This window comes from Hyphomicrobiales bacterium, assembly GCA_030688605.1.
Taxonomy (GTDB): Bacteria; Pseudomonadota; Alphaproteobacteria; order Rhizobiales; family NORP267; genus JAUYJB01.
Window position 1 is genome coordinate 1 of sequence record JAUYJB010000104.1, and the last position, 56,308, is coordinate 56,308.

Genomic DNA, 56,308 nt, shown 5'->3' on the forward strand with positions numbered 1-56,308 from the left:
TGCTCGCGTTCCTCCGCGCTCAGCCGCACCACATATTTCTTTACCGCAATGTCCTTTCCAGCCATGTTCGCCTCCGTCGCTCGAACCGCGACCAAAGCGAATCATCAAATCCTTTCAAATTGGTTGAAGCGGGCGACTAGACCGAAATCCACCGCATCTGAACCGGATTTCGGTCCCATCTGTCTGGTTGAGCATGTTCTACTCGCATAACCGGCGCCCGCTATTGCGGAACACGCTCTATGCCGCAGCGGCCAAGACCGGCGTGTGGGGAAAGCACAACTGCTCGCGCGCGCGCCACTCGTTGGTCACGTAATTAACGATGATCGACTTGCGGACGCCCCCGATCGGTCGCTTCCTGAAACCGTGCCAGGTGCGATCCGACGGCACGAAGCCCAGCGCCGTATTGGGCACGAAAGGCACCGTCACCGCCCACGAGCCGGGGTCGGCATAGAGATCCGTTCCAAGCTCGGTGTGGTTCGGCTCGTCCGACAGATAGGCGAGCAGGGTGTAGCGCTTGACACCGATGTCGGTATGCGGCTCAAGCCAGAAGCCGTCGACGTCCTGGACATATTCGACGCGCAGGAACGTTCCCCTCAAGTCGGTGCCGAAGACCGCCTCCACCGCCGCGACCACCGCGCAGTCCTGCAACGCCGCGGCGACATCGCGGCATACGGCGTAACGCTCCTGGTTCTCCGGGTCGAAATAGACGCGGGTGGCATTGTGGGCTTCCCTGGTGCCCGACACGCCGTCAAGGTCCGGGGCGGCAAACGGCAGCGCCCGCAGCGCCGCGGCCGTGTCGGCGGGAAACAGATGCTTCAGAATCCAATGCCGAAACGGCCTTTCGTGCCGCTCGGCCGCGTCGAGGGCCTTGACGAATTCGCGGCCGATATCGGCTTGCGTTGCCATCCGTGCTCCACACCCCAGCGCCCGGCCTTGGCGGAAAACCGCTCGGTTCATCGTCACGCTTGCAGGGATGATGGAGCGCCGCCACCCGATCGGCCGAGTATTGCATCGAACGGCCGGCGAAAGCCACCCCCCGGAAATCCGCGCGGCGGCGCGCCGGGGCACTTTTCGAAAAGTCATTGTCCGTACGTCCCGCTGCGCTACATAACAGTCCGGAATTTGCAACCGGAGCATGATTCTCGAAGACCGCCATGAGCAGCACGCAGACCATTCACGAGAAACTCATCATCCTCGGGTCGGGGCCGGCCGGCTACACCGCCGCCATCTATGCGGCGCGCGCAATGCTCGAGCCGCTGCTGATCGCCGGCATCCAGCCCGGCGGCCAGATGACCATCACCACCGACGTCGAGAACTATCCGGGCTTTGCCGAGGTGGTCCAGGGGCCGTGGCTGATGGAGCAGATGCGCGCCCAGGCCGAGCATGTGGGCACCCGCATCGTCTCCGACCACGTCGCCGCCGTCGACCTCAAGCGCCGCCCGTTCCGGCTCACCGGCGATTCGGGACAGGAGTTTAGCTGCGATGCGCTGATCATCTGCACCGGCGCCCAGGCGCGCTGGCTCGGCCTAGATTCCGAGGAACGCTACAAGGGCCACGGCGTGTCCGCCTGCGCCACCTGCGACGGCTTCTTTTACCGCGGCAAGGAGGTGCTCGTCGTCGGCGGCGGCAACACCGCGGTCGAGGAGGCGCTGTTCCTGACAAATTTCGCCGAGAAGGTGACGCTGGCGCACCGGCGCGACGGCCTGCGGGCGGAGAAGATCATGCAGGAGCGGCTGTTCAAAAACCCCAAGATCACGGTGAAGTGGGACGCGGTGCTCGAGGAGGTGATCGGCGGCGGGGAGACCGCCGGCGTCACCGGGGCGCGGCTGAGGAACGTCAAGACCGGCGCCACCGAGGAGGTCGCCGTCGACGGCGTCTTCATCGCCATCGGCCATGCGCCGGCGACCGAGCTCTTCAAGGGGCAGCTCGAAATGAAGCCGAGCGGCTATCTGATCACCGCGCCCGACTCGACGGCCACCAGCGTGCCCGGCGTGTTCGCCGCCGGCGACGTCACCGACGACATCTTTCGCCAGGCCGTCACCGCCGCCGGAATGGGCTGCATGGCAGCGCTCGAGGCGGAGAAATATCTGGCCGCGCTCGAAGCCGAAAGCGAGGCCGCCGAATAGCGGCGGCGCCGACGGCGAACACAGGGAGCCAAGCCGCTCATGGACTGGGACCGGGTGCGAATCTTCCACGCCGCCGCGGACGCCGGCAGCTTCACCAAAGCCGGCGAGGAACTCAATCTCAGCCAGTCGGCCGTCAGCCGCCAAGTCGGCGCGCTCGAGCAAGAGCTGAAGGTGCCGCTGTTCCACCGCCACGCCCGCGGTCTGATCCTCACCGAACAGGGCGAGCTTCTCTACCGCGCCGCCCACGATGTCGTCTCCAAGCTCGAATCGGCCCAGACCATGCTGCTCGATTCGCGCGAGAAACCCTCCGGCGAGCTGCGGATAACGACCACGGTCGGCCTCGGCTCGAACTGGCTGACGCCGCGCGTCAAGGAGTTCGTCGATCTCTATCCGGACATCCATCTGCGGCTGATGCTGCACGACGAGCAGCTCGACCTGTCGATGCGCCAGGCCGACGCGGCGGTCTGGTTGCGCAAGCCGACCCAGCCCGACCTCATCCAGCGCAAGCTGTTCACCGTGCATTTCCACATCTACGCCTCGCCGGATTATCTGAAGCGTTTCGGCACGCCGACCACCATCGCCGATCTCGACAAGCATCGCATCATGGCCTTCGGCATGCCGGTGCCCAACTATCTGGAGGAGCTCAACTGGCTTGAAAAGCTCGGCCGGCCGGAGGGCAGCCCGCGCACGCCGACCCTGTGGGTCAACAATACCCACGCGCTGCGCCGGGCCGTCGAGCGGGGAATCGGGCTCGCCATCCTGCCCGACTATCTGATCCGCGAAGACTCTCCCCTCGTGCAGGTGCTGCCCGACGCCGCCATGCCGGAGTTCGACTCTTATTTTGTCTATCCGGAGGAAATGCGTGAGTCCAAGCGGCTGATGGTGTTTCGGGATTTCTTGATATCCAAGGCGAGAACCTGGTCGTTCTAGGCTGAAATCAAGGAAATATTCAGCGTTGCTGGAGGGCCGCTGCGGCGCACTGCCATGCGTTTTATGCATAACTGATATGCGCCCTGCTCGGTTGTTCGCCCCATTGCCCGAATGCATATAAATAAATGCTGGAAACAGCCAATGAAGGCTAAAATTCCTCCCTCCCTGAATTGAAGCCTTCGGAGTTCAGCCGTTTGCCTTCCCTCTGGCAAACGGAGCGTTTGTGCTTTCCCCCAAAAGCGCAACGGAAAGACCTCGGCCGGGCTCTTCGGAGCCCGGCCTTTTGTTGGCCTCCACCCGGCCGCCGCTTTGCCGCCACGTCCCCATTTCGTCATTACCGCGCTTGAGCATGCAATCCATCGGGCGGTGCCACACCCCCATCCAGCTTCGGCTAAGCTTGTGCTTCGCACTCGCCGACCCTGCATCCCTCCCCCGTCAAGGGGGGAAGCTTGGCTTGGGGCTTCTTTTGCCTGTCCTCGGGATCACCGAAGGCGACACCCGGGGAGGCAAGACCCCGGGAACCACTCATCGCCTCTTGCGCGCCGCTCCTCGGTATGAGGGAAAGGTTTTGTCTTTGGAAACGTTGATCCTCGTGGTGGTGAGGAGGACCCGCAGGGTTCGTCTCGAACCATGAGCCCCGCAAAAAACGGCCGCGCGGAGGGGGCCGCGCGACCGGCAGTCTTAAGCGAGGGCTTCGAGCCTTATTCGGCGGCCTCCAGGACCTTAAGCCCGAGCGCCCCGGCGACGCCCTCGCCATAGGCCGGGTCGGCCTTGGCGCAATGGGCGATCTGGCGGCGGACGATCTCCTCCGGCACGCCGGCCATCGCTGCCGCCGTGTTCCGGAACAACCGCTCCTGCTGCTCCGGTGTCATCAGCCGGAACAGGTCGCCGGGCTGCTTGTAGTCGTCATTGCCCTGGCGATGGTTATAACGGTCGGCGAAATCGGCCGGCAGCTTCAGCGGCGGCTCCCTGTAGGCGGGATCCTCGGCCGCGCCGTTGAAGGAATTGGGCTCGTAAAAGGCGTCGACATTGCCGGTCAGTCCCTCGAAGAACCGCATCGGCCCGTCCTTGTGATAGTGGTGCACCGGGCAGCGGGGACGGTTCACCGGAAGCTGCTCATAGTGGGTGCCGAGCCGGTAGCGGTGGGCATCGGCATAGGAGAAGATGCGCGCCTGCAGCATCTTGTCCGGTGACCAGGAGATGCCGGGGACCACGTTCGACGGCGAGAACGCCAGAAGCTCGATCTCCTGGAAATAGTTCTCCGGATTGCGGTTGAGCTCCAACACGCCGACGTCGATCGGCGGATAGTCCGCATGCGGCCAGACCTTGGTCAGGTCGAACGGGTTGTACCAGTGCTTGTCGACGTCCTCCTCGGGCATGATCTGGACCTGCAATTTCCATTTCGGAAAATCGCCCTTCTCGATCGCCCCGAACAGCGCCTCCTGGAAGGATTCGCGGCTCTTGCCGACGATCTCGGCGGCTTCCGCGTTGGTGTAGTGCTTATGGCCCTGCCGGGTCTTGAAGTGGAACTTGACCCACACCCGCTCATTCTTGTCATTGATCAGCGCATAGGTGTGGCTGCCATAGCCGTTCATGTGCATCGGCGAGACCGGCAGGCCGCGGTCCGACATCAGGATGGTCACCTGATGCAGGCTTTCCGGCGACAGCGACCAGAAGTCCCACATCGCCGTGTTGGAGCGCAGATTGGTCTGGGGATGGCGCTTCTGGGTGTGGATGAAATCCGGGAACTTGTAGGGGTCGCGCACGAAGAAGACCGGCGTGTTGTTGCCGGCGAGATCCCAATTGCCCTCCTCGGTGTAGAACTTCAGCGCAAAGCCGCGCACGTCGCGTTCGGCGTCGGCCGCGCCAGCCTCGCCGGCGACGGTCGAGAAGCGGGCGATCATGTCGGTCTTGGCGCCCGGCTGCAGGCACTTGGCCTTGGTGTATTTCGAGATGTCGCCGGTGATGGTCAGCGTGCCATGGGCGCCCCAGCCCTTGGCGTGGACGGTGCGCTCCGGGATGCGCTCGCGGTTCTGGTGCGCGAGCTTCTCGATGAGCTGGTAGTCCTGAATGAGGACCGGACCGCGCGCACCCGCGGTAAGCGAATTCTGATTGTCGCCGACCGGCGCGCCGGCGGTGGTGGTCAATTGCGGTCGTTTGGCCATCTCTGTCTCCTCTTTTCTCTTGGCGATGGGCACAACATGCCGGGGCTGCGGAATAAGTTCAAATAGAAGTTTTTGTTGATTGTGATAAGATAATCTTATGACGCAATTCTCCCTACGGCAGCTCCGCTACCTTCAAGCGCTCGCGCATGCAGGTCATTTCGGTCGTGCCGCGCAGGCCTGCCACGTGACCCAGCCGGCGCTGAGCATGCAGGTGCGTCAATTGGAAGATATGCTCGGGGTCGAGCTATTCGAACGGGCGCCTGTCCGCGTCACGTTGACACACGCGGGCAAGGAGGTGCTGCGCCGGGCAGACGAAATCCTGACCAAGAGCCAGGACCTGATGGATTTCGCCCGCCACGCCCAGGGGGTGCTGGTCGGCGAGCTCAAGCTCGGCATCATCCCGACCATCGGCCCTTATCTTTTGCCCGATGCGCTCGAGAAGATTGGGCAGCTCTATCCCGAGCTTTCCTTAAGGCTGCGCGAGACCCAGACGTCGGTGCTGATCGAGGAGCTTGTCCAGGGGCAGCTCGATGTCGTGCTCGCCGCCCTGCCGGTCACTGGCGGAGAGCTCGCGGAGGCGGCGCTGTTTGAGGACCGCTTTCTGCTGGCGGTGCCGGCCGGCCACCCGCTCGCGGGAAGGGCGGCGACGGATCTTAAATGCGTCGAAGGCGAGCGTCTGCTTCTGCTCGAGGAGGGGCACTGCTTCCGCGACCAGGCGCTCAGCTATTGCGCCCAGGCCGACCCGGCCACGACCGCCGGCTTCGGCGCCGCCAGCTTCGCCACCATCCTGCAAATGGTCGCCAGCGGCTATGGCGTGACGCTGCTGCCGGAAATGGCGGCGGCAAGCGAGGTGGGCGGGCGGCAGGGCATCTCAGTGTTGCGCTTTGCCGCGCCACAGCCGCGCCGCGTCATCGGCCTTGTCTGGCGCAAGAGCTCGCCGCGCCGCGCCGACTTTTCAGCGCTTGGCGCGCTCGTCGTCGATATCGCCCGCGAGCATGGGTGGGAACCGTCGGTCGTTTCACCCCGCGGCGGTGGCGCGTAGGGACGAGGCAGCCGATGGCTCATCGGCCGCGCCGGCTCCCCTGAAGGCCGCAAGAAGCCTTGCCCGCTCGGCCTCATAACCGGCGGCGGCCGCCTGCTTGACCGGGCCGAAGCCGCTGATCTTTTCCGGCAAGGCGGCCAGAGCGATGGCGCCGGCATGGGTTTCAGACGAAAGGCTTGCGATGATTTCGTCAAGCATCGCTTCATAGTCGCCGAGAAGCCGCCGCTCCAGGCGCCGCTCCGCCGACCAGGCGAACATGTCGAACGGTGTGCCGCGCAGAGCCTTGCCTTTCGCGAGCAGCCTGAAGAGGGCGAACATCCACGGGCCGAAGGCGCGCTTGCGCGGCCGTCCGGTCGCAGGGTCTGGCCGCGCGAAGAGCGGCGGCGCCAGATGGAACTTGAGCCTGTAGCCGCCGGTGAAGGTCGCAGCCAGGGAACGCGCGAAGGCGCCGTCGGTATAAAGCCGCGCCACCTCATACTCGTCCTTGTAGGCCATCAGCTTGAACAGCGACCGGGCGACCGCCTCGGCGAAGCGGTCCGATCCGGGCATGACCTTGGCTTCCGCCGCCCGCGCGGCCTCGACCCGGCGGCAATATTTGTCGGCATAGGCGGCATCCTGATAGGCGGTCAGGAACTCGACGCGCCGGGCGATGAGCGCATCGAGACTTTCGGGCTCTGCCCGTTGCGGCGGCCCGACGCGCCGTTTGACCCTGGCCAAGTCATGCGCCGCCCGCCGCCCCCACGAGAAAGCCGAGCGGTTCATCTCGACGGCAACACCGTTGAGCGCGATCGCCTCGTCGATTGCCGTCGGCGCGACCGGGAGCAGGCCCTTCTGCACCGCGTAGCCGAGCATGAACAGATTGGTGGTGATGGAATCGCCGGTCAGGGCGGCTGACATATGGGTCGCATCGATGAAATCGGCCCTGCCCTTGCCGACGCGGCCCGCGATCGCCGCCTTCAATTCGGCCGTGGGCAGCTCGTAGTCGGCCTGCTGGGTGAAAACCGCCGGCATCAGCTCGTGGGTGTTGACGATGGCGCGGGTGCGCGGGCCCGCCGCCATCAGGATCTTGGCCGAGGCCGAGGTGACGAGGTCGCAGCCGATGACGAGGTCGGCGGCGCCGTCGGGGACGCGGATCGCGTTGATGTCCGGCGGCCGGGCGGCGATCTTCAGATGGGTGGCGACGCCGCCATTCTTCTGCGAGATCCCGGTCATGTCGATGAGGCCCGCGCCCTTGCCCTCAAGATGCGCGGCCATGGCGAGTATCGCTCCGACGGTGACGACGCCGGTGCCGCCGACGCCGGTGATGAGAATCGCGTAAGGCGCATCGAGCGCGGCCGGCTTCGGCTCCGGCAGCGCCGCGAACGCCTCGTCTTCCCTGACCGGCGCGGGTGCTGCCAGCGCGCCGCCCTCGACCGTGACGAAGCTCGGGCAGAAGCCGTCTAGGCAGGAGAAATCCTTGTTGCAGATCGACTGCTCGATGCGCCGCTTGCGGCCGAACGGCGTCTCGAGCGGCTGGATGGCAACGCAGTTCGACTGGAGGCCGCAATCGCCGCAGCCCTCGCACACCTCCGCATTGATGAACACGCGCCGGGCGGGATCCGGATAGGCGCCGCGCTTGCGCCGGCGGCGCTTTTCCGCCGCACAGGTCTGGTCGTAGATGAGGACGCTGACGCCGTCCTCGTCCATCAGCGCCTTCTGCACCGCGTCGAGATCGCGGCGGTGATGCACCATGGCCGATTTCGGCAAGCCCGCGCGGCTACGGTATTTCTCCGGCTCGTCCGAGACCACCGCGATGCGCCTCACCCCTTCGGCCTCGACCTGGTGGGCGATCGCCGGCACCGTCAGGCCGCCGTCGAGGCCCTGGCCGCCGGTCATCGCCACCGCGTCGTTGAACAGGATTTTGAAGGTCATGGTGACGCCGCTCGCCACCGCGGCGCGGATGGCGAGCGAGCCCGAATGACCGTAGGTGCCGTCGCCGACCTGCTGGAAGATGTGCCGGCGGCTGGAAAACGGCGCCTCGCCGATCCAGTTCGCCCCCTCCCCGCCCATCTGCGTCGCCCCCTCGACGCGGCGCCCGGGGATCGCCTGCACCATCCAGTGGCAACCGATGCCGGCATAGCCGCGCGCGCCCTCGGGGATGATCGTGGCGACATTGTACGGGCAGCCGGCGCAGAAATAGGCGATGCGCGTGGCGATGTCGGGCAGACCGTCGAGACCGGCGGCGGCGCGCCTGACGGCGGCAAGGCCGGCCATGACCGCGTCATCGCCGCCGCGGGCAAGCAGCCGCTCGCCGAGGGCAACGGCGATCTGGTGCGGCTCGAGCGTGCCGTAGGAGGGAAACAGGGGCCGGCCGTTCTCGTCGGACTTGCCGATGATCGCCGGCGCGTTCGGCTTGCCGTAGAGCTCGTCGCGCATCTGCGTCTCGATCAGCGCGCGCTTCTCCTCGACGACGATGACGAGATCGAGCCCGCGGGCGAAGTCGGCGACGATCCCGCCATCCAGCGGCCACACCATGCCGACCTTGAGAAGGCGCAGGCCGAGCCGGGCGGCGGCGGCCTCGTCGATGCCGAGGCAATCGAGGGCGGCGCACGTGTCGAGATAGCTCTTGCCGGTGGCGATGACGCCGATCTTGGGCGCGGCGCCGCCATCCATCACGATCCGGTTGAGGGCGTTTTCGCGGGCAAAGGCGATCGCGGCCTCGCGCTTATGGGTGTGCAGCCGGCGCTCCTGCTCCACCCGGTCGTCGCCGGGGCGGATGTTGAGCCCGCCCGGCGGCATCCTGTAACCGTCGGGACGCTTGATCGCGATGCGGTCGAGGGAGCCGTCGACGACCGCGGTCGATTCGACATTGTCGTGGACGCACTTGACCCCGACCCAGAGGCCGGAAAAGCGCGACAGGGCAAGCCCGAGGATGCCGAAATCGAGAATCTCCTGGACGCCGGCCGGGTGCAGCACCGGGATCATCGCGTCGATCAGCGCGAACTCGCTGTGGTGGGCGACGGTGGAGGATTCCGCACCGTGGTCGTCGCCGGCAAGCACCAGCACGCCGCCATGCCTGGAGGTGCCGGCCATGTTGGCGTGGCGGAAGGCATCGCCGGAACGGTCGACGCCCGGCCCCTTGCCGTACCACATGCCGAACACCCCGTCATAGCGGCCCTCGCCGCGCATCTCCGCCTGCTGGGCGCCGAACAGGGCGGTTGCCGCCAGCTCCTCGTTGAGGCCGGGCTGGAAGACGATGTTGCCGGCCTTGACAACCGGCCCGGCGCGCTCGAACTGCTGGTCGACGCCGCCGAGGGGCGAGCCGCGATAGCCGGTGACATAGCCCGCCGTGTCGAGCCCCGCGCGCTTGTCGCGCGCCTGCTGCATCAGCATCAGCCGCACCAGCGCCTGGGCGCCTGAAAGCAGCACCTGCCGCTTGGACAGATCGTATTTGTCGTCGAGCGACACGGCATTGAGCGTCATGGAGGCAAGCTTACAGCAATTCCGCCGACAAAGGGCTCTAACGCCCGTAGAGCGTCAGCGGCAGCCAGGTGGCCACACCCGGCAGGTACCAGATGACGATGAGGCCGAGAAGCTGAATGAAGACGAAGGGAACGATGCCGCGATAGATGTCCATGGTCTTGACGCTGTCCGGCGCCACGCCGCGCAGATAGAACAGGGCAAAGCCGAAAGGCGGCGTCAGGAACGAGGTCTGCAGGTTGATCGCCATCATGACGCCGAGCCAGACCGGACTCATCAGCTCTCCGTTCGGCATCTCCATCTGCAGGAGAATCGGCGAGACGATGGGCACGACGATGAAAATGATCTCCAGAAAATCGAGAAAGAAGCCCATGATGAACATCACGGCCATGACCAGCAGCATGGCCGTGATGACGCCGCCGGGCAGGCTGGTCAGGAACGCCTCGATCCACAGGTCGCCGCCGAAGCCGCGAAACACCAGGCTGAACATCTGCGCGCCGATCAGGATCACGAACACCATCGACGAGATCATGGTCGTCGATTCCATGACCGACACCAGCACCCGATCGTTCTTGCCGGTGCGGACCGCATAGACGCGCAGCACCGAAACGATCAGCCCGACAAGCAGTCCGACCGCAAGCACGACCGCCGCCGCGAAGGCGATCATCTCGTCCGTGGCGATGACGGTGCGTTGCATCCTGAGATCGTAGGCAATGGTCAGCGCCAGCAGCCCGGCCAGGCACACCCCGCCGAGCGCGATCAGCCGGCCGCGGCGCGGATCGAGCCTGTAGCCGGCGAGCATCGTGGCACCGATGGCCCCGACACCGGCGGCTTCCGTCGGCGAGGCCAGTCCGCCGAGGATCGAGCCGAGGACGGCGACGATCAGAATGATCGGTGCAAACAGTGCGCCGATGAGATGCCGGGCAAATCCCCAGCCGGAAACGTGGATCAGCTCGCCGCGCGGGATGGCTGGCGCCTCATTGGGCATTAGCGCCGCAAAAACCAACTGATAGACGATGTACATGCCAACGAGAATCAAGCCGGGAAACAGGGCGCCGGCGAACAGATCGTTCACCGACACCGTGTCGGGAGCGAAGATTCCCAATCCGAACTGCGCGTTCTGGAAGGCGACGGACAGCTGGTCGCCGAGCAGCACCAGCACGATCGACGGCGGGATGATCTGCCCCAGCGTGCCGGAGGCGGCGATCGAGCCGCAGGCAAAGCTCACATTATAGCCGCGGCGGATCATGGTCGGCAGCGACAACAGGCCCATGGTGACGACGGTGGCGCCGACGATGCCGGTCGAGGCGGCGAGCAGCGCACCGACGACGCACACCGAATAGGCGAGCCCGCCGGGAAGCGGACCGAACGCCCGGCCCATATTGTCGAGCAGCTCCTCGGCGATCTTGGAGCGTTCGAGCATCACCCCCATGAACACGAACAGCGGCACCGCGACCAGCACCTCGTTGGTCATGGTCGAGAAGATGCGCTGCGGGAAGGCGGTCAGGAAGGAGAGGTCGAAAATGCCGAGGAAATAACCGAGAAAGGCGAACGCCGCGGCCGATCCGGCGAGCGTGAACGCGACCGGAAAGCCAAGCAGCAACAGGCCGCAGGCGACGATGAACATGACCACGCAGAGCAGTTCGGGCGCAATCATGCCTCGATCCCCGGCCCGTCGGCGCTGGCCTTGTAGTCGCCGGTCTCGCCGCGCAGATAGCGCAGCGCCCGCGCGACGAGGGCGATGCCCTGCAGCCCGACGAGAAACGCGAAGACCCAGAGCATCGTCTTCAGGAGATAGATGAACGGCAGGCCGCTGATCTCGGTTGAGCCTTCAAAGATGCGCCAGGAGTTGGTGACATAGCCCCAGGACAGCACGACGGTCAGGATGCAGATGGGAATGAGGAAGAAGAGGCTGCCCCACAGATCGACCAGTGCCCTGGCCCTGGGCGTGGTGGAATTGTAGAAGATGTCGATGCGCACATGGCCGTCATGCATGAGCGTGAAGCCGGCGCCGGCCATGAACAGAATGCCGTGCAGATACCAGATCGATTCCTGCATCGGGATGAAGCCGACGGCGAAGACATAGCGCAGGATCACGACGACGAACTGGATCAACGCCATCAGCAATGCGAGCCAGGCGATCGTCCGCCCAACCGCGCGATTGACGCGGTCGATGGCCTCGATGATCGCTGCGAGCGTCAACACCGCATCCTCCGAGCCGGCCGGCGCGACAAGGCCCGCGGCCGGCCGTCGTCACGACCGGCCGCGTGAAAACTGCCCGATCAGAACGTGGTGAGGGCGCGCTTGTTCATGTAGCTCTGGTCGGACAGCTCCGACCAGGCCACTACCTTCTTGCGGAAGTCGAGGAAGCTCTCATAGACCTTTTTGGTCATCGGATCGGTGGCGCCGGCCGCCGCCAGGACGTCCTTGGCCGCCGCGCCCATGCCGCGATAGATGTCGTCGGAGAACTCGACCAGCTCGACGCCGTGTTTGGTTATCAGTGTTTCCAGCGCCTGGGTGTTGTTGGCGTTGAACTCGGCGAGATTGTAGTTGTTCTCGGCCAGCGCGGCGTGCTCGAAGATCGCCTTGTCGGTTTCCGACAGGCCGTCCCAAACCTTGCGCGAGACGCCGAGGCTGAGCAACGAGCCCGGCTCGTGGAAGCCCGGATAGTGGTAGAACTTGACGACCTTGTACAAGCCGAAGGCGAGATCGTTCCACGGCCCAACCCATTCGGCGGCGTCGACCGTGCCGGCCTGCAGGGCAGGCAGGATCTCCGCGCCGGCCAGCGTCACCGAGGTGCCGCCGAGCGCCTTGATGACGTCGCCCGCGAGGCCGGGGATGCGCATCTTCAGGCCTTTGAAGTCCTCGAGGCTGCGCATCGGCTTGTTGAACCAGCCGCCCATCTGCGAACCGGTATTGCCGCACGGCAGATGCTTGATGCCGAACGCGCCGCCGATCTCGTCCCACAGCGCCTGGCCACCGCCATGGTGAACCCAGGCGTCGATTTCGTCGGGTCGGAAGCCGAACGGCACCGCGGTGAAGAAGGAATAGCCCGTCACCTTGCCCTGATAGTAATAGTCGGCCGAATGATAAAGATCGGCGGTGCCCTCCTGGACCGCGTCGTGGCATTTGAGCGGATGCACCAGCTCGCCGCCGGCGAAAACCCGGATCCTGTAGCGGCCCTCGGTCGCCTTTTCGATCCGCTGGCCGAACCGCTCCGCCGCGGTGCCCAGGCCGGGAAAGTTTTTCGGCCACGATGTGACCATTTTCAGCTCTGTGCCGCCTTGCGCGATGGCCGGCGCGGTCAGAGCGGACGCCGCCACGGCGCCGGTCGCAAGGCCGGCCTTCTTGAGAAAACTGCGACGGTCCATGAAACTTCCTCCCACGTTGAATAAGCCCACACGACTGAGCCGTTATCCCCCTGACACCCTTTGGCGTCGCTGCGCCCCTTTTTCGACGACGGCTTGAAGGCTTTGGCGCGTCGCCATTAAAGGCCCATGAGGGGCCGAGCACAAGCCCAGTCGAGGAACGCCTTCGGCCTGTCCTGTTAAGGGGTTATGCGGCGAGCAGCGGCGGCAGGGCGTCAAGCCCTTTGATCACCGCGCCGGGTTTGCCCGGAAGCCTCTCGGGCTTCTGGCCGAAGCGGTTCAGCCAGGCGACCCGCAAACCGAAATGCGCCGCGCCGGCGGCGTCCCAGCCATTGGCGGAGACGAAGCAGAGCTGATGCGGTTCGACCGCGAATCTGTCGGCGGCCATGCGGTAGACCCGCGGGTCGGGCTTGTAGACGCCGACATCCTCCACCGACAGGACCGCGTCGAGGGCATCGCCGATGCCGGCCGATGCAACGGCGGAGCTAAGCATGTGCGGGCTGCCGTTCGACAGGATCGCGGTTTTGAACCCGCGACGCTTCAGCTCATCAAGCGCCGGCGCCACGTCCGCGTAGGCGTCAAGCGTCAGATAGGCCTGCATCAATTCATGGTGAATGGCGGCATCGTCGATGCCGTTGAGACCGAGCGCATAGTCGAGCGCCTCGCCGGTCACCTGCCAGAAATCGGCATGGGCGCGCATCAGGCTGCGCAGCCAGGTATATTGCAGCTGCTTGTCGCGCCAGGCGCTGGAGACGGTTTGAGCCTTGTCGCCGAGCGATTCGGCCACCCGGCCGACCAGCGAATGGACGTCGAACAAGGTGCCGTAGGCGTCGAACAGGCAGGCTTTGACGTTGGCAAACCCGGTCATGGCAGGCACGCCTCCCGTCTTCGGACCCGGATGGCTTTTCGCTTCATGAGCGGCCCCCTTCCCCTTTTCCGCCACGGCGCGCCGACCCGGCCCCAATGCCGCATACGGACGCGCAACGGCATCGCCGCCATTCGCAGGGCAGTGGAAAAACATATTTTCCTTTTGCGAGAAATGTTGCATGAAAATACCCATAGTGCGCTCCGAATGGGTTTTTTTAGCGCAAGAAGCAGTCCGTCCACTGCATTGGGCTTGCGCCGACAGCAGAGTTTGGCCACAGTCCAAGAAAGGGAGGGTAGCCTTGGCATCGACATTCCGCGACTTGCTTGCGACAATGTCACCGGTTGAAAATCTCGTTCAAACCAGATGTCTAGTGCCCTCTAGCTTGGGTTCCGGTAGCATCGGAAGAATCTGACCGCAGTGGATTGGAAAGCCGATAAGGGAGGATTTAGAGATATGGTTACAGCCAAGAAATCCAAAGTATCACGCCGCAAGTTTCTGAAGGGCGGCGCGATTGCCGCCGGCGCCGCCGCCGGCACGCTCGCCATGCCGGCAGTCGTTACCGCGCAGGCACCCGTCGTTTGCAAAATGCAGACGTCCTGGCCTGCTTCGGACATCTGGATGGACTTCGCCCGGGAGTATGTCGAGCGCGTCGAGAAGATGTCCGGCGGCCGGCTCAAGGTCGATCTACTGAGCGCCGGTGCCGTGGTCGGCGCCTTTCAGGTGCTCGACGGCGTCAATGACGGCGTACTCGACGCGGCGCACACGGTGCCGGTCTACGGGTACGGCAAGCACAAGGCGGCTTCGCTGTTCGGTACCGGCCCGGTTTGGGGCGGCACTGCCCTGAACATGCTGGCCTGGTTCTACCAGGGCGGCGGCAAGGAGCTCTACAAGGAGCTGACCCAGGACATCATGGGGCTGAACGTTTACGGCTTCTACGGCTTCCCGATGCCGGCCCAGCCGTTCGGGTGGTTCAAGAACCCGGTGACGACGGTGGCGGAAATTCAAGGCTTCAAGTACCGCACGGTCGGCCTCGCCGCCGACCTGATGCAGAAGATGGGCATGAGCGTCGCGCAGCTTCCCGGCGGCGAAATCGTGCCGGCCATGGAGCGGGGCGTGATCGACGCCTTCGAGTTCAACAACCCGTCGTCCGACATGCGCTTCGGCTCCCAGGACGTGGCCAAGCACTATCTTCTCTCCTCTTATCACCAGGCGAGCGAGTCGTTCGAGTTCCTGTTCAACAAGGACTTCTTCGACGGCTTGCCGGAAGACCTGCAGGCGATCCTGCAATACGGCGTCGAGGCGATTACCATGTCGAACACGGCGCTGGGGCTCGACAACTACTCGAAGGACCTCGAGACGCTGCAGAAGGACAACGGCGTCACCGTGCATCGCACGTCGAAGGAAATCCTCGACGCCGAGCTCAAGGCCTGGGACGAGCTTATCGCGGAGCTGGAGAAGGACGACTTCATGAAGCGCTGCATGGACAGCCAGCGCGCGTGGGTGGAACGGACCGTGTTCTACGAACTCATGAACTCGCCCGACTATGCGCTCGCCTACGAGCACTACTTCCCGGGCAAGCTGAAGCTCTGACCCGCGGCAAGCTTCCACATCGCGATCCGGCGGCCTTAATGCGGGCCGCCGGGTCGTTGCTTGAATATGCGGAACCCCCCCCATGATGCGCTATATCATGATCGCTGATCGCGTCTCGGCGTGGTTTGGCAAGGCCTTCGCCTGGACGATCATCGTCATGACGTTCGGGACCGCCTACGAGGTCTTCGTCAGATACATCCTCAACGACCCGACGGCCTGGGCGTTCGACGTTTCGTATGTCATGTACGGCACGCTGTTCATGATGGGGGGTGCCTATACGCTTTCGCGCGACGGTCACGTGCGGGGAGATTTCGTCTACCGGCTGTGGAAGCCCCGCACGCAGGCCAAGGTCGAGCTGGTTCTCTACATGATCTTCTTTTTCCCCGGCGTCACCGCCCTGGTGCTCGCGGGCTGGAAATACGCGGCGCGCTCGTGGCGTTTTCTCGAAGTCAGCGTCAGCAGCCCCGCCGACGTCCCGGTGTTTCAGTTCAAGACGATCATGGTCGCCGCCGCCATTCTCCTCTTCTTCCAGGGCATCGCCCAGGTCATGCGCTGCATCGTCTGTCTGCGCACCGGCAAGTGGATGCGCCCCGCCGAGGATGTCGAGGAGATCGAAGCCAGACTGCTCAAGGAGCATGAACTCGAGATGCTGCGTCATGGGACGGAAGCGGTCGATGTGCTGACCGACCGTCGGGCAGAGCCTGAGGAGAGGCGCGAGCGATGACCGATCCGCAGGTCGCCTTGACAATGCTCGGGGTCTTCATCTTCATCATCCTGCTGGGCTTCCCTATTGCCTTCACCCTGGTCGCGATGGGCGTCGGCTTCGGCTACTACGCCTATTTCGACGCCGGCCGCATGTGGCGCGCTTTCAACCGGGCCGTCGAGGCCGGCGCGGATCCCTCGACACTGACGGAGACCTGGATCGGCGGGTTTTTCAATAACCGGATATTCGACCTTCTGGTCAACCAGACCTACTCGGTCATGTCGAATGACGTGCTCACCGCGGTGCCGCTGTTTCTGTTCATGGGCTACATCGTCGAGCGCGCCAACATTATCGATCGTCTGTTCTACACCCTGAACATCGCCTCCCGCCGCATGCCCGCCTCCATGGCGATCGCGGCGCTGACGACCTGCGCATTGTTCGCCACCGCGACGGGCATCGTCGGCGCCGTGGTGACGCTGATGGGCCTGCTCGCCTTTCCGGCCATGCTCAAGGTGCGCTACAATACGAGCTTCGCGGCGGGCGTCATCTGCGCCGGCGGCTGCCTCGGCATCCTGATCCCTCCGTCGATCATGCTGATCGTCTACGCGGCAACGTCCAGCGTCTCGATCGTCCAACTCTATGCCGGCGCGATGATCCCGGGCTTCCTACTCGCCGGCATGTACATCATCTATGTTATCGCGCGGGCATGGTTCGACCCGACGCTCGCCCCCAAGCCCAGGGCGGAGGAGACCGCGCACCTGACGGGCGAGCAGATCTTCACCATGCTGCTGGCCTCCTTCTTCCCGCTCGCCTTCCTGATTCTGTCGGTTCTCGGCGCCATATTGTTTGGACTTGCCACGCCCTCCGAGGCGGCGTCCATTGGCGCCCTTGGCGGCCTCGTGCTCGCCTCGCTCTATCAGCTCAACTTCTATTTTTCCGGCACCGCAGCGCCACCGCCTTGGAGCCGGATGCGGCTCGATGGCAAGGCTTGGAATTGGGTCGCCCTCGTCGGCACCGGCGCTTATGGCGCTGTTGCGACGCTGGCCGTTGTCACATTCTTCGGCGTCTTTTTCGGCTTCTCCGGACAAATCACTGGCTGGCCGCCAGGCGTGTGGATCGTGGTCGCCATCGTGCTGATGGCTTTGTTCCGCATTGCCTTTGACCCCATCGTTGCGGTCTTCGCCGCCCTCTCCCGGCCCAGCCCGGCGCATCACATGTTGTGGCTCACCCTAAAGACTTCGGCGTATGTTCTGATCGCCACGCCGCTGGTCAAATTGGCCCTGTGGAGCCTTGGTCTTTCCGTGCCCGTATTATCGGCGTTGCTGGACTTCGCCATAACCTGGTCGGGGTTCGCTGTCGGCCTGTCGGTGCTCACCCTGGTTGTCTCGACGGCCATGCTGTGGGTCATCGAGGCCGGTCTTGGCGGCGGCATCGAGAACAAGTTCATCAAGCTGTCCGGCGCCGGCGCGTTTGCCGGGCTGGCTCTCGCCGCCCTCTACTATTTCGCGATCCAGCCCTATCTGCCCAACAATGACACGACCTTGCGCGTTCTCGACCTTGGCATGCTGTTCGGCGCTCCTTTCGCCGGCGCCGTGCTCGGCGTGCGCTGGCAGGGTCTGAGCGAATCCGTCTATCTGACGGTGCGCACCACGGCCATGGTGTGCTGGCTGTTCGTCGGCTCGTGGACCTTTTCCTCGGTGTTTTCCTATCTTGGCGGCGAGCAGCTCATCAGCGACTTCGTGCTCGGCCTCGATCTTTCACCGATCATGTTCCTGATCATCGCCCAGATCATCATCTTCCTGCTCGGCTGGCCGCTGGAATGGTCGGAGATCATCATCATCTTCGTGCCGATCTTCCTGCCGCTGCTGCCGCATTTCAACATCGATCCCCTGTTCTTCGGCATCCTCATCGCGCTCAACCTGCAGACCTCGTTCCTGACACCGCCGATGGCCATGGCGGCCTATTACCTGAAGGGCGTCTCGCCGCCCGGGGTGGAGCTGGTGCAGATCTTCAAGGGAGTGATGCCTTACCTCGCCATCATCGTCCTGGCCATGGCGATCCTTTATATCTTCCCGGGCATCGCGATGTGGCTGCCTGAGCAGTTCTACGGCCGTTAGGCCTTTGTCATGAAGGTCGATCTCGCGGACCTCAGCGCGGCGCAGCTTGCGCCCAAGCTCGCTTCCGGCGAGGTGCGAGCGGTCGAGCTCGTCGAAGCCTGCCTCAAGCGCATCGCCGAGCGCGACGGCGATGTCGAGGCCTGGGCCTATCTCGACCCGGACCACGCCCGCGCTCAGGCAAACAGCCGCGACGAACAGCGTCAGGCCGGCCGGCCGATCGGGCCGCTGCACGGCCTTCCGGTCGGCGTCAAGGACATCTTCGATACCGCCGACATGCCGACGGAGAACGGCACCGTGCTGCACCGCGGCCGCCAGCCGAGCGAGGATTCAACCGCCGTGGCGCTGCTCCGCCAGGCCGGCGCCATCATTCTCGGCAAGACGGTGACCACGGAATGCGCCCTCATGCATCCCGGCAAGACCAGGAACCCGCATGACGCCGCGCATACGCCGGGCGGCTCCTCGTCGGGCTCCGCGGCCGCCGTCGCCTCGGGCATGGCGCCGCTGGCGGTCGCCAGCCAAACCAACGGATCGGTGATCCGGCCGGCATCCTATTGCGGCATCTTCGGCCTCAAGCCGACCCACGGCCTGATCCCGCGCACCGGCGTCTTCGCCCAGTCCCGTTTTCTCGACACGATCGGCGTTTACGGCCGCTCGGTGGCCGATCTGGCGCTGCTCGGCGAAACACTGATGCGCTACGACGCGCGCGACCCGGATTCTAAGCCGCGCCCGGCCCCGCCCTTGCGCACGATCGCCGCCGAGGCGCCGCCCGTGAAGCCGGCCTTCGCCTTCGTCAAGACTCCGGTCTGGGACAAGGCCGACGGCGACACCCAGGAGGGCTTTGCGGAACTCGCCGCCACGCTCGGCGAGCAATGCGACGAGGTGGCGCTGCCGGACATCTTCGCCGACGCCTGGGACTGGCACCGCAGGATCATGTTCGCCGACATCGCCAAGAGCTTGGCGGGGCTCTACGAGCGCGGCCGCGACCAGCTTTCCGAAAGCCTGCGTGGCATCATCGAGGAGGGCCGCGAGGTCAGGGCGGTCGCCTATGCGGCAGCCATGGACTGGCGCGCGGTGCTGAATGCGGGGCTCGACGAGATCTTCTCCCGTTACGACGCCGTCATCACGCCGGCTGCGACCGGCGAGGCACCCGATAGCCTCGACACGACCGGCGATCCGACCTTCTGCACCTTGTGGACCTTTTGCGGAACGCCGGCCGTCTCGCTGCCGCTGCTCGTCGGTGGCCACGGACTGCCGATCGGCGTGCAATTGGTCGGGCAGCGCGCCAACGACGCCCGGCTGCTGCGCGCCGCCGCCTGGCTGGTCGATCGTCTCAACGAACAGGAAGTGACATGACGGACTTGCGAGAACGCGATAGACTTGCCCTCGCCGAACCTTCAAGGACGCCATCATGACGACCGACAGACTGCTTGCCTTTCTCAGCCTTGCCGGCTTCTTCGCCTTCCTGGCCGTTACCGTGGCGTTTGTTAAGGAGTTCGACCTGTTCGTTGTTCTCACCCTCGCATTCGCCATGGCGGCTTTCGATTTCTGGAGGACCATGGCTCGCACGAACGCCAAGAACAACGGTGGCTCCTCGTAACGACGCACGCTTCCCGAGATCCGTCGTCGGGATCGCAAGGGCAACTCGGACATTCTTGATCGCAGCAGGGCTGGCCTATGCCCTTGGCGGCCCGATGCCGGTCGCCGCGCAGACCTACCGCGCCGCGCTGGAGCCTCAAGGCGCGGCAGGCCCGGCGGCCTCAGCCGAGCGATTCATGGTCGCCGCCGCCCATCCGCTGGCCGCACGCGCCGGCCGCGCCGTCCTGCGCCGCGGCGGCAATGCACTCGACGCGGCGGTCACCGTGCAGATGATCCTTAACGTCGTCGAGCCGCAATCCTCCGGCATCGGCGGCGGCGGTTTCCTGCTCTACTGGGACGCTGAGGAGCGCAAGCTCTACACCTATGACGGCCGCGAGACGGCGCCGGAAGCAGCCCGAGAGAACCGCTTCCTTAAGCCCGACGGAAGCCCGATGCGCTGGCCCGACGCGGTCGGCAAGGGCCTTTCGGTCGGCGTGCCGGGGGTGGTCGCCTTGCTGGCGGCAGCGCACGAGCGGCATGGGCGGCTTGCCTGGGCGGCGCTGTTCGACGACGCGATCGTGCTTGCCCGCGACGGCTTCGGCGTCTCGCCGCGTCTCAATGCGTTGCTGGCGGAGACAGGCGCAGAGGCATTTTCGCTGCCGGCGCGGGAACTGTTTTTCGACGCCGACGGCGAGCCCTGGCCGCTCGGTCATGTGCTGAAGAACCCGGCGCTCGCCGCGACCTTTGAGCTCATCGCCCGCGACGGCGCGCAGACCTTCTATGCCGGGCCGATCGCCGGCGACATCCTCGCCGCGTTGGCCGCCGGCGATGAACCGAAAAGCGAAATGAGCGCCGCCGATCTTGCCGGCTATGCCGCTAAGCCGCGCAAGGCCGTCTGCGTGCCCTACCGGGCAATGCGCGTTTGCGGCATGGGCCCGCCCTCCTCGGGCGGGCTTACGGTGGCGCAGACGCTGACGATGCTCGACGGCTTCGATCTCGGGCCGCAGCCGAGCGCGCGCGCCGTCCACCTGATCGCCGAAGCCGAAAAACTTGGCTTCGCCGACCGCAACCGCTACATGGCCGACGATGACTTCGTGCCGGTGCCGGACGGGCTCATCGATCCCAGCTATCTCGCCGAGCGGGCAGCGCTGATCGATCCGGAAAGGGCTTCCGGCCCCGCCGAGCCGGGCAGGCCGCCGAGCCGCCGGTCTGCGCCTTCCGGCCGCGACGCCACCGTCGAACAGCCCGGCACCAGCCACATTTCCATCGTCGACAACGACGGCAATGCGGTCTCCTATACGACCTCGATCGAGACCGCCTTCGGCTCACGCCTGATGGTCGGCGGCTTCCTGCTCAACAATCAGCTCACCGATTTCTCCTTTTCGCCCCAGGACGCCGCCGGCGACCCGATCGCCAATCGGCCGCAGGGCGGAAAAAGGCCGCGCAGCTCGATGGCCCCGACCATGGTCTTCGGCCCCGACGGCGCGCTCGACGCCGTGCTCGGCTCGCCGGGAGGCAGCCGCATCATCCTTTTCGCGGTCAAGGCGCTCGTCGCCTTGATCGACTGGGGCATGGACCCGCAGGCCGCCGCCGCGCTCGCCGCCTTCGGCAGCCGCAACGGGCCACTGGAGATCGAGGAAGGCACGGCCCAGGACTGGCTCGCAGCGGATCTCTCCGCCCGCGGCCATGACATCGCCCGTCCGGTCATGAGCAGCGGGCTCAACATCATCCGCGTTGCGCCGGAAGGGCTTCTCGGCGGCTCCGACCCGCGCCGCGAAGGCGTCGCGAGCGGCGACTGAGAACGCGCGGTCCGCGCGGCGGGCGCCCAGACAAAAATATTTCGCGACCGGCCTCGGCGCCTACTTGAACAGGCCCGCGGCGCATCCGACCTTATGACGCGGCGCGCCGATGCGCGCGATTTCGTGCCTTGCGAGGTGCATCATGGCCTTCCCCAAATCCGATCCCGCGGCGGCCTTGCCGAGGCCGCTCGTCGTCATCGCCTGGCTCAATGCGCTGGGCGTAACGGTCCTGGTCGCGACCGAACTCGTCATGCTTTCCATATCGCTCGACTGGGCGATCGCGGGACTTTTCCATTTCCAAATCGGCCTTACCTACGGCCTGATCGCTACCTCGTTTGCGGCAAGCGCGGCCGCGTCGTGGTACCTGTTCCGCCGCGCGTTGCAGACCGAGCGGCAGGCCATCGCGGCGTCCCAATCGGCACTTGATGCGGCCGACGCGTGATCAGGCCGGCTCGCCCTTCCCAAGCAGGTGAACGCTGAAGCGGCGCTCGCCGTCGGTCCAGGTGTGCAGCGGCGCGAAGCCGGCGGCGCGGGCAAGAAGGTGGAACTCGGGAATCGTGAATTTGTGCGAATTCTCGGTGTGGATGGTCTCGCCGGCGGCAAAGTCGAAGGTCCGGCCCGAGATGCGGACCCGTTGCGTCTTGAGGCTCTTGATGTGCATCTCGATGCGGCCGCGCCCCTCGTCGTAGCGGACATGATGGGCGAAGCCGGCCAAGTCGAAGTTGCCGCCGAGCCCGGCGTTGATTCGGTGCAAAAGATTGAGGTTGAATGCGGCGGTGACACCCGCGGCATCGTCATAGGCGCGGACGAGCGTGTTCGTGTCCTTTTTCAGATCGACGCCGATCAGCAGCATCCCCTCCTCGCCGACGACGCCAAGGACGCGCTCGAGGAACTGCAGCGCCTCGCGCGGCCGGAAATTGCCGATGGTCGAGCCGGGGAAGAAAGCCATCCGCTGGTGCCGCGCGACGGCCGCGGGCAGCACCACCTCGCCCATGAAGTCGGCGTGGACGGAGACGATTTCGAGGTCCGGGAAGTCGGCGGCCAGGGCCTGCGCCTCGGCGGTCAGCATCTCCTCGGAAATATCGATCGGGGCATAGAGTTTCAGCCCCTGCATCGCCTTGAGCAGGGTGCGGATCTTGCGGCTGGAGCCGGAGCCGAACTCGACCAGCGTGCCGATCTGCGGCGCCAGCGATGCAATCTCCGAGCCGTAGGTTTCGTAGATCTCGAGTTCCGCGCGGGTCGGATAATATTCCTCAAGCCGGGTGATCTCTTCGAACAGCTCCGAGCCGCGCTTGTCGTAAAAGAAGCGGCTCGGGATCGACTTTCGAGGCTGCGCGAGACCGGCGAGCACGGCGGCCCTGAAGCCTGAGCGCTCGGTGCCGTCGATCGCTTCCGCACCGCAGCGCGGTTTCAGCATCAACACGGTCATCAGCCGTCCTCGGCGAGCCGCAGACCCATGAACTGCCAGCGGTGATGGGGATAGAAGAAGTTGCGGTAGGTGCGCCGCACATGGCCGTCCGGCGTCGCGCAGGAGCCGCCGCGCAGCACCATCTGGTTGCACATGAACTTGCCGTTATATTCGCCGATCGCGCCGGCGGCCGGCTTGAAGCCGGGATAAGGCGTGTAGGGCGAGGACGTCCACTCCCAGAGATCGCCGAACATCTGCCGCGCGCCGCCGTCGGGATGACCGGCGGGCAGCGGGCGCAGATGGCCGGTTCCCACCGTGTTGCCGCTCTCCGGCAGGCCGGCGGCGGCCAACTCCCATTCGAACTCGGTGGCAAGCCTTTTCCCCGCCCAATGGGCGAAAGCGTCCGCTTCGTAATAGCTCACATGGCAGACCGGCGCCGCGTCCTCGATCGGTTGCAGGCCCCACAGGCCCATCTGTCGCCATTCGCCGTCGCGCTCCCGCCAGTAGAGCGGCGCCTTCCAACCCTCGGCCTTGACGGTGGCCCAGCCGTCCGACAGCCACAGCGTCGCCGTCTCGTAGCCGCCGTCCTGCATGAACTGAAGCCATTCCGCGTTGGTGATGAGCCGGTTGGACAGCCGGAACGGGCGCACCAGCGCCTCATGCGCCGGAACTTCATTGTCATAGGCAAAGCCCGAGCCTGCATGTCCGACGGTGACGACGCCACCGTCAAAGCTGCGCCAGCCGGCCTCGGCCGCCGTCCGGGGCAGGCTTTTCGGCGCCCCTTGCGCATAGGCGGGCTCGAGCGGGTTCTGGGCGAACAGGTGCAGAATGTCGGTCAGCAGCAGCTCCTGATGCTGCTGTTCGTGATTGATGCCAAGCTCGATCCGCTCGGCCACAAGGGCCGCCTCATTGCCGGAAACGCTCGAGGCGAGCTGCTCCAGCCTCTCATCCACATGCGCCCGATAGGCGCGGACCTCGTCGGCGCCGGGGCGCGTGATCATGCCGCGTTGCGGCCGGGGGTGGCGCGCGCCTTCGTGCTCGTAATAGGAGTTGAAGAGATAGAAATAGCGCTCGTCGAACGGCGCGTAGCCCGGCAGATGATCACGCAGCAGGAACGCCTCGAAGAACCAGGTGGTGTGCGCCAAGTGCCACTTTGCGGGGCTTGCATCGGGCATCGACTGGACGGTCTGGTCGCCGTCGGACAGGTGCTCGGCGAGAGAAAGGCTTTGCGCGCGCGTCGCAAACAGCCGTTCCAAGAGGTGCGTGTCGATCCCGCCGCGCGCCGGCGCGCTGACAGCGGTGCCCGTCGATGCCATTTCTCCGTCCTTTCTCAGCCCGCTACGCAATGGGGCATGGCCACGTCCTTTGCCCACATGCGGGCCGGCGCGGCAATCGCGCCAAGTATAGACGGCTCGCGTGACGAGACCACCGTCAGGGCAGGACGATCACGAAAAATTTCCCGCTCGATTCGCGGCCCGGAAACCCATACGCCTTGGCCGACAACGCTCAGCGCACCAGAACGTTCCGGAACTGCCAGGGATCGCTTTCGTCGAGGTCTTCGGGAAACAGCCCCGGACGGTCGGTGAGCGGCGTCCAGTCGGTGTAATAGCCTTTGACCGGGCCGAGATAGGGAAGCTGTATTTCGAGGCAGCGGCGATAGTCCATTTCGTCGGTCTCGACGATGCCGGCTTCCCGGTTCTCCAGCGCCCAGACCATGCCGGCGAGCACCGCCGACGTCACCTGCAGGCCGGTCGCGTTCTGATAGGGCGCAAGCTTGCGCGTCTCCTCGATGGAAAGCTGCGAGCCGAACCAATAGGCGTTCTTCTTGTGGCCGTAGAGCAGCACGCCAAGCTCGTCGATGCCGTCGACGATCTCGTTCTCATCGAGGATGTGGTGCTGGTCCTGCGCCTTGGCGGCGCGGCCGAACAGCTCGTGCAGCGACAGCACCGCGTCGTTGCAGGGGTGATAGGCGTAGTGGCAGGTCGGCCGAAAGACCGTCTTGCCCTTCTCCCGCAGGGTGAAATAGTCAGCGATCGAGATCGACTCATTGTGGGTGACGAGGAAGCCATATTGCGGCCCCGGCGTCGGGCACCAGGAGCGCACCCTCGTATTGGCGCCCGGCTGGTCGAGAAAGATCGCCGCCTTGTTGCCTTTCTTTTGGCCATGGGCGTTGCACGGGCGCCATTTTTCATGGGTGCCCCAGCCGATCTCGGCCGGCTGCATCCCCTCCGACAGAAAGCCTTCCACCGACCACGTGTTCCAAAACACCTCCATGGGCTTGGGATGGTTGGCGCGCTGGGTGTCGCGCTCGGCGATATGCACGCCCTTGACGCCGGCCCGGCGCATCAGCCGCGCCCAGTCCTGTTGGCTCTTGGGCTCGGCGAATTTGAGCTTCAGGTCCCCGGCGATGTCGATGAGCGCCCGCTTGACGAACCAGGAGACCATGCCCGGATTGGCGCCGCAGCAGGAGACCGCCGTGGTGCCCCCCGGATTGTTCCGCTTTTCCTCCCGCACCGTCTCGCGCAGCGCATAGTTGGTGCGCGCCGCAGCGCCGAGATGGGTGTCGAAATAGAAGCCGAGCCACGGCTCGACCACCGTGTCGATATAGAGAACCTTGAGCTCGCGGCACAGCTTCATGATGTCGAGCGATGAGGTGTCGACCGACAGGTTGACGCAGAAACCCTGGCCCTCGCCCTCGGTCAGCAGCGGGGTGAGGAACTTGCGGTGGTTGGCGCGCGTGACCGCCTCGTGGATGAAGCGGATGCCGCGCTTGTCCAGGAGCTTGCGGTCCTGGTCCTCGGGATCGATGACCACGAAGCGCGACTTGTCGAAATTGAAATGGCGCTCGATCAGCGGCAGCGTCCCGCAACCGATCGAGCCGAAGCCGATCATCACGATGGGACCGGAGATTGTGCCGTATTTGGTCCGGTTCGCCATGTTGCCCCCTTCCGTGTTTCGCTTTGGTTCTCAAAACTATCCGCCCCGGGCGGCAGCGGCCACCCGGCGAGGCGATTTTTTGCCAGATTCGGAGGATCAGCGCAGCAGGAACGCTACGCGCTGCGGCGGCGCGGCCAGCGCCGGGATCGGCGGAACCGCCATGCGGCCGCTGGCCGTGACCAGCCCTTCGGCATCCGAAAGCGCGCCCGGCTGAAGCTCCAGGCCGAGAAAGCGGTCGCTTTCAACCGGCCCCGGCAGGACGAGGCCGCGGGTCAGCGACCGGGTGAAGCCGAAGCCGCCATAATAGGGCGCATCGCCGACAAGGATCACCGCCCCGCGGCCGCGCGCGGCCGCCTGGTTGAGGCCGTGGCGCACCAGCTTGCGGCCGATCCCCTGCCCGCGCAGATGGCCGGCGACGGCGACCGGGCCGAGCAGCAGGGCCGGCCGGCCCGGCCCCGCCGTCACGTCCCACAGGCTGACCGTGCCGACGAGCTCGCCCGCCGAAGAGGCGACGAAGGCGAGCCCGTCCGCCGGCAGCCTGCCGTCGCGCAGGCGCTGCGCCGTTTTCTCGTGCCGGTCGATGCCGAACGCCCGATCGAGCAGGCGCTCGATCGCCGCCCGATCGGCGGGGCGTTGGGCTCTGATCGTGACCATTTCCGCTGCCTCAGATGACGAAGGACTTGAGCGGCGGGAAGCCGTTGAAGCCGACCGTGGAATAGGTCTGCGTATAGGCGCCCGTCGCCTCGATCAGCACCTCGTCGCCGATCTCCAGCGACACCGGCATCATGTAGGGCTCCCGCTCGTAAAGCACGTCGGCGGAATCGCAGGTCGGCCCGGCGAGCACGACAGGCGCCAGCGTATCGCCGTCGCGCGGCGTGCGGATCGGATAGCGGATCGCTTCGTCCATGGTCTCGGCGAGGCCGCCGAACTTGCCGATGTCGAGATAGACCCAGCGCATCGGGTCCTTGGCGCTCTTGCGCGAGATCAGCACCACCTCGGCCTTGATGACGCCGGCGTCGGCCACCATGCCGCGTCCCGGCTCGATGATGGTCTCGGGGATGCGGTTGCCGAAATGGCGGCGCAGCGCGCGGAAGATGGCGACGCCATAGGCGCGCACCTCCGGCACGTTGCGCATGGCGTGGGCCGGAAAGCCGCCGCCGAGATTGACCATCTTGAGCTGGATGCCGCGCTCGGCAAGGGCGCGGAAGATGCGGGCCGCCGCCGAAAGCGCCCGGTTCCAGGCCTGCGGGTTGCGCTGCTGCGAGCCGACATGGAACGACACGCCATGGGCGACGAGCCCCAGCCTGTGGGCGTGTTCCAGGATGTTCGGCGCCATCTCCGGCTCGCAGCCGAACTTGCGCGACAAGGGCCAGTCGGAGCCGGTGCCGTCGCACAGGAAGCGGCAGAACACCTTGGCGCCGGGGGCAGAACGGGCGATCTTCTCCACCTCCGCCTCGCAGTCGACGGCGAATAGGCGCACGCCGAGCGCATACGCGCGGGCGACGTCGATCTCCCGCTTGATGGTGTTTCCGTAGGAAATCCGCTCCGGCGTCGCGCCGGCGGCGAGAACCATCTCGACCTCCGAAACCGAGGCGCAATCGAAGCAGGAGCCGAGCTCGGCGAGCAGTTTGAGAATTTCCGGCGCCGGGTTCGCCTTCACCGCATAGAAGATGCGGGTGTCCGGCAGGGTGCGGGCAAAGCCCTCATAATTCTCGCGCACGACGTCGAGGTCGAGCACGAGGCACGGCCCCTCGGGCCGTCGCTGGGCAAGAAAATCACGGATTCGGTCTGTCATCGCGGCATCTCCCGTCGCGCAAATGTCCCAATCCGGATAGGGCCCCAGATGTTAAGCCGCGATGGAAACGGCCCGAACGCCTGATCCCTACCCCCGCCAGCAGACTGGCGGCCTGTCTGTGCGCCGTTTGGCATCAGCCGATCCGGACGCCACGCGGGACCGGACTTGATCGATGCCAACGATTGGAACGGGAGAACCCTGTTCCGCACGTCCCGGCAATGAAGGTGTGCCTCTTCAGTAACCCCGGCCGATGGAGAGCCGGCAGAGACCAAAAAAGCCCTGACCGTCGTTGCTTTAAGCCGCGCGATGAACCCAATTCGTCTTTGTTTGGCGCGACCACAGGCACGTGCGAATTTGGGCAATCAGCAACTTATGATTTTTGCCTGCAAAATCAAGAGGAAAAATTATCCCCGCGGACGCGCCGAATGAGCCCGCTGGAACGTACTCCATGGGCGTATGGCACGGCACATTTGGCGAAATCGAGCCAAATTTCGGTCGTGGCGCGCGGCGTCGGGGCCGCATTTGTTCGATATAAAGAACGCTGCTGCCGCCTTTTCCAGGAAAGTTTCCAAGCCAGCCTTAACCAACCGTTAAATCTGCACTAGGCAGGATGCGCTTGAGATGCTATGGCGTTTGTTATATCGAACGATCTGTGGCCTGGTCGATCCACCGCAAGACCGTTTGAATATCAGTGACGAACGTGCATTCGTTGCCGCGTTGGGCTAGGAAAAATAGGTCCGTCAGCCGGGGCTGAGGTCGAAAAGGAATCCCCAGGAACAATACGATGGAAGCGTTGGTCAGGCGCCGGTCCCGACGTGGGGGGCCGGACCGCGAGATGATCGAGTCCGCGGTGGTGCGATTCGCGGGGGATTCTGGCGACGGCATGCAGCTTGCCGGCGGCCGGTTCACGCTCGCCACGGCGCTCGCCGGTAACGACCTTGCCACCTTCCCGGATTTCCCCGCCGAGATCCGCGCGCCCATCGGCACCACATTCGGCGTCTCCACGTTCCAAATCAATTTCGGCGCCCGGCTCGTGCGCACCTCCGGCGATGTGCTCGACGTGCTGGTGGCGATGAACCCGGCGGCGCTGAAGACCAATCTCGGCGATCTGCGCCAGGGTGGCCTGCTGATCGTCGACGAGAATGCGTTCACCGCCCGCGACCTCGCCAAGGCGGGCTATCAGGCCAACCCCCTCGACGATGGCAGCCTCGGCGCTTACCGGGTGCTGCGGCTGCCGATCTCCAACTACACCTTGAAGGCGGTCAAGTCGGTCAAGGGCGTGGAGGTCTCCAACAAGGAAAGCCTGCGCGCCAAGAATATGTGGACGCTGGGCCTGGTGTTGTGGCTGTTCGACCGCGAAAGGCAGGCGACGGCGGACTGGGTCACGCAAAAGTTCGCCAATCTGCCGGACATCGCCAAGATCAACCGCGCCGCGCTCGACGCCGGCTTCGCCTATGGCGACGCCACCGAGCTCAGCGCCGAGATCCATCCCTACCGCGTGCCGCCGGCCGACATCGCCACCGGCGAGTACCGCAACATCTCCGGCACCGAGGCGATCGCCTGGGGTCTGGTCGCCGGTGCGCATCTGGCCGGCCTCAAGCTGACCTATTGCTCCTATCCGATCACGCCGGCCTCCAACATGCTGCATCTGTTGACCCGGCTCGGCGCCGACTTCAATGTCCAGACGTTTCAGGCCGAGGACGAGATCGCCGCCGTCTGCGCCGCGCTCGGCGCATCCTATGCCGGCGATATCGGCGCCACCGGCTCGTCCGGACCCGGCCTGGCGCTGAAGACCGAGGCGATCGGCCTTGCGGCGGCAGCCGAGCTGCCGCTTGTCGTCGTCAACGCCCAGCGCGGCGGCCCCTCCACCGGCCTGCCCACGAAAACCGAGCAATCCGACCTCTATCAGGCGGTGTGGGGCCGCAACGCCGACACGCCGGTGGTGGCGCTGGCCGCGCGCTCGCCCGGCGACGGGTTCGAAACCGCCATCGAGGCGGTGCGCCTGGCGACCAAATATATGACCCCGGTGATTCTGCTGACCGACGGCTATCTGGCGAACGCGTCGGAGCCGTGGGCGATCCCCGATTTTTCGAGCTTCGCGCCGTTTCCGGTCGACCGCGCCGTGCCGGCGGACTTCAAGCCTTACCGCCGCGACCCGCGGACGTTGGCCCGGCCCTGGGTGGTGCCGGGGACGCCCGGCGGCATCCACCGCATCGGCGGGCTGGAGCGCGAGGACATCACCGGCAACATCTCCTACGACCCCGAAAACCACCAGCGCATGACCGAGCTCCGGGCGCAGAAAATCCACGGCATCGCCAAGGACATCCCAGCCCAGGAGGTTGCCCTCGGCAAGGGCTCGGGCAAGCTTGCGGCGATCGGCTGGGGCTCGACCTATGGACCCATCAACCGCGCCGTCGACGCGCTGATCGCGGACGGCCTCGATGCAAGCCACATCCATATCCGCCATCTGTGGCCCTTGCCCGAGAATCTCGGCGACCTCATCGCCGGCTTCGACAAGGTTCTGGTACCGGAAATGAATATGGGCCAACTTTCCCGGCTGCTGCGCTCCGAATATCCGGTCGAGCCGAAATCGCTGTGCAAGGTCTCTGGACGCCCCTTCAAGGTGTCGGAAATCGTCGCCGCTGCGCGCGAGCTTCTCAAGGTTTGAACCCCGACAGGTCGTGACATGAACGTCATCAGCAAGCTTTCACCCAAGGACTACGCCTCCGATCAGGACCTACGCTGGTGCCCGGGCTGCGGCGACTACGCGATTTTGAAGGCGGTACAGAAGACTTTCGCCGACCTTGCCGTCGATCCGGCCAACGCGGTCTTCATATCGGGCATCGGCTGTGCGGCGCGGTTTCCCTATTACATGGCGACCTACGGCTTCCACACCATCCATGGCCGCGCGGCGGCGATCGCCACCGGGGCCAAGATGGCCAATCCCGATCTCGATATCTGGGTCGTCGCCGGCGACGGCGATTCGCTGTCGATCGGCGGCAACCATCTCCTGCACCTGCTGCGCCGCAATGTCGACCTCGTCTATCTCATGTTCAACAACGAGATCTACGGATTGACCAAGGGCCAGGCTTCGCCGACCTCGCGGCGCGGCACGCGCTCGCCGACGACGCCGTCGGGCTCGCGCGACGAGCCGGTGCACGCGGCCCGGTTCGCGCTTGGCGCCAGCGCATCGTTCGTCGCCCGCGCCGTCGACGTCAATCAGAAGCACCTGGTCGAAACGCTGAAGCGGGCGCATGCACACGAGGGCGTGGCCTTCGTCGAGATCCTGCAGAACTGCATCGTCTTCAACGATGGCGTCTACGCTTCGGTCAGCGACAAGAAACAGGGGCCCGAGCACGCGCTGGAGCTGGTCCACGGCCAGCCGATGATCTGGGGCGCCAACCGCGACAAGGGGCTCATCTTCGATCTTGAGACCATGAGCCTCAAGGCGGTCCCGGTCGGCAATGGCGGCGTCGCCGAGGCCGACATCCTCATCCATGACGAGACCAACCGGACGCTTGCCGGCATGCTGTCCGTCATCGACGGCGAGCCCGGCATGCCGACGCCCATCGGCGTCCTCTATGCGCGCCCGGCCGCCACTTTCGACACCGGCAAGCCGGCGGACACGGCCGCGCCCGATGAGGTCAGAAAACGGATCGGCAGTCTCCTGCATTCCGGCCATACCTGGAACGTGATCTAAAACCAATCGCACACACCGCGTAACGCCGTTTGAGCGGGTTTTTCTTTTCGCACGCGCACAAAAGGGTGCTAAAGACACCCCGGCAGCGGGAAAACACACGGTTTCGGGGCGGTTTTGCCCCGTTCCCCCGACTTTCGATCGACGACATGGGAGAAGTTTCGATGACGACGACACGGCCTTCTTTCGTCCGCTTCCTGACGTTTGCAGCCGTGATGGGTCTTGCCGCGCTGGCCGCCGCGCCGACCGCGGGCCTGGCGCAGACGATCAAGATCGGCGAGCTCACCTCCTACAATAATTTCGCCGCCTTCAACGTGCCCTACCGCAATGGCTGGCAGATGGCGCTCGACGAGATCAACGAGGCCGGCGGGGTGATGGGCGAAACGCTCGAGATCGTCTCGCGCGACGACGGGGCGACGACCGGCGATGCGGTGCGGGTCGCCGAGGAGCTCGTGACCCGCGACAAGGTGGCCTTCATCTTCGGCACCTTTCTGTCCAATGTCGGCCTAGCCGTCGGGGATTTCGCCAATCAGAACAAGGTCCTGTTCATGGCCACCGAGCCCTTGACCGACGCGCTGACGCTGGATCAGGGCAACCGCTACACCTTTCGCATTCGCCCCAACACCTACATGCAGACCTCGATGCTGGTCGATGCGGTCAGGGAAAGTGGCGCCAAGCGCTGGGCGATCGTCGCGCCGAACTATGAATACGGCCAGTCGTCGGCCGAGAATTTCAAGCGCTTCGCCGCCGAGGTGATCCCGGGCGCCGAGATCGTCGCCGAGCAATATCCAGCGCTCGGCAAGATCGACGCCGGCGCCACCGTCGCCGCCCTGCAGCAGGCCAATCCCGATGGCATTTTCTGCGTCCTGTTCGGCGGCGACCTCGCCAAGTTCGTGCGCGAGGGCAATGTCCGCGGCCTGTTCGAGGGCAAGACGGTGGCCAGCCTTCTGACCGGCGAGCCGGAATGGATGCTCAGCCTCGGCGACGAGGTGCCGGAAGGTTGGATCGTCACCGGCTATCCCTGGGACCAGATCGATTTCCCGGAGCACAAGGCCTTCGTCGACAAATACCAGGCCCGCTACAACGAAACCCCGCGCCTGGGCTCGCTGCTCGGTTACATCGTCGTCCATGTCCTCAAGCAGGCAATCGAACAGGCCGGCACGACGGAGACCGAAAAGCTCATCGACACGCTGGAAGGGATGACAGCTCAAACCGTCATCGGCCCGATCACCATCCGCGCCAGCGACCATCAGTCGACCATGGGCGCCTGGGTCGGCAAGCTCACCGTGCGCGAGGGCAAGGGCACGATGACCGATTGGAAGTTCCTCGACGGCGCCGACTATATGACGCCCGAGGAAGAGGTCGAAGCGCGCCGGCCGCAATAAGGGCCGCTTTCGAAAAGGCAAACCCCAACCGATTGCGAAAGGGGCGCGGCTGTGAAAGGCTCGCGCCTCTTTCCGTTTCCGGCGTTTGAACACCGATGGACCCGGTCTTCCTTCTCATCCAGTTCCTGAATGGGCTTGCCAGCGCCTCTTCGCTGTTCATCACCGCCTGCGGGCTGAGCATCATTTTCGGCGTCACCCGCATCGTCAATTTCGCCCACGGCTCGCTCTATATGCTCGGCGCCTATGTCGCCGTGACGCTGGTGCCGCGCTTTCTCGAGGTCGCTTATGGGCCGGTCTCTTTCTGGCTTGCCATCCTCGTCTCGGCGCTCGCGGTGGGCGTCATCGGCATCGTCATGGAGTTTCTGCTGCTGCGCCGCATCTACAAGGCACCGGAGCTGTTCCAACTGCTGGCGACCTTCGGCGTCGTGCTGGTGGTCCAGGACCTCGTCGTCGCCTTGTGGGGGCCCGAGGACATTCTCGGGCCGCGCGCGCCGGGGCTTTCCGGCGCGGTGACGGTCTTCGGCCAGCGCTTTCCGCAATATGAGATCGCGCTGATCTGCGCCGGGCCCCTGGTGCTGGCCCTTTTGTGGCTCCTGTTCCGGCGCACCCGCTTCGGGGCGCTGGTGCGGGCCGCGACCCAGGACCGCGAGATGGTGGCGGCGCTCGGCGTCAACCAGGCGCTCTTGTTCACCGCCGTCGTCTTTCTCGGCGCCTTCCTGGCCGGATTTGCCGGCGCCTTGCAGGTGCCGAAGGAGCCGGCCAACCCATTCATGGATGTCCGCGTCATCGTCGAGGCCTTCGTCGTCACCGTCATCGGCGGCATGGGCAGCGTACCCGGCGCCTTCATCGCCGCGCTTCTGATCGGCGAATTGCAGGCCTTCGGCATCCTCGTCTTTCCCAAGATCACACTGGTCATCGTGTTCCTGGTCATGGCCGCGGTACTCATCGCCCGCCCGCACGGCCTGCTCGGCCGGGCAGAAGCGGCGGACAGCCGCGCCTTCGGCGGCGAGCGGCCCATCCGCCCCTATGGCGCGGGACAGGCCGCGGCCGCGCTTGCGGCCATCGCGGCGCTCGCCCTCCTCCCCCTTATCGCCGACGCCTTCACGCTCAAGCTGATGATCGAGGTGATGATCTTCGCGCTGTTCGCCATGAGCCTGAACCTGTTGATGGGCACGGGCGGGATCATCAGCTTCGGCCATGCCGCCTATTTCGGCCTCGGCGCCTATGGGGCAGCGCTCGCGGTCAGCCATCTTGCCGCGCCCATGGAGCTGGCGCTCCCGTTCGCGCCCATCGGGGCCGCGATCGGTGCTGCGCTGTTCGGCTATTTCGTGGTGCGGCTTTCCGGCATCTATCTCGCCATGCTGACGCTTGCCTTCGCGCAGATCGTCTATGCCATCGCCTTCCAATGGGTGGCACTGACCGGCGGCGACAACGGGTTGCTCGGCATCTGGCCCTCGCCCTGGGCCTCGGAAAGGCTTGCCTATTACTATCTGACGCTTGCCGTGTGCCTGGCCGGCGTCTTCGCCCTGCGGCGAGCGATCTACGCCCCCTTCGGCTATGCGCTGAGGGCGGGCCGCGATTCGGAGCGCCGGGCAGACGCCATCGGCATCGACTCGCGCCATATGCGCTGGCTCGCCTTCACGCTCGCGGGCGCCGCGGCCGGCCTTGCCGGCGGGCTCTATGTCTTCTCCAAGGGCAATATCGACCCCAGCGCGCTCGGCATCCCGACCTCGGTCGACGCGCTCACCATGGTGCTCGTCGGCGGCATCCAGACGGTGATCGGCCCCGTCATCGGCGCCGGCCTCATGCATCTCCTCAAGGATTTCGTCATGCCGCTCACCGACTTTTACCGGATGCTCCTGGGTGGCGTCATCATCGCCCTGGTGCTCGCCTTCCCGCAAGGCATCGTCGGCACCTGGAACCGGCTGTTCGACAAGGAGGAGGCGGGACCGTGAGCCTTCTTGCCGTCAGCGGTCTTTGCAAGCGTTTCGGCGGCGTCGTCGCGGCGGAGGATGTCTCTTTTCGGCTCGATCCCGGCGAGGTCGTCGCCATGATCGGCCCGAACGGCGCCGGCAAGACGACGATCTTCAATATGATCGGCGGCCAGCTTCGGCCCGATGCCGGCGATATAGTCCTGCAGGAGCGCTCCATCGCCGGGCTGCCGCCGCGCGCCATCTGGCGGCGCGGCGTCGGGCGCACCTTCCAGATCGCCGCCACCTTCGCCTCGATGACCCTGGCGGAGAACGTGCAGATGGCGCTCATCAGCCGCCATCGCCGGCTTTATGGCCTGTGGCCGCCGGCGGGCCGGCTCTATCGCGACGCGGCTCTTAGCCTGCTCGAACGCGTCGGCATGCACGACCAGGCCGAGCGGCCGTGCGGACTTCTCGCCTATGGTGACGTCAAGCGGGTGGAACTCGCCATCGCGCTCGCCAACGCGCCTAAGCTCCTGCTCATGGACGAGCCGACCTCCGGCATGGCGGCCGAGGAGCGGCTTTCGCTGATGCGCCTGATCGCGGACATCGTCAGCGAGGAGGCCATATCGGTGCTGTTCACCGAGCACGACATGGACGTGGTGTTCGGCCATGCCAGGCGCATCATCGTTCTCGAACGCGGGGCCGTCGTCGCCGAGGGGACGCCGGATAAGGTGCGCGCCGACCCGCACGTGCAAGAGATCTATCTCGGCGGCGGGGGTGCGTGAGCCATGGCGGGCGACAGGCAGGCGGTTCTTAGCGTTCGCGACCTCGATACCTATTACGGCCGCGCCCACATCCTGCATCGTCTCAGCCTCGAGGTTGGCGCCGGCGAGGTCGTCGCCCTGATGGGCCGCAACGGCGCCGGCAAGTCAACCACATTGAAGGCGATCATGGGGCTCATCCCGGCGGCGGGCGGCGCCATCTCGTTTCGCGGCCGGTCGATCCGGGGCCTGGCACCATACGCAATCGCCCGCGCCGGGCTCGGCTATGTGCCGGAGGACCGGCGCATCTTCACCGACCTCACGGTCGAGGAGAATCTGGAGGTCGGCCGCCGGCCGCCGCGCCAAGGCCAGGCGCCGTGGACGGCGGAGCGGCTGATCGCTCTGTTTCCCAACCTCGCCGGGCTCGCCGGCCGCCGCGCCAACCAGATCTCGGGCGGCGAACAGCAGATGCTGAGCCTTTCCCGCACGCTGATGGGAAACCCGACGGCGATCCTGCTCGACGAGCCGTCCGAAGGCCTGGCGCCGGTGATCGTCAAGCAGATGGCCGAAGCCATTAAGGCATTGAAGAAGGAAGGGCTGTCGGTCCTCTTGTCCGAGCAGAACCTCTATTTCGCCGCCGAGATCGGCGACCGCGCCTATGTGCTGGAAAGCGGCAGCGTCAAGTTCGAAGGGCCGATGTCGACGCTGATCGCCGACGAGCGCCTGCGCCGCGCCCATCTCAGCCTGTGATGCAAGGGCGCTCATTGAAGACAATCGTCTCCGTTGCCGCGAGCCGCCTGGCTCCGGGGTTTGCCTTCTTTCCTTCAGCCCCGGACGATCGGGGCCTCGCGCGAGCGCTACAGCGCCGCGATGGCGCTCCGGAGAGCGGGGATAAGTTTCGGGTGCGATTGGCGGAAAACCGCCAAAAAACGAGTTCGGTTTCGATAATCATGGTTAACGGGGGGTGAAGATGAGGCGCCGCCACACCCCCACCCGGCTTCGCGTAAGGCGCGGGGTTAGCGCGCGCCAACGCCTCGCATCCATCCCCCGTCAAGGGGAGGGAGAAGAGAGGAGATAGGCTGCCATAAATACATTCGTCATTCGAGATGTCACGGGAAAGACGGGTTGAGGCCACGCCTTGGCCTCACATCGAGATACGTTGGGCAATGCGCGGGTTACGACCCGCAAGGCGCGCGCGTCGCGGTTATACAGCCCCCTGTTCACACACCTCTCAGCGTGGCGTGTGCCGCTGCGTCAGACGTTCGCGTTCAGCGGAAATGTGGCTTGCTACGCCACCCTTTCCTGTTCCGACTTCAATCTGTGGATTTCGTCCTTCAACTGCAATTTTCGCTTCTTCAGCTCGGCTATCTTGAGATCGTCGGCCGTTGGCCGGGCTATTTCCTCCTCGATCTGACGATCTAGAACACGATGCTTTTCAACGAGTTCCGAAAGATGGGCCGAAAGCGCCATGCAAGCCTCCTTTGCGGGTTCAAAGGGTCAGCGAGTCTGCCACAAAATCGCTTGCCTGTCGACGCGCCGCTCCCCCGGCGGGATTGCCGGCTCCCGCCCCACCTCTTGCGACAACGGCCCTGCGGGGCGATACTGTTAAGGGTCGATGCGGTGGGGTGGTGGATGGCGGCGGACGAGCAGGAATTACAGGCGGAACTCGCCAGATTGAAGGAAGAGCATCGGGATCTGGATACGGCCATCGATGCGCTCGAGAACGCCCCCGCGCGCGACAATCTGCAGATCAAGCGGCTAAAGAAGAAGAAGCTGGCGCTGAAGGACCGCATCGCCCAGATCGAGGATCAGCTTCTCCCCGACATCATCGCCTGAGGCATGCCGTTACCGCCGCCGGGTCGCATTCTTGCCGGCATACATGGCGTTATCGGCCCGCATCAGCGCGGTGTCCGCTGTATCGTTGGCATTGAGCGCCGTCACCCCGTGAGACGCGGTAAGCTTGACCTTGCCCTTGACGGCGGCAAAGGAGGCCGCCGCGATCATGCCCGCCAGGGCGCAGACCTTGGCCTCGGCCGGCGCGCCTTCCGTGTTCCACAGGACGATGGCGAACTCGTCGCCGCCGAGCCGGCCGACCACGTCGGAGCTGCGCACATTGTCGAGCAGAAGCCGGGCGACGCCTTCCAGCACCTTGTCGCCGGCCGCATGGCCAAAGGTGTCGTTGATCAGCTTGAAATCGTCGAGATCGAGATAGACGAGGCTCGCCTTGGCGCCGTAGCGGCGGGCATAGGCAAGCGCCCGTTCGAGCTCGCGGATGAAGCCGCGGCGGTTCAACAAGGGCACCAGCGCGTCCTCGTCGGCACGCCGCTCGAGCTCCTTGATGCGCCGCTGCGCCGCCACCAGCGCGGCCCTCAAATTCTCCGCTTCGGCGGCAAGGCTCCCCGATTTCGGCGCGCGCTTGCCCGGCGGCACCCTGGTTTTCCTGGAGCGCATGTCCCTCCCCGGCCCGCCGGGCGTCATCCCGAGCTTTCTATACACGCTTGCAGGTGCCCGCTGCAAAGCCCATCGGGCGCGCCGAATTGCCGCCCTCGAACGGGCGATCAAGGTTATCAACCTTCCTTGCTTGTCAGTGCCGGCGAGGCCCCTATAATCGCGCGCTTTCCCGGCACGCGCAGCCACGAGGAGAATTGCGATGAACGCATCGCCGCCGGCCGTCGCCATCATCATGGGAAGCCAGTCCGACTGGGGCACCATGCGCCATGCTGCGGAGACGTTGACCGCGCTCGGCATCGGCCATGCGGCGCGAATCATCTCCGCCCACCGCACGCCTGAACGGCTCTACGCCTTCGCCAAGGGGGCGGTCGATGCCGGCTTCAAGGTGATCATCGCCGGCGCCGGCGGCGCCGCGCACCTGCCCGGCATGACGGCGGCGATGACGCGGCTGCCGGTGTTCGGGGTCCCGATCGAAAGCCAGGCGCTGTCCGGCCTGGACAGCCTCTACTCCATCGTCCAGATGCCAGCCGGCGTCGCGGTGGGAACGCTCGCCATCGGGCGGGCCGGCGCCGTCAACGCGGCGCTGATGGCCGCCGCCGTGCTGGCGCTGTCCGATCCGGAGCTCGCCAAGCGGCTCGAGGAGTGGTGCGCCCGGCAGACCGCCGCCGTCGGCGAAAGACCGGACGAAAATGGCTGAGACTCCGCGGCTGACGCCGGCGGCGACCATCGGCATTCTCGGCGGCGGCCAGCTTGGCCGCATGCTGGCGCTGGCGGCCGCCGATCTCGGTCTCAAGACCCATGTGCTGTGTCCGGAGCCCGACAGCCCGGCCTTCGAGGTGACGCGGCGCCGTACGGTCGCAGACTATGGCGACGAGGCGGCGCTCGACCTGTTCGCCCGCGACGCCGACGTCATCACCTACGAGTTCGAGAACGTCCCCAGCGCCACCGTCGCCTTTCTGCGCGCCCGCCGGCCGGTGCTTCCGGACGAGCAGGCGCTCGACATCGCCCAGGACCGGCGCAAGGAAAAATCGTTCCTCGAGGGGCTCGGCATCGCGGTGGCGCCCTATCGCCGCATCGGGCAGCTTGCGGACATTGAGCCGGCGGCGGCCGAGATCGGCCTGCCCGCGGTCCTGAAAACCTGCCGGCTCGGCTATGACGGCAAGGGGCAATATGTGCTGCGCGAGGCAGGCGATGCGCGCGCCGCCTGGGCCGGCGTCGGCGAGGCGGCCTCGATCCTCGAGGCGTTCGTTCCCTTTGCGCGCGAGATTTCGATTATAGCCGCGCGCAGCGCCGACGGTCGGTTTACCGCCTACGACCCGCCGGAGAACGTGCACAAGGAACAGATCCTGCGCCGCTCGCAGGTGCCGGCGCGGATCTCGGTAGCGCTCGCCGAGGAGGCCGAAGCGATCGCGCGCAAGGTCGCCGACGCGCTCGACTATGTCGGCGTCCTGGCGATCGAGCTTTTCGTCGTCGAGGAGGAGGGGCGCGCGCGCCTGATCGCCACCGAGATCGCGCCCAGGGTGCACAATTCCGGCCATTGGACCATGGACGCCTGCCGGGTGAGCCAGTTCGAGCAGCATATCCGCGCGGTTGCCGGCTGGCCGCTGGGGCCCGCGGCGCGCGACCGCGACGCGGTGATGGACAATCTGATCGGCGAGGAGGTTGAGGGCTGGCCGCAACTGTTGCGCGAGCCCGACGCTTGCCTGCATCTATACGGCAAGGCGCGGGTGCGCGCCGGGCGCAAGATGGGCCATGTGACGCGGCTTTCCCCGCTCGGATCGCTTGCTCAGGCAAACCGCTAGCGCCTTCGCCGGGTGGACAAGGCCGGCAAGTTTTGGTAGAGACGCCGCGATTTCTCCGGACAGATTTGCTGGGGAGTGAGTGGCCGGCGAGGATGCGCCGTAGCCGCGGCGTGACCATCGTCTGAAAGGCGCGTAAAGCGGGATCGAACGTGCAGGTACTTGTTCGCGACAACAATGTCGACCAAGCGCTCCGGGCGCTGAAAAAGAAGATGCAGCGCGAGGGCATCTTCCGCGAAATGAAGCTTCGCAACTATTACGAAAAGCCGTCGGAAAAACGCGCCCGCGAAAAGGCGGAAGCGGTGCGGCGCGCCCGCAAGCTCGCCCGCAAGCGCGCCCAGCGCGAGGGCCTCGCCGCCGCCGTCAGGCCTCGCAGCTAGGGTATTTTGCACGCGGCGCACAGGGGAAGGCGGCGGTCATGGAGAAAGGCAAGGGCCATCCCAATGCCGCTGGGCTGTTGCTGCTGATCGCTCTTGCGGGGGGATCGAGCGCCTGCTCGCGGGATTACGCGCTTAACGCCTACAATGCCGCCGCGAACGTCCGCGTCGACGAGTCCCAGAACATCGCCTCGCTGACCGAGGTCATCCGCTCCAATCCCAACGATGTCGGCGCACTGAACATGCGCGGCACGGCCTTTGGCCTCGCCGGCAACCTCAAAGCGGCGCTTGCCGATTTCACCGCCGCCATCCGGCTCGACCCCGCTTTCCACCAGGCCCATTCCAACCGCGGCCTCGTCCATCTGAAGCTCGGCGAGCCGCAGGCGGCCGAAGAGGATTTTTCCCGCGCGTTGCGCCTGGCGCCGGACTATGCGCCGGCCCATATCGGGCGCGGCAATGCCCGCCGCCTGAACAAGCAGTACGCGCTGGCGCTCGCCGACTATGACAGGGCGATCGAGATGACCGCCGCCGAGCCGCAGGCCTTCTACAATCGCGGCCTCGTCTATCAGGCACAGGGGCGGCACGATCGGGCGCTGGCGGACTTCACCAGCGCCATCAATCTGAACCCCGGCTCGGCCAATCCCTATCACGGCCGGGCGCTCAGCCAGGTGGCGCTGAACCGGATCGACAAGGCGATGGCCGACCTCGACCGGGCGCTCGAGATCGATCCGCGCTTCGCTGAGGCCTGGGCGACCCGCGGCGCGCTGTTGGAGCGTAGCGGAGAGCTGCAGCACGCCCGCGCCGCCTATCGGCGCGCGCTTCAGGCCGATCCGCAAAACGCCATGGCCGGCTCCGGGACCGAGCGGATCGAGCGCCAGATCCCCGGCCTTGCCGTCACCCGCATCGCCGGGCGTAACAAGCAGAGCCTCAACTGAAATCGTCGGGGAGGCGGGCCTCGGGCGCGTCCATGCCGCCGGCGACGCAACGCACGCGCGCGAAGCGGCAGGGCATGGCGGACCCCGCCATGATCCGCACCCGCTCGGTGCGTACCGCCTCGTCTTCCGCATGCTCGTGGACGAAGCGTTCGAGCGGGCCGTCATGGCCAATGTGCAGGCGGACGCGCTCCAGCATGTCCTCTTGGCCGGCCGCGGCATGGCGCGAGCCCAGCGCGGCGAAGGCCGAAAGGCGCACCGGCGCACCATCCGGCGCATAGGCGCCGCGCAGCGAGACATAGGCGAGCGCGGCGTCGAGCACGCAACCATTGCCGAGATCGGCGTCAAGCCCGCCGAGGAGCGCCAGCGCATAATTCTTGCCGAGGCTTTCCGAGCCGTTGAGCCGCTTCAGCTCGCCCGGGTCGAGGAAGGCGACGTGCAGCTCGCTTGTCGCCTCTTCCTCCCCAGTCAGGGTTCCGGGAATGGCGCCGTAGCGCGACACATGCGCCGAATAGACCGAGACCACGCCGCTGAGCCTCGCCTTGAGCACCGGAAAGTCGCCGGGCACGCCAGCGGCGGCGAATTTGCTCTTGAGCCGAGTAAAGGAGGCGTTCGAGCCCGCCGCGATCACCGCCACGCGGCGCTCATAGCGGCGCGGAACGCCGTTGCCGCCGAGCGCCACGGTCACGTCGCTGACGGGCACTTCACCATTGGCGCGGGGATGGCTCACGATTTCCCGGGCCTCGGCGCGCTCGGGTGATTCCGCCTCATGGCGGAAGCGGTAGCCGAAGGCCGGAGGATCGTAGGGATAGGCCCGGACGCGGGCGAAAACGGCAGCGGGATCGCTCATGGGCGCTCAATATAGTCCGTCAGCCGCTCGCGTGAAGTGCGTTGCCGCATCGACGCACCGTCCGAGGCGGCCCGCCGCGGCCATCGCAGACAATCGGCGGCTTCAGCGTTTCCTGATGTCGAGCAGCGTCTTGGCGACGACGCTGGCGATGACGATCGTGCCGCCGACGAGCACGCCTTCGGCAGGCTTCTCGCCGAGGGCCAGCCAAACCCACATCGGCCCGAGGATCGGTTCGAGCATGCCGAGCAGCGCCGAATGCGCCGCCGGTATCAGCCGGGCGCCGGTCACGAACAGCGCCATGCCGGCCCCCAGCTGGCCGGCGCCGAACAGGAACAGAAGTGGCAAATCATGCGCCGTGACGGAAAATGGCGTGGCGAACGCCAGCGAGGCCAGCATGGCGATCGCGGCGCCCGCGCAGGCGGCGGGCGTCATGCGGATTTCGTGATAACGCCGCGTGATGACGATGACCCCGGCGAAGCTGACCGGGATCAGGAAGGCGAAGAAATCGCCCAGGGCCGATCCGCTGCCGAGCGAATCCGACACCATTAGCGCGATGCCGCCCATTACCGCCGCGATGGTGACGTAGGTCGCCGGCCGGATCGGCTCGCCGAGGAAGACGCGCCCGAAGATCGCCGCAAGCAGCGGCGTGCAGCTCATGATCACCAGCGTCTTGGCCACCGACGTCAGGTTCAGCGCGACGACGAAGGAGATCGAGGCGCTGGCGAAGAAAAACCCGACGCCGAGGCCGGGCCATCCCATCTGCCGGAACAGGCCGAACATTTTCCTGCCGTCGCGCATGGCCAGGAACACAAGCAGGAACAGGCAGGCGCTCGCCGACCGCCAGAAGACCGTCGTCCAGCTGTCCGCCGACTCCAGCAGACGAACGATCAGCCCGCCGGTGCTCCAGACGATCGCCGAGGCGGCAACAAGAGTCACCCCGCGCAGGGTCTTCTCGAGTTCAAGGTCCGGCCTATTCATTCGCCGCATTCCGATCCCAGCGAGACCCCGATATGAGACCATCGCGCGCAGCGCACAGGCGCCCCGCCGACAGACGCGGGGGCGGAAACGGCGGGCCGGCACCGTTCGCCGAAAGGCGGCCGGCTCGCCAGCTTAGGCGTGGGCGTACGCGAGATTGGCTATCGGGTCGGACATCGGCGCCGAATATAGGCCCTGGCCGGCGCAAATCCAGTACCACGCTGGTACTTGCCCGGCACCCGTGGGATATAGTCGCCACCATGGCCGCGTCCGTGAAAAGCTCGCACGACCTCGCCTTCGAGGACCATCCGTTTTGGGACTTTTCGCTCAAGGTCTATTCGAGCGAGGGGGTCGGCGCAGCCTGCCTCGCGCTGCAGGAGCGGCGCGCGATCGACGTCAATCTGGTCTTATTCTGCATCTGGAACGGGGCGAGCGGGTGCGGCCGGTTGAGCGCCGGGGAACTGGACGCGGCGCTCGCAGCGGTAAGGGCTTGGAACAGGGACATCGTGGTCGGCCTGCGCGCCGTGCGCGATGAGCTCAAGGGCGGCATGGCGCCGATCCCGAAAGACCGCAGCGACGCCCTGCGCAAGCGTATCCTGAAGATCGAGATCGACTGCGAGCACGCCGAGCAGTTGGCGCTGGCCAACGCGGTCGGTCGGGTCGCGCAAGCCGACCTGCCGCCTGACCGCCGCGCCGAGGATGCGGCGGCCAACGTCGCTGCCTATTTCCGCCGCCACGGATTTGCGCCCGACGCACAGGACACCACGCACACGACGCGCATTCTTAACGCCGCCTTCCCGGAGGTCGGCGCAGTGGAGCTGGAGGAGATGTGCCGGAAGGCAGTCGCGGGTTAGCAGTGAGTGAGGGTTTCAGATGATAGACAGGAGCAAGCCGATGAAACGCTTGGTGATTCATTGGTTTTTCGCCGTGCTCGCAATCGCCGCAACGGCAGACGCCGTCGCGCAACCAAGGCGGATCGATTGCGAGAACCCAGCCACCAACATCGAGATCGGCGCATGTCTTGATCGTGAACTCAAGGCTGCCGACGCCGAACTCAATCGCGTCTATCAGGCGGCGATGACCGCGATCGAGCGCAGCGATCATTTGACGCCGGAGTTGAGGGGCGAATGGAAGGCGGCCTTGCGCGCCGCGCAGCGTCTTTGGATTTCCTATCGCGACGCGGACTGTCGCACCCCCATCGAATATGAATGGTGGGGAGGCTCCGGCGTCGGTATGGCAATCCTTAGCTGCCTCCTCGAGAAGACGAAAGTCCGCGTGAGCGAGCTGCGCGAGCGGTACGATTCGCGCTGATTTCGTAGGGTGGGCGTGGTTGTGCCCACCCCGGACCTATTGTGCCGTCAATCGGGAATAACGGCGAGGGCCTCGATTTCGACCTTGGCCTCGTCGACCATCAGCCGGCCGACTTCGACCGCCGTGATCGGGGGATAGTGATCGCCCAGCGCGGCGCGAAAGGCCGCCCCGATGGCCTTTCCTTCGGCGAAATAGGCGTCGCGGTCGGTCATGAACAGGTCGAGGCGCACGATATGCTCGGGTCCGCCGCCGGCTTCCTTCAAGAGCCTCGCGACGCGCTTCAAGGCGGCTGCCACCTGCTCGGCGATCATGCCGGTCTCGAAGACCTGGTTCTCGTTCCAGCCGACCTGACCGGCGAGCGCGACAATGCTTCCGTTCGCCTTGATGCCGCTCACATAGCCGCGCGGCTTGGCCCACTCTTCCGGTTGCAGTATCTCCATGATCGTCCTCCATTTCGGTCTCGGGATTTGATCGGGGAGCATTCGCCGGCCGGGAAAGCAAATCGATAGGACAAATCCGCTCACCGGCGGACGGCGCGCCGATTCCCCATTGTGCCGAACGAACGCAACGGGCTGCGTTCCGTGTCAAGGCTGATGGTCGACAAGATCGCGACCGTGCCCAAGGAGCGCCTGGCCGCGCGCATCGGCCACCTCGGCGACGAGGATCTCGTCCGCCTCAACCGCGCGATTTTGGTGTTTTTGGGGATGGGGTGAAATGGGCTTTGTAGGTGGGCAGAGCGACCCGTCCTCCGCAGCAGCGGCGCTGTTGCTGCGGAGGGTGGAAGCGTGCCCACCGATTCGTGCCATTGCGTGGTGGAGTCTCGGCAGCTACACTGAAATATGGATTTCAGGTCGAAAGGATGAATTTCATAGTATGCTGAATGAATAAGTGGATTGAATTAGGGGCGCGGGCAATGCCACTTAAATACGCCGCCGAATTTCAGAAGGAATTGAATGCCGTAATTTCAAAAACGAAGGACGAGAGCACGAGCGCCTGGGTATTCTTGGTACTATCAGCGGTGGTGGTTTCTGCGATTGCTGCAATTCTTGCATTGAGCGGAGCGGATGGAGCGACCGTCATTTCCCGGACTATTATTGCGTGCACGGCGTGGATTTCGTGGCAACTAGCGTGGGAAGCCAAGGTCCTTCATCTGACGCTTGTTATACTCACCTCTGTCGTTGAGTGGGTCGGCCGAAAACAACTTGGCGAGTACAAACCGCCTCAAGCCGTGGCTGGAGACAGGGGGTGAATGGACGCGTGAGACGGGAGGAGATCGAGGCGCAGCGCCTCTTGGAAACCTTCTTCCGAGAGCGCGTCGATGCCGCTGCGCAATGTCATCCTGGCAATGACCCGCCTGACTTGATCTGCGAAACGGCGATGCACCGATACGCGATCGAAGTCACCTATGTTGGTCAACAGGAGACCCTCGAGGGCAAGACAGCAGCGCGAATGGAACGCGACATTCCGCTATGGCAAATGGGACAACGGCTCGATAATGCCACGAAGAATATTCGAAAGCGCGATTATCGCTTATGGCTGCAAGGACCACCCAAGGGCAAGAAATTCCGCCGGTGGGAAGAAGTTATCAAGACTGCGATTCTCGACTTCGTCGAATCCGGCAAGAAGGGCCGGCTGGAATTGGAAGGCGCATCAGTTACTGCATTTGGTCCAGGCAACCGCTGGTTACTGGCCATCGAACCGAGAGAAAATGCTGTGACGCTGAGCGGTGCGCGAAGCGACGACATACAGGCCAACATAAACGACATGCTGCGACACGCACTGTCAGTGAAAGCGACCAAGGTTACACCACTCACGGGTTACGACAGGAAGGCAATATTGATGTGGAATACCTATCCCTTTGGCGACGAGCTGAGCGACGTTCAACGTGCCATCAATGGCCTGCGCGAAGACTCGAATTTTGGTAGTGTTTGACATGATATTTTACGTAGCCGGCGGACATCTCTGGCTATTGCATGGTCAAGATCGCCTTTGACCGGGATCTGTCAGTCAAAATACCTAAAATTTGACAGCACTGCCAATACTTCACAACGCCTTGACCACTTCCTCGGTCATCTTCTTGGCGTCGCCGAACAGCATCATGGTGTTGTCGCGGTAGAACAGCGTGTTGTCGATGCCGGCATAGCCCGACGACAGCGAGCGCTTGACGAACATCACCGTGCCGGCCTTCCACACCTGCAGGACCGGCATGCCGTAGATCGGCGAGGTCGGGTCCTCCTCGGCCGCCGGGTTGGTGACGTCGTTGGCGCCGATGACGAAGGCGACGTCGCACTGCGGGAACTCGGAGTTGATGTCCTCGAGCTCGAAGACCTCGTCATAGGGCACCTGCGCCTCGGCCAGGAGCACGTTCATGTGCCCCGGCATGCGGCCGGCGACCGGGTGGATCGCGTATTTGACGTCGACGCCCTCGGCCTTGAGCTTGTCGGCCATCTCGCGGACGGCGTGCTGTGCCTGGGCGACCGCCATGCCGTAGCCCGGCACGATGATGACCTTGCCGGAGTTCTTCATGATGAAGGCGGCATCCTCCGCGGAGCCGCGCCTGACCGGGCGCTGCTCGGCCGCGCCGGCGGCCACCGTCACCTCGCCGCCGAAGCCGCCGAGAATGACGTTGAAGAAGGAGCGGTTCATCCCCCTGCACATGATGTAGGAGAGGATCGCACCGGAGGAGCCGACGAGCGCGCCGGTGATGATCAGCGCCGTGTTGCCGAGCGTGAAGCCGATGCCGGCGGCCGCCCACCCCGAATAGGAGTTGAGCATCGATATGACCACCGGCATGTCGGCGCCGCCGATCGGGATGATGATGAAGACGCCGATCACGAACGACAGGACGGCGAGGGCCCAGAAGGCATTGTGGCTTTCCGATGCCGTGAACCAGACAATCAGGATGACGAGCAGGATGCCGAGGGCGAGATTGAGCCAATGTTGGCCGAAAAACACCGTCGGGTTGCCCGAGACCAGCCCCTGCAGCTTGGTGAAGGCGACGACGGAGCCGGTAAAGGTCACCGCGCCGATGGCCGCTCCGATCGACATCTCCACCAGGCTGACGCCGTGGATCGCGCCGGGTTCGCCGATGCCGAACGCCTGCGGCGCATAGAGGGCCGCGGCCGCCACCAGCACCGCGGCGAGGCCGACCAGCGAATGGAAGGCGGCAACCAGCTGCGGCATCGCCGTCATGGCGATGCGGTTGGCGATCACCGCGCCGATGCCGCCGCCAGTGGCAATGCCGACGACGATCAAGATCCAGGCGGTGAAATCGGACGGCGCCGCATAGGCGAGCGTCGTGACGATGGCGATGGCCATGCCGATCATGCCGAGCAGATTGCCGCGCCGCGATGAGTCCGGGTGCGACAGGCCGCGCAGCGCAAGGATGAACAGGATCGCCGAGACGAGATAGAGGAGGGCGACGAGATCGGCCGACATGGCGTTAGCTCCTCTCGCGCTTCTTGTACATGCCGAGCATGCGCTGGGTGACCAGGAAGCCGCCGAAGATGTTCACCGAAGCCATTATCAGGGCCGCAAAGCCGAGCCACCGCGCCCAGCCGACATCGCCGGCGGCGGACGCCGAGGCAAAATCGACGCCGACGGCAAGGAGGGCGCCGACGACGATCACCGAGGAGATCGCGTTGGTCACCGACATCAGTGGCGTGTGCAGCGCCGGCGTGACGCTCCACACCACGTAATAGCCGACGAAGATCGCCAGCACGAAGATCGAGAAGCGGAACACCAGCGGGTCGATACCGGAAACGCCGGCGCCGATGGCGCTGAGCGTCGCCTCGCCGCCGGCCTGCAACGCGGCTGCCGCCGTGTCGGCATAGGTCTCCGCGGCGCGGGCCGCCTCCTGCGCCGCGCGGGCGGCGGCGCGGGCGCGCTCCAGCGCCTCGGCTGCGGTGATCTCGCTCATGCTTTATCTCCTTTGGCCTTGCCGCCTCCGGACGCGCCAAGCAGCGGATGGACGATCTTGCCGTCGCGGGTCAGCGTGATGGCCTTGACGATCTCGTCCTGCCAGTCGACGGCGAGTTCGCCCTTCTCGCGGTCGACCACGATCTCGACAAGGGCGAAGAGGTTGCGGGCGTAAAGGTAGGAGGCCGACGCGGCGACGCTGCCGGCGACATTGAGATGGCCGACGATCGTGACGCCCCGATGCTCGACGGTCTCGCCGGGCCTGGAAAGCGCGCAATTGCCGCCGCGCTCCACCGCCAGATCGACAATCACCGAGCCCGGGGCCATCGATTCGACCATCTCCTTCGAGATCAGCACCGGCGCCGGGCGGCCCGGAACGAGCGCCGTGGTGATGACGATGTCCTGCTTGGCGATATGCGCAGCGATCAACTCGGCCTGCTTCTTCTTGTAGGCGTCGGACATCTCCTTGGCGTAGCCGGCCTCCGTCTCCGCCTGGCGGAACTCCTCATCCTCCACGGCGATGAACTTGGCGCCGAGGGATTCGACCTGCTCCTTGGCGGCCGGCCGCACATCGGTGGCGCTGACCACGGCGCCGAGCCGGCGTGCGGTGGCGATCGCCTGCAAGCCGGCGACGCCCGCGCCCATGACGAACGCCTTGGCCGGCGAAACGGTGCCGGCCGCCGTCATCATCATTGGCAGCGCCCGGTCGAAGGCTTCCGCGGCGTCGATCACCGCCCGGTAGCCGGCCAGGTTCGCCTGACTGGAGAGAACGTCCATGGCCTGGGCGCGGGTGATGCGCGGCATCAGCTCCATGGCCATCGCCGCCAGCCCGGCCCTAGCGATGGGATCGAACGCTTGCCTGCCGGCGAACGGGTCCATGATGCCGATGACCAGCGCCCCCCTCTTATAGCTTTCCGCCTCTTCGGCCGTCGGCCGGCGCACGCGCAGCACGATATCGGCGTCCTTGACGGCTGCGGCCGGCGTCTTGATCACCTTGGCGCCGGCATTGGCAAAAGCCTCGTCGAGAATGCGCGAGGAAACGCCGGCCCCGGCCTGCACCGTGACCTCAAAGCCAAGCGCGGTCAGCTTCTTGACCGTTTCCGGTGTTGCCGCGACGCGCGGTTCATCCTTGGCCGATTCGGCCGGCACCGCGAGCTTCATGAGATTGCCTCAGGTTATTCTACAGGGTTAGGACGCTCAGAACGATTATGGCGGCGAGGACCAGCAGGCTCGGAGTCCAGGTAAGCCGCGAGGCCAAGGTGACCGCCACCACGACATGCCCGGCGACGAGCCCGACGAGGCCGACCCAGAAGGCGACGCCGCCGATCAGCGTCATTGCCATCAGGGCGACGAGGGTAATGGCGCAAACGATGACCGCGGCGATCGTCAGCCTGACAAAGTTCGCGTAGGTCGCCCTGTGCTCGGCAATGCTCGTGTCGGTCGACTTTGCTCCAGCCATGTGCTCCCCTCGATCTCCCGGAGACCGGCCGACCCCACCTTCCGCCGAAGTCGGTCGCGCCCCTTATAACAGACGCGCCGGCCGCGGCAACGCGCAGTTTTGTCGCAAAGGGGGCAGGGTCGAAACGCGGCGGAAAGGGGCGTCAATCGGGCCGTTCGAGCTCGGCGCGGGAGAGCGCGGCCGCTTGCGCGGCCTCGACTGCGGCCAAGTCGAATTGCGCGATCTCGGCCTCGAACAGGTGGTGGAAATTGAGCTCCGCCTTGAGATGCAGAAGCACCCCGCCAAGGCCGATCGCGGCCCGGTCCATGAACACGAACTCGCGCGGCACCGTCACCGGCCCCTTCTCCTTGAGGGTCTTGTGCACCCGGAACGCTTCGCGGCGGCCATATTCGCCCGGCTTGACACCGTCGGCGATGGTCCGCACCCGGTCGTCCAAGAGCGGCCCGTAGATGAAGCGCGCCCAGATGTTGAGGGCGTCGATGAGCTCCTTGGACAGCCCCTTGAAGCCCCAGGTCTCATAGGCGTGGACGATGAGCGCGCGGTTGTCGCGCTGCAGCCCGTGATAGAGGTCGACGACGCCCTGAACGAAGATGGGCGGGAAGATGCGGATGCAGCCGTAATCGAGAAGGTTGATGCCCTGCGGCCCGCCGCCTTCCTCGAACACCGTGTAGTTGCCGAGATGCGGGTCGCCGTGGATGACGCCGTAATGGCCAAACGGGTGCCACCAGGCGCGGTACATGGCGGTCGCCACCCGGTTGCGGGAGGCAAGATCGGCGTCGATATAGTCGAGGATCGAGCGCCCCTCCAGCCACTCCATGGTCAAGAGCCGGCGCGTCGACAGCGCGCCATAGACCGCGGGCACCCGCACCTCGGGCACCGCGTCGAGCATCTCCGCATAGAGGCGCATATGCTTGGCCTCGCGCACATAGTCGAGCTCCTCGCGCAGCCGGGCACCGATCTCCACCGCGATGTGGCGGGTGTCGATGGCCGGGTCCATGCGCCGGTGAATGGCGAAGATCAGGTCGAGCTGGGCAAGATCGGCGGCAACCGCGGAATCCATGTCCGGATATTGCAGCTTGCAGGCGAGAGCCGTGCCGTCCTCGGCGAGCGCCTTGTGCACCTGGCCGAGGGAGGCGGAGGCGGCGGCCTGGTGTCCGAACTCGGCAAACTTCTCTTCCCAGCCGGGGCCGAGCTCGGCGGCCATGCGGCGCTTGACGAAGGGCCAGCCCATGGCCGGCGCCTGGCTCTGCAGCTTTCTCAGCTCGGCGGCATATTCGGCCGGCAGCACCTCGGGGATTGTGGCCAGCATCTGCGCCACCTTCATCAGCGGACCCTTGAGACCGCCGAGGGCCGCGGCAAGCGCCGCGGCGTTCTGCGAGCGGTCGGAATCAAAGCCGAAAAAGCGTTGCCCGGCATAGCGCGCGGCAACGCCGCTCATGCCGGTGCCGACGCGGGCATAGCGCCGGGCGCGGGCGGAAAAGCGGTTCTTCTCGCGGTCGGTGGGCGGAGTAGAGGTCATCGCACCCCAACAGATAAGGTGCCGAACCGCAAAAGCCAGCACCGCAGGCCATCAACCCTTGGCGAGATTGTCGCCGACGATGCCGCGCCCCGTGGCGGCCCAAGGTGCCTATTCGACGTCGAGCGCCTCCAGCTCGCCGATCATCCGCTCGATGACCGAAAGGCCCATCTGCCAGAAGCCGGGGTCGGCGGCGTTGAGGCCGAAGGGCTCAAGCAGCTCTGAGTGATGCTTGCTGCCGCCGGCGCGCAGCATGTCGAGATAGCGGGCCTCAAAGCCGCGCTCGGAGCGCTCATAGACCGCGTAAAGCGAGTTCACCAGGCAATCGCCGAAGGCATAGGCGTAAACGTAGAAGGGGGCGTGGATGAAATGCGGAATGTAGCTCCAGAAGGTCTCGTAGCCGTCCTTAAGTTCGACCGCGGGTCCCAGGCTTTCGCCCTGGATCTTAAGCCAGACCTCGCCGATGCGCGCGGCCGTCAGCTCGCCCTCGGCGCGCTCGGTGTGCAGACGCCGCTCGAAGCGGTAGAAGGCGATCTGCCGCACCACCGTGTTGATCATGTCCTCGATCTTCTGGGCGAGCAGCGCCTTGCGCTCGCCTGCGTCCTCGGCCGCGTCCAGCAGCGAACGGAAGGTCAGCATCTCGCCGAACACGCTGGCCGTTTCGGCCAGCGTCAGCGGCGTCGGCGCGAGCAGCGCGCCGAGCGGGGCCGCCAGCACCTGGTGGACGCCGTGGCCGAGCTCGTGGGCGAGCGTCATTACGTCGCGCGGCTTGCCCTGATAGTTGAGCAGCACATAGGGGTGGGCGCTGGGCACGGTGGGGTGCGAGAAGGCGCCGGGCGACTTGCCGGGACGCACCGGCGCATCGATCCAGCAGCGCTCGAAGAAGCGCGCGGCGATATCGGCCATCTCGGGCGAAAAGCGGCGATAGGCGGAAAGCACCGTATGGCGCGCCTCGCCCCAGGGGATGGTGCGGGCGACCTGCTCGGGCAGGGGCGCGTTGCGGTCCCAATGGGCGAGCCTCGCCTTGCCGAGCCAGCGGGCCTTGAGCGCGTAATAGCGGTGCGACAGGCGCGGATAGGCGGCAACCACCGCGCTCTCCAGCGCCTCGACCACCTCGGCCTCGACGCGGTTGGCAAGATGCCGCGAGGCGGCCACGTCCTTGAAGGCGCGCCAGCGGTCGGAGATCGCCTTGTCCTTGGCGAGCGTGTTGGTGATCAGCGTGAACAGCCGCAGATTTTCCTTGAATGTCCGGGCAAGCGCTTCGGCCGCAGTGCGCCGCACACCCTCATCCTCGTCGAGGAGGCGCTTCAGGGTCGGCTCGATGGCGAGCATCTCGCCGTCGCAATCGAAGCGCAGAGCCGCCATGGTCTGGTCGAACAGCCGGTTCCAGGCGCCGCGCCCGGTCACCGACTTTTCGTGGAAAAGCTGCTCGACCCGCTCCTCGAGCTGGTAAGGGCGCTCCTTGCGCACATCGTCGAGCCACGGCCGGTAGCGGGCGAGCGCCGGCGTCTTGGCGGCGGCATCGAGCACGGCGTCGTCGATGCGGTTGATCTCGAGCGTGAAGAACAGGAGATGCGAGCTTGCCGCCGTCATCTTCTCCTGCACGTCGCCGAAGAACTTGGAGCGTAGCGGATCGCTGGTGTCGCCGGCATGCAAGAGCGACGCGTAGGACATGATGCGCCCGATCAGGTCCTCGAGCGCCTCGAAGGCGATGACGGCTTCCGCCAGCTTTTCACCGGCGTTCTTGCCGCGGGCCAGCCGTTTGAGCTTGCCCTTATAGCGGGCCTCGAAATCCACGCAGTCTTTCTCGGCGCGGGCAAGATCGGCGGCGAGCACGGCTGAGTCCGGCCCCTCATAGAGGTCGCAGAGGTCCCATTCGGGCAGCGCACCCGGTTGCGGCTCCGCCTTCGCGGCGGGGTCGGCCGTGTCCAGGGATATGGGTTGCTGCTTCATCTTCCGCCCTTGTTGAAAAAGCTCCGCATCGGCGCCGGCTCCGCGCCGCAAGGCCCGTCGCACGGCAAGGCCATTATATATTGCGCCGGGCCCGCGCGCTTCAACCGGACGGCCGTTAACAATTTGCTTACCGAATGGCGTCCGGGCGGGACGGCGGTTAAGCCGTCCTTTACCGATGCCGGCCAGTCTCGTGATCCAAATTGGAACAACGCAACCGCGGAAAGCGCGCTGCCTTCGACAGGTAGCGGCAACGAACGAGCCGGACATGAGCCAGTGCATCTTGATCGTCGACGATGATCCGGTCCAGAGGCGCATCCTCGAGGAGCTGATCAAGCGGTTGGGCTACGAGGCGCGCATCGCCGAGGGCGGCGATCAGGCGATCGCGGCGCTGACCGGCCCGCGCGGGGGCGACATCGCGCTCGTCGTGCTCGACCTGGTGATGCCCGACCTCGACGGCATGGGGGTCCTGGAGCGGATGCGCCGTGACCAGATCCGCGCACCGGTGATCGTGCAGACGGCCCATGGCGGCATCGACACGGCGGTCTCGGCGATGCGCGCTGGCGCCGTCGACTTCGTCGTCAAGCCGGTGAGCGCCGAGCGGCTCAGCGTCTCGATCAAGAGCGCGCTCAAGGTCAATGCGCTGGAGGGCGAGATCGGGCGCATCCGCCGGCGCATGGAAGGCACCTTCACCTTCAAGGACATCGTCACCAGGAGCCCGGAGATGCTGCGCGTGATCGAGCTCGGCCGGCGCGCCGCCTCCTCCAACATTCCGATCATCATCGAGGGCGAATCCGGCGTCGGCAAGGAGATCGTCGCCCGCGCCATCCAGGGCTCGAGCCCGCGCCGCGGCAAGCCGTTCGTCACCGTCAATTGCGGGGCCATCCCGCAGAACCTGGTGGAAAGCGTGCTGTTCGGTCACGAGAGGGGCTCGTTCACGGGCGCCACCGACAGGCATGTTGGCAAGTTCGTCGAGGCGAACGGGGGCACCTTGTTCCTGGACGAGGTGAGCGACCTGCCGCTCGACACGCAGGTCAAGCTGCTACGCGCCATCCAGGAAGGCGAGGTCGACCCGGTCGGCGGCAAGAAGGCGATCAAGGTCGACATCCGGATCATCTCGGCGACCAACCGCAACATGCTGGAGCTGGTGCGCGAGGGGAAATTCCGCGAGGATCTTTACTATCGCCTCAACGTGTTCCCGATCTTCGTGCCGCCTTTGCGCGCGCGGCGCGTCGACGTGCCGGGGCTGGTAAAGCTGTTCATCACCCGCTGTGCGGCCGAAGAAGGCAAGCAAATCGACGGCATCGACCCCGATGCCCTGGTGATGCTGCAGCGCTTCGACTGGCCGGGAAATGTGCGTCAGCTCGAAAATGCGGTGTTCCGGGCGGTGGTGCTGGCCACGGGCCCGCAGCTCACCCTGAACGAATTCCCGCAGATCGCGGTTCAGCTCGGCGAGCCGGTCGCGGCGGCGCCAGAGCGGGCTTTCGCGCCGATGCCCGGTTCGGCGATCCTGGAAGCTGCAAGAGCGGCCATGCCAGTGGGTGTTGACGCCCTCTTCGCCGACGCTGTCCGCACGCTCGACGAGGACGGCCAGGTCCGGACGCTGCAGGAAATCGAGGCCGACGTCATCCGCTTCGCGCTCGATCATTATAACGGCCATATGTCGGAGGTCGCCCGGCGGCTGAAGATCGGTCGCTCGACGCTCTACCGCAAGCTCCGCGAGCACGGGCTGGAACATCCCGCGTAGGCGTTCGGCCGAGGAGACCGCCGCCGGAAAGAACCGCAGCTACCCGTTGCGGCATAAGGTCCCGGCGCATCTGACCTTTTTTTGCCGCCAGGCCGGACGAGACCGGCAAGCTCAGGCCGCGCCAAAACGTTTACGGGCGCGATTTCGGCGCCGCCACGGCGCCGAGATGGTACCGGGGCCGACCCGTCGGTGCCAAACGCTCCGAAAAAGCCTTCCCTAATATTGCCATTGTTTGCCGTCATGAGCGGATAAGTCTTGTGTACGTGTACCGCCGCCATGGCGCTTGCCGGGAAATATCGGTAAGGTTCTAAGGGCTCCTTAACCAAGACCAAGAACAATGGCGGCGGGAGTAGATTGACGCGGGCCAAACCGTTTAAGCGGCGGTTGTGGGCTACCGCGGGTGGGGTCAGGTTTGAGGGAATCATCGCTAAGGGCGTTTGTGCGCGGGCGATTGCGCCGGGGGGGCAGCAAGGCCGGTCCCACTGCCGCTTTCATTTTGGTAGCCGCGCTGACCGTGTCCGTGAGCACCCCGGCGACGCCGGACGCGGACCGCACCATCACCTTCTACAACATGCACACCAAGGAGCGGCTTACCGTCACCTACAAGAAGGACGGCCGCTACCTCCCCGACGCCATGACGCAGATCAACCACATGCTGCGCGACTGGCGGCGCGACGAGTCGATCCGCATGGATCCGGAGCTGGTCGACCTGGTCTACACGATCCATGAGGAGCTCGGCTCGAAGCAGCCGATCGGCATCGTCTCCGGCTACCGCTCGCCGGCCACCAACGGCAAGCTGAGGCGGCGCTCAAGCGGCGTGGCCAAGCACAGCCAGCACATACTCGGCAAGGCGATGGACGTCTATTTCCCCGATGTGCCGCTCAAGCGGCTGCGCGAGGCGGCGCTGATTCACCAGAAGGGCGGCGTCGGCTATTACCCGACCTCCGGCCGGCCATTCGTGCACATCGACACCGGCCGGGTGCGCTACTGGCCGCGCATGCCGCGCCAAGAGCTGGCGCGCCTGTTCCCCGACGGCAATACGCTGCACATCCCCGCCGACGGAAAGCCGCTGGCGCGCAAGGTCAAGACCCAGGACGTGCAGATCGCGCGGGCGAACGCCGCGGATTCGCCGCGGACGCCGACCAAGCGCCCGATCGTGGTGGCCCGCGCCGACGCCTCCACACCGGTGCCCGATCCGAACCTTGCGGCTTCGAGCCCGGACGGCGGCCTCCCATTCTCGCTGTTCGGTTTCCTGGCGCGCGATGAGCCGGCCGCGGAACCCGAAAAGCCGCAACAGGTGGTTATCGCCGGCTTGACCCTGCCGGAGGGAACATCCGCGCCGTTGCCGACGCCGCGGCCGCAGATCGAGCTAGCCGGCGGCGGCG

The 56,308-nt window shown here is 65.5% G+C and carries 52 protein-coding genes (1 of these 52 cut by a window edge); 29 read left to right on the forward strand and 23 right to left on the reverse strand.

Annotated features, from left to right (window positions below):
- Positions 1-237 precede the first annotated feature (237 nt).
- Complete coding sequence (locus tag Q8P46_11225; GenBank protein ID MDP2620725.1) at positions 238-906, reverse strand: 2OG-Fe(II) oxygenase; 669 nt, start codon at positions 904-906, stop codon at positions 238-240.
- A gap of 248 nt (positions 907-1,154) precedes the next feature.
- Between Q8P46_11225 and trxB the strand changes: the two genes are divergently transcribed.
- Positions 1,155-2,126, forward strand: coding sequence for a thioredoxin-disulfide reductase (trxB, locus tag Q8P46_11230; GenBank protein ID MDP2620726.1), 972 nt, complete (start codon positions 1,155-1,157; stop codon positions 2,124-2,126).
- Between the two features lie 39 nt (positions 2,127-2,165).
- Positions 2,166-3,056 (forward strand): LysR family transcriptional regulator, encoded by an 891-nt coding sequence (locus tag Q8P46_11235; protein MDP2620727.1) that lies wholly within the window; start codon positions 2,166-2,168, stop codon positions 3,054-3,056.
- Between the two features lie 701 nt (positions 3,057-3,757).
- Here Q8P46_11235 and Q8P46_11240 read toward each other — a convergent pair.
- Positions 3,758-5,221, reverse strand: coding sequence for a catalase (locus Q8P46_11240; GenBank protein ID MDP2620728.1), 1,464 nt, complete (start codon positions 5,219-5,221; stop codon positions 3,758-3,760).
- Positions 5,222-5,318: 97 nt separating this feature from the next.
- On the opposite strand from Q8P46_11240, the gene Q8P46_11245 reads away from it, so the two are divergent.
- Positions 5,319-6,263 (forward strand): LysR substrate-binding domain-containing protein, encoded by a 945-nt coding sequence (locus tag Q8P46_11245; GenBank protein ID MDP2620729.1) that lies wholly within the window; start codon positions 5,319-5,321, stop codon positions 6,261-6,263.
- Here the strand turns inward: Q8P46_11245 and Q8P46_11250 are convergent.
- From Q8P46_11250 to Q8P46_11270, 5 genes are all read right to left on the reverse strand, one after another.
- On the reverse strand, positions 6,240-9,725 hold the full coding sequence (locus tag Q8P46_11250; GenBank protein ID MDP2620730.1) for an indolepyruvate ferredoxin oxidoreductase family protein: 3,486 nt from the start codon (positions 9,723-9,725) through the stop codon (positions 6,240-6,242). The genes Q8P46_11245 and Q8P46_11250 overlap by 24 nt on opposite strands.
- A gap of 37 nt (positions 9,726-9,762) precedes the next feature.
- Positions 9,763-11,379: a TRAP transporter large permease subunit gene (locus tag Q8P46_11255; protein ID MDP2620731.1), complete on the reverse strand. Its 1,617-nt coding sequence runs from the start codon at positions 11,377-11,379 to the stop codon at positions 9,763-9,765.
- The gene (locus tag Q8P46_11260; GenBank protein ID MDP2620732.1) at positions 11,376-11,924 is read right to left on the reverse strand and encodes a TRAP transporter small permease subunit; all 549 of its coding nucleotides are present in this window, start codon (positions 11,922-11,924) and stop codon (positions 11,376-11,378) included. The genes Q8P46_11255 and Q8P46_11260 overlap by 4 nt, the downstream gene beginning before the upstream one ends.
- 80 nt (positions 11,925-12,004) lie before the next feature.
- Positions 12,005-13,093: a TRAP transporter substrate-binding protein gene (locus Q8P46_11265; GenBank protein MDP2620733.1), complete on the reverse strand. Its 1,089-nt coding sequence runs from the start codon at positions 13,091-13,093 to the stop codon at positions 12,005-12,007.
- Between the two features lie 184 nt (positions 13,094-13,277).
- Positions 13,278-13,958: a haloacid dehalogenase type II gene (locus Q8P46_11270; protein ID MDP2620734.1), complete on the reverse strand. Its 681-nt coding sequence runs from the start codon at positions 13,956-13,958 to the stop codon at positions 13,278-13,280.
- A 453-nt stretch (positions 13,959-14,411) separates the two neighbouring features.
- Here Q8P46_11270 and Q8P46_11275 point away from each other — a divergent pair, with 453 nt between their 5' ends.
- The 7 genes from Q8P46_11275 (at position 14,412) to Q8P46_11305 (ending at position 22,184) form a co-directional block, all read left to right on the forward strand.
- The gene (locus tag Q8P46_11275; protein MDP2620735.1) at positions 14,412-15,548 is read left to right on the forward strand and encodes a TRAP transporter substrate-binding protein; all 1,137 of its coding nucleotides are present in this window, start codon (positions 14,412-14,414) and stop codon (positions 15,546-15,548) included.
- 82 nt (positions 15,549-15,630) lie between these two features.
- Entirely contained in the window at positions 15,631-16,272 is a 642-nt protein-coding gene (locus Q8P46_11280; GenBank protein ID MDP2620736.1) for a TRAP transporter small permease subunit, read from the forward strand.
- On the forward strand, positions 16,269-18,368 hold the full coding sequence (locus Q8P46_11285; GenBank protein ID MDP2620737.1) for a TRAP transporter large permease subunit: 2,100 nt from the start codon (positions 16,269-16,271) through the stop codon (positions 18,366-18,368). Before Q8P46_11280 ends, Q8P46_11285 begins: the two co-directional genes overlap by 4 nt.
- 9 nt (positions 18,369-18,377) lie before the next feature.
- The gene (locus Q8P46_11290) at positions 18,378-19,721 is read left to right on the forward strand and encodes an amidase (GenBank protein ID MDP2620738.1); all 1,344 of its coding nucleotides are present in this window, start codon (positions 18,378-18,380) and stop codon (positions 19,719-19,721) included.
- Between the two features lie 55 nt (positions 19,722-19,776).
- Positions 19,777-19,965, forward strand: coding sequence for a hypothetical protein (locus Q8P46_11295; protein MDP2620739.1), 189 nt, complete (start codon positions 19,777-19,779; stop codon positions 19,963-19,965).
- A 55-nt stretch (positions 19,966-20,020) separates the two neighbouring features.
- Positions 20,021-21,742, forward strand: a complete 1,722-nt coding sequence (ggt, locus tag Q8P46_11300) for a gamma-glutamyltransferase (GenBank protein MDP2620740.1) — start codon at positions 20,021-20,023, stop codon at positions 21,740-21,742.
- Between the two features lie 142 nt (positions 21,743-21,884).
- Entirely contained in the window at positions 21,885-22,184 is a 300-nt protein-coding gene (locus Q8P46_11305; protein MDP2620741.1) for a hypothetical protein, read from the forward strand.
- On the opposite strand, the gene egtD is transcribed toward Q8P46_11305, so the two are convergent.
- The 5 genes from egtD to Q8P46_11330 all read right to left on the reverse strand — a co-directional run bounded on the left by egtD (position 22,185) and on the right by Q8P46_11330 (position 27,882).
- Positions 22,185-23,171, reverse strand: a complete 987-nt coding sequence (gene egtD, locus Q8P46_11310; protein MDP2620742.1) for an L-histidine N(alpha)-methyltransferase — start codon at positions 23,169-23,171, stop codon at positions 22,185-22,187.
- On the reverse strand, positions 23,171-24,466 hold the full coding sequence (gene egtB / locus Q8P46_11315; protein MDP2620743.1) for an ergothioneine biosynthesis protein EgtB: 1,296 nt from the start codon (positions 24,464-24,466) through the stop codon (positions 23,171-23,173). Before egtB ends, egtD begins: the two co-directional genes overlap by 1 nt.
- Positions 24,467-24,656: 190 nt before the next feature.
- On the reverse strand, positions 24,657-26,087 hold the full coding sequence (locus Q8P46_11320) for a homospermidine synthase (protein MDP2620744.1): 1,431 nt from the start codon (positions 26,085-26,087) through the stop codon (positions 24,657-24,659).
- Positions 26,088-26,183: 96 nt separating this feature from the next.
- Positions 26,184-26,741 (reverse strand): N-acetyltransferase, encoded by a 558-nt coding sequence (locus Q8P46_11325; GenBank protein MDP2620745.1) that lies wholly within the window; start codon positions 26,739-26,741, stop codon positions 26,184-26,186.
- Positions 26,742-26,751: 10 nt separating this feature from the next.
- On the reverse strand, positions 26,752-27,882 hold the full coding sequence (locus Q8P46_11330) for a type III PLP-dependent enzyme (protein ID MDP2620746.1): 1,131 nt from the start codon (positions 27,880-27,882) through the stop codon (positions 26,752-26,754).
- An 835-nt stretch (positions 27,883-28,717) separates the two neighbouring features.
- Here Q8P46_11330 and Q8P46_11335 point away from each other — a divergent pair.
- From Q8P46_11335 to Q8P46_11360, 6 genes are all read left to right on the forward strand, one after another.
- Positions 28,718-30,550 carry a 2-oxoacid:acceptor oxidoreductase subunit alpha gene (locus Q8P46_11335; protein ID MDP2620747.1) on the forward strand — a complete coding sequence of 611 codons (1,833 nt, stop codon included), beginning with the start codon at positions 28,718-28,720 and terminating at the stop codon, positions 30,548-30,550.
- 18 nt (positions 30,551-30,568) lie between these two features.
- The gene (locus tag Q8P46_11340) at positions 30,569-31,582 is read left to right on the forward strand and encodes a 2-oxoacid:ferredoxin oxidoreductase subunit beta (GenBank protein ID MDP2620748.1); all 1,014 of its coding nucleotides are present in this window, start codon (positions 30,569-30,571) and stop codon (positions 31,580-31,582) included.
- A 161-nt stretch (positions 31,583-31,743) separates the two neighbouring features.
- Positions 31,744-32,964 (forward strand): ABC transporter substrate-binding protein, encoded by a 1,221-nt coding sequence (locus Q8P46_11345; protein MDP2620749.1) that lies wholly within the window; start codon positions 31,744-31,746, stop codon positions 32,962-32,964.
- Positions 32,965-33,059: 95 nt separating this feature from the next.
- Positions 33,060-34,919: an ABC transporter permease gene (locus tag Q8P46_11350; protein ID MDP2620750.1), complete on the forward strand. Its 1,860-nt coding sequence runs from the start codon at positions 33,060-33,062 to the stop codon at positions 34,917-34,919.
- Positions 34,916-35,662, forward strand: coding sequence for an ABC transporter ATP-binding protein (locus tag Q8P46_11355; GenBank protein MDP2620751.1), 747 nt, complete (start codon positions 34,916-34,918; stop codon positions 35,660-35,662). Before Q8P46_11350 ends, Q8P46_11355 begins: the two co-directional genes overlap by 4 nt.
- Positions 35,663-35,665: 3 nt before the next feature.
- Entirely contained in the window at positions 35,666-36,388 is a 723-nt protein-coding gene (locus Q8P46_11360; GenBank protein MDP2620752.1) for an ABC transporter ATP-binding protein, read from the forward strand.
- Between the two features lie 537 nt (positions 36,389-36,925).
- Here Q8P46_11360 and Q8P46_11365 read toward each other — a convergent pair.
- Positions 36,926-37,108: a DUF465 domain-containing protein gene (locus tag Q8P46_11365; GenBank protein MDP2620753.1), complete on the reverse strand. Its 183-nt coding sequence runs from the start codon at positions 37,106-37,108 to the stop codon at positions 36,926-36,928.
- A gap of 162 nt (positions 37,109-37,270) precedes the next feature.
- Here Q8P46_11365 and Q8P46_11370 point away from each other — a divergent pair, with 162 nt between their 5' ends.
- Entirely contained in the window at positions 37,271-37,474 is a 204-nt protein-coding gene (locus tag Q8P46_11370) for a DUF465 domain-containing protein (protein ID MDP2620754.1), read from the forward strand.
- Positions 37,475-37,483: 9 nt separating this feature from the next.
- On the opposite strand, the gene Q8P46_11375 is transcribed toward Q8P46_11370, so the two are convergent.
- Positions 37,484-38,089: a GGDEF domain-containing protein gene (locus tag Q8P46_11375; GenBank protein MDP2620755.1), complete on the reverse strand. Its 606-nt coding sequence runs from the start codon at positions 38,087-38,089 to the stop codon at positions 37,484-37,486.
- Positions 38,090-38,288: 199 nt separating this feature from the next.
- On the opposite strand from Q8P46_11375, the gene purE reads away from it, so the two are divergent.
- The 4 genes from purE (at position 38,289) to Q8P46_11395 (ending at position 41,200) form a co-directional block, all read left to right on the forward strand.
- Positions 38,289-38,786: a 5-(carboxyamino)imidazole ribonucleotide mutase gene (gene purE / locus Q8P46_11380; protein MDP2620756.1), complete on the forward strand. Its 498-nt coding sequence runs from the start codon at positions 38,289-38,291 to the stop codon at positions 38,784-38,786.
- Complete coding sequence (locus tag Q8P46_11385) at positions 38,779-39,891, forward strand: 5-(carboxyamino)imidazole ribonucleotide synthase (protein ID MDP2620757.1); 1,113 nt, start codon at positions 38,779-38,781, stop codon at positions 39,889-39,891. Before purE ends, Q8P46_11385 begins: the two co-directional genes overlap by 8 nt.
- 149 nt (positions 39,892-40,040) lie before the next feature.
- A complete protein-coding gene (rpsU, locus tag Q8P46_11390; protein ID MDP2620758.1) occupies positions 40,041-40,268 on the forward strand; it encodes a 30S ribosomal protein S21 in 228 nt (75 codons plus the stop codon).
- A 38-nt stretch (positions 40,269-40,306) separates the two neighbouring features.
- Positions 40,307-41,200 carry a tetratricopeptide repeat protein gene (locus Q8P46_11395; GenBank protein MDP2620759.1) on the forward strand — a complete coding sequence of 298 codons (894 nt, stop codon included), beginning with the start codon at positions 40,307-40,309 and terminating at the stop codon, positions 41,198-41,200.
- Here the strand turns inward: Q8P46_11395 and Q8P46_11400 are convergent.
- Together Q8P46_11400 and Q8P46_11405 are read right to left on the reverse strand one after the other, a co-directional pair.
- Positions 41,193-42,047 (reverse strand): hypothetical protein, encoded by an 855-nt coding sequence (locus Q8P46_11400; protein MDP2620760.1) that lies wholly within the window; start codon positions 42,045-42,047, stop codon positions 41,193-41,195. The genes Q8P46_11395 and Q8P46_11400 overlap by 8 nt on opposite strands.
- A gap of 102 nt (positions 42,048-42,149) precedes the next feature.
- Positions 42,150-43,025, reverse strand: coding sequence for a DMT family transporter (locus Q8P46_11405; protein ID MDP2620761.1), 876 nt, complete (start codon positions 43,023-43,025; stop codon positions 42,150-42,152).
- Between the two features lie 257 nt (positions 43,026-43,282).
- On the opposite strand from Q8P46_11405, the gene Q8P46_11410 reads away from it, so the two are divergent.
- Both Q8P46_11410 and Q8P46_11415 read left to right on the forward strand, forming a co-directional pair.
- Positions 43,283-43,876: a TIGR02444 family protein gene (locus Q8P46_11410; protein ID MDP2620762.1), complete on the forward strand. Its 594-nt coding sequence runs from the start codon at positions 43,283-43,285 to the stop codon at positions 43,874-43,876.
- A gap of 40 nt (positions 43,877-43,916) precedes the next feature.
- Positions 43,917-44,333 carry a lysozyme inhibitor LprI family protein gene (locus Q8P46_11415; protein ID MDP2620763.1) on the forward strand — a complete coding sequence of 139 codons (417 nt, stop codon included), beginning with the start codon at positions 43,917-43,919 and terminating at the stop codon, positions 44,331-44,333.
- 47 nt (positions 44,334-44,380) lie between these two features.
- Here the strand turns inward: Q8P46_11415 and Q8P46_11420 are convergent, their stop codons facing one another.
- A complete protein-coding gene (locus tag Q8P46_11420; GenBank protein MDP2620764.1) occupies positions 44,381-44,773 on the reverse strand; it encodes a RidA family protein in 393 nt (130 codons plus the stop codon).
- Between the two features lie 108 nt (positions 44,774-44,881).
- Here Q8P46_11420 and Q8P46_11425 point away from each other — a divergent pair, with 108 nt between their 5' ends.
- The 3 genes from Q8P46_11425 to Q8P46_11435 all read left to right on the forward strand — a co-directional run bounded on the left by Q8P46_11425 (position 44,882) and on the right by Q8P46_11435 (position 46,265).
- Positions 44,882-45,046, forward strand: a complete 165-nt coding sequence (locus Q8P46_11425) for a type II toxin-antitoxin system PemK/MazF family toxin (GenBank protein ID MDP2620765.1) — start codon at positions 44,882-44,884, stop codon at positions 45,044-45,046.
- A 167-nt stretch (positions 45,047-45,213) separates the two neighbouring features.
- Positions 45,214-45,582: a hypothetical protein gene (locus Q8P46_11430; GenBank protein MDP2620766.1), complete on the forward strand. Its 369-nt coding sequence runs from the start codon at positions 45,214-45,216 to the stop codon at positions 45,580-45,582.
- Between the two features lie 8 nt (positions 45,583-45,590).
- Positions 45,591-46,265, forward strand: a complete 675-nt coding sequence (locus Q8P46_11435; GenBank protein ID MDP2620767.1) for a hypothetical protein — start codon at positions 45,591-45,593, stop codon at positions 46,263-46,265.
- Positions 46,266-46,376: 111 nt separating this feature from the next.
- On the opposite strand, the gene Q8P46_11440 is transcribed toward Q8P46_11435, so the two are convergent.
- The 6 genes from Q8P46_11440 to Q8P46_11465 all read right to left on the reverse strand — a co-directional run bounded on the left by Q8P46_11440 (position 46,377) and on the right by Q8P46_11465 (position 53,179).
- Positions 46,377-47,771 carry an NAD(P)(+) transhydrogenase (Re/Si-specific) subunit beta gene (locus tag Q8P46_11440; GenBank protein ID MDP2620768.1) on the reverse strand — a complete coding sequence of 465 codons (1,395 nt, stop codon included), beginning with the start codon at positions 47,769-47,771 and terminating at the stop codon, positions 46,377-46,379.
- A 4-nt stretch (positions 47,772-47,775) separates the two neighbouring features.
- Positions 47,776-48,252 (reverse strand): proton-translocating transhydrogenase family protein, encoded by a 477-nt coding sequence (locus tag Q8P46_11445; protein ID MDP2620769.1) that lies wholly within the window; start codon positions 48,250-48,252, stop codon positions 47,776-47,778.
- The gene (locus Q8P46_11450) at positions 48,249-49,412 is read right to left on the reverse strand and encodes a Re/Si-specific NAD(P)(+) transhydrogenase subunit alpha (GenBank protein ID MDP2620770.1); all 1,164 of its coding nucleotides are present in this window, start codon (positions 49,410-49,412) and stop codon (positions 48,249-48,251) included. The genes Q8P46_11445 and Q8P46_11450 overlap by 4 nt, the downstream gene beginning before the upstream one ends.
- 19 nt (positions 49,413-49,431) lie before the next feature.
- The gene (locus tag Q8P46_11455; GenBank protein MDP2620771.1) at positions 49,432-49,710 is read right to left on the reverse strand and encodes an aa3-type cytochrome c oxidase subunit IV; all 279 of its coding nucleotides are present in this window, start codon (positions 49,708-49,710) and stop codon (positions 49,432-49,434) included.
- A gap of 142 nt (positions 49,711-49,852) precedes the next feature.
- The gene (locus Q8P46_11460; GenBank protein ID MDP2620772.1) at positions 49,853-51,229 is read right to left on the reverse strand and encodes an AarF/ABC1/UbiB kinase family protein; all 1,377 of its coding nucleotides are present in this window, start codon (positions 51,227-51,229) and stop codon (positions 49,853-49,855) included.
- A gap of 108 nt (positions 51,230-51,337) precedes the next feature.
- Positions 51,338-53,179, reverse strand: coding sequence for a M3 family oligoendopeptidase (locus Q8P46_11465; GenBank protein ID MDP2620773.1), 1,842 nt, complete (start codon positions 53,177-53,179; stop codon positions 51,338-51,340).
- On the opposite strand from Q8P46_11465, the gene Q8P46_11470 reads away from it, so the two are divergent.
- The 3 genes from Q8P46_11470 to Q8P46_11480 all read left to right on the forward strand — a co-directional run.
- Positions 53,168-53,476 (forward strand): hypothetical protein, encoded by a 309-nt coding sequence (locus tag Q8P46_11470; protein MDP2620774.1) that lies wholly within the window; start codon positions 53,168-53,170, stop codon positions 53,474-53,476. The genes Q8P46_11465 and Q8P46_11470 overlap by 12 nt on opposite strands.
- Positions 53,445-54,923, forward strand: a complete 1,479-nt coding sequence (locus Q8P46_11475; GenBank protein MDP2620775.1) for a sigma-54 dependent transcriptional regulator — start codon at positions 53,445-53,447, stop codon at positions 54,921-54,923. The genes Q8P46_11470 and Q8P46_11475 overlap by 32 nt, the downstream gene beginning before the upstream one ends.
- 514 nt (positions 54,924-55,437) lie before the next feature.
- Positions 55,438-56,308, forward strand: the 5' portion of a protein-coding gene (locus Q8P46_11480) for a DUF882 domain-containing protein (protein ID MDP2620776.1). It continues 416 nt past the right edge of the window; 871 of the gene's 1,287 nt are visible here — the first part of the coding sequence; it begins with the start codon at positions 55,438-55,440; its stop codon lies beyond the right edge, outside the window.

What these genes read in the sequence shown, in the direction of transcription:
- Q8P46_11225 (MDP2620725.1), bottom strand. Translation starts at nt 906, where the DNA reads ATGGCAACGCAAGCCGATATCGGCCGCGAATTCGTCAAGGCCCTCGAC.
- trxB (MDP2620726.1), top strand. Translation starts at nt 1,155, where the DNA reads ATGAGCAGCACGCAGACCATTCACGAGAAACTCATCATCCTCGGGTCG.
- Q8P46_11235 (MDP2620727.1), top strand. Translation starts at nt 2,166, where the DNA reads ATGGACTGGGACCGGGTGCGAATCTTCCACGCCGCCGCGGACGCCGGC.
- Q8P46_11240 (MDP2620728.1), bottom strand. Translation starts at nt 5,221, where the DNA reads ATGGCCAAACGACCGCAATTGACCACCACCGCCGGCGCGCCGGTCGGC.
- Q8P46_11245 (MDP2620729.1), top strand. Translation starts at nt 5,319, where the DNA reads ATGACGCAATTCTCCCTACGGCAGCTCCGCTACCTTCAAGCGCTCGCG.
- Q8P46_11250 (MDP2620730.1), bottom strand. Translation starts at nt 9,725, where the DNA reads ATGACGCTCAATGCCGTGTCGCTCGACGACAAATACGATCTGTCCAAG.
- Q8P46_11255 (MDP2620731.1), bottom strand. Translation starts at nt 11,379, where the DNA reads ATGATTGCGCCCGAACTGCTCTGCGTGGTCATGTTCATCGTCGCCTGC.
- Q8P46_11265 (MDP2620733.1), bottom strand. Translation starts at nt 13,093, where the DNA reads ATGGACCGTCGCAGTTTTCTCAAGAAGGCCGGCCTTGCGACCGGCGCC.
- Q8P46_11270 (MDP2620734.1), bottom strand. Translation starts at nt 13,958, where the DNA reads ATGACCGGGTTTGCCAACGTCAAAGCCTGCCTGTTCGACGCCTACGGC.
- Q8P46_11275 (MDP2620735.1), top strand. Translation starts at nt 14,412, where the DNA reads ATGGTTACAGCCAAGAAATCCAAAGTATCACGCCGCAAGTTTCTGAAG.
- Q8P46_11280 (MDP2620736.1), top strand. Translation starts at nt 15,631, where the DNA reads ATGATGCGCTATATCATGATCGCTGATCGCGTCTCGGCGTGGTTTGGC.
- Q8P46_11285 (MDP2620737.1), top strand. Translation starts at nt 16,269, where the DNA reads ATGACCGATCCGCAGGTCGCCTTGACAATGCTCGGGGTCTTCATCTTC.
- Q8P46_11290 (MDP2620738.1), top strand. Translation starts at nt 18,378, where the DNA reads ATGAAGGTCGATCTCGCGGACCTCAGCGCGGCGCAGCTTGCGCCCAAG.
- Q8P46_11295 (MDP2620739.1), top strand. Translation starts at nt 19,777, where the DNA reads ATGACGACCGACAGACTGCTTGCCTTTCTCAGCCTTGCCGGCTTCTTC.
- Q8P46_11305 (MDP2620741.1), top strand. Translation starts at nt 21,885, where the DNA reads ATGGCCTTCCCCAAATCCGATCCCGCGGCGGCCTTGCCGAGGCCGCTC.
- egtD (MDP2620742.1), bottom strand. Translation starts at nt 23,171, where the DNA reads ATGACCGTGTTGATGCTGAAACCGCGCTGCGGTGCGGAAGCGATCGAC.
- egtB (MDP2620743.1), bottom strand. Translation starts at nt 24,466, where the DNA reads ATGGCATCGACGGGCACCGCTGTCAGCGCGCCGGCGCGCGGCGGGATC.
- Q8P46_11320 (MDP2620744.1), bottom strand. Translation starts at nt 26,087, where the DNA reads ATGGCGAACCGGACCAAATACGGCACAATCTCCGGTCCCATCGTGATG.
- Q8P46_11325 (MDP2620745.1), bottom strand. Translation starts at nt 26,741, where the DNA reads ATGGTCACGATCAGAGCCCAACGCCCCGCCGATCGGGCGGCGATCGAG.
- Q8P46_11330 (MDP2620746.1), bottom strand. Translation starts at nt 27,882, where the DNA reads ATGACAGACCGAATCCGTGATTTTCTTGCCCAGCGACGGCCCGAGGGG.
- Q8P46_11335 (MDP2620747.1), top strand. Translation starts at nt 28,718, where the DNA reads ATGATCGAGTCCGCGGTGGTGCGATTCGCGGGGGATTCTGGCGACGGC.
- Q8P46_11340 (MDP2620748.1), top strand. Translation starts at nt 30,569, where the DNA reads ATGAACGTCATCAGCAAGCTTTCACCCAAGGACTACGCCTCCGATCAG.
- Q8P46_11345 (MDP2620749.1), top strand. Translation starts at nt 31,744, where the DNA reads ATGACGACGACACGGCCTTCTTTCGTCCGCTTCCTGACGTTTGCAGCC.
- Q8P46_11350 (MDP2620750.1), top strand. Translation starts at nt 33,060, where the DNA reads ATGGACCCGGTCTTCCTTCTCATCCAGTTCCTGAATGGGCTTGCCAGC.
- Q8P46_11360 (MDP2620752.1), top strand. Translation starts at nt 35,666, where the DNA reads ATGGCGGGCGACAGGCAGGCGGTTCTTAGCGTTCGCGACCTCGATACC.
- Q8P46_11365 (MDP2620753.1), bottom strand. Translation starts at nt 37,108, where the DNA reads ATGGCGCTTTCGGCCCATCTTTCGGAACTCGTTGAAAAGCATCGTGTT.
- Q8P46_11370 (MDP2620754.1), top strand. Translation starts at nt 37,271, where the DNA reads ATGGCGGCGGACGAGCAGGAATTACAGGCGGAACTCGCCAGATTGAAG.
- Q8P46_11375 (MDP2620755.1), bottom strand. Translation starts at nt 38,089, where the DNA reads ATGCGCTCCAGGAAAACCAGGGTGCCGCCGGGCAAGCGCGCGCCGAAA.
- purE (MDP2620756.1), top strand. Translation starts at nt 38,289, where the DNA reads ATGAACGCATCGCCGCCGGCCGTCGCCATCATCATGGGAAGCCAGTCC.
- Q8P46_11385 (MDP2620757.1), top strand. Translation starts at nt 38,779, where the DNA reads ATGGCTGAGACTCCGCGGCTGACGCCGGCGGCGACCATCGGCATTCTC.
- Q8P46_11395 (MDP2620759.1), top strand. Translation starts at nt 40,307, where the DNA reads ATGGAGAAAGGCAAGGGCCATCCCAATGCCGCTGGGCTGTTGCTGCTG.
- Q8P46_11400 (MDP2620760.1), bottom strand. Translation starts at nt 42,047, where the DNA reads ATGAGCGATCCCGCTGCCGTTTTCGCCCGCGTCCGGGCCTATCCCTAC.
- Q8P46_11405 (MDP2620761.1), bottom strand. Translation starts at nt 43,025, where the DNA reads ATGAATAGGCCGGACCTTGAACTCGAGAAGACCCTGCGCGGGGTGACT.
- Q8P46_11410 (MDP2620762.1), top strand. Translation starts at nt 43,283, where the DNA reads ATGGCCGCGTCCGTGAAAAGCTCGCACGACCTCGCCTTCGAGGACCAT.
- Q8P46_11415 (MDP2620763.1), top strand. Translation starts at nt 43,917, where the DNA reads ATGAAACGCTTGGTGATTCATTGGTTTTTCGCCGTGCTCGCAATCGCC.
- Q8P46_11420 (MDP2620764.1), bottom strand. Translation starts at nt 44,773, where the DNA reads ATGGAGATACTGCAACCGGAAGAGTGGGCCAAGCCGCGCGGCTATGTG.
- Q8P46_11430 (MDP2620766.1), top strand. Translation starts at nt 45,214, where the DNA reads ATGAATAAGTGGATTGAATTAGGGGCGCGGGCAATGCCACTTAAATAC.
- Q8P46_11440 (MDP2620768.1), bottom strand. Translation starts at nt 47,771, where the DNA reads ATGTCGGCCGATCTCGTCGCCCTCCTCTATCTCGTCTCGGCGATCCTG.
- Q8P46_11445 (MDP2620769.1), bottom strand. Translation starts at nt 48,252, where the DNA reads ATGAGCGAGATCACCGCAGCCGAGGCGCTGGAGCGCGCCCGCGCCGCC.
- Q8P46_11450 (MDP2620770.1), bottom strand. Translation starts at nt 49,412, where the DNA reads ATGAAGCTCGCGGTGCCGGCCGAATCGGCCAAGGATGAACCGCGCGTC.
- Q8P46_11455 (MDP2620771.1), bottom strand. Translation starts at nt 49,710, where the DNA reads ATGGCTGGAGCAAAGTCGACCGACACGAGCATTGCCGAGCACAGGGCG.
- Q8P46_11460 (MDP2620772.1), bottom strand. Translation starts at nt 51,229, where the DNA reads ATGACCTCTACTCCGCCCACCGACCGCGAGAAGAACCGCTTTTCCGCC.
- Q8P46_11465 (MDP2620773.1), bottom strand. Translation starts at nt 53,179, where the DNA reads ATGAAGCAGCAACCCATATCCCTGGACACGGCCGACCCCGCCGCGAAG.
- Q8P46_11475 (MDP2620775.1), top strand. Translation starts at nt 53,445, where the DNA reads ATGAGCCAGTGCATCTTGATCGTCGACGATGATCCGGTCCAGAGGCGC.